Origin of the sequence: Lactobacillus sp. ESL0680 (assembly GCF_029392855.1) — a bacterium.
Lineage (GTDB): Bacteria > Bacillota > Bacilli > Lactobacillales > Lactobacillaceae > Lactobacillus.
Genome location: NZ_CP113945.1, coordinates 172,711 through 230,381 on the forward strand (window position 1 = coordinate 172,711; position 57,671 = coordinate 230,381).

The 57,671-nt window shown below is 38.5% G+C and carries 57 protein-coding genes and 1 riboswitch (2 of these 58 only partly in view); of the genes, 51 read left to right on the forward strand and 6 right to left on the reverse strand.

Features of this window, described 5'->3' with window-relative positions; translation table 11 throughout:
* The 6 genes from trpX to OZX58_RS00885 all read left to right on the forward strand — a co-directional run.
* A protein-coding gene (gene trpX / locus OZX58_RS00860) for a tryptophan ABC transporter substrate-binding protein (protein WP_277141103.1) crosses the window boundary here: on the forward strand, positions 1 to 795 show its 3' portion. 207 nt of this gene lie to the left of the window's left edge; the window shows 795 of its 1,002 coding nt (coding positions 208–1,002); its start codon lies off the left edge, out of view; its stop codon occupies positions 793 to 795.
* Positions 792 to 1,694, forward strand: a complete 903-nt coding sequence (locus OZX58_RS00865; protein ID WP_277141104.1) for an ABC transporter permease — start codon at positions 792 to 794, stop codon at positions 1,692 to 1,694. Before trpX ends, OZX58_RS00865 begins: the two co-directional genes overlap by 4 nt.
* The gene (locus OZX58_RS00870; protein WP_277141105.1) at positions 1,684 to 2,463 is read left to right on the forward strand and encodes an ATP-binding cassette domain-containing protein; all 780 of its coding nucleotides are present in this window, start codon (positions 1,684 to 1,686) and stop codon (positions 2,461 to 2,463) included. The genes OZX58_RS00865 and OZX58_RS00870 overlap by 11 nt, the downstream gene beginning before the upstream one ends.
* 59 nt (positions 2,464 to 2,522) lie before the next feature.
* Entirely contained in the window at positions 2,523 to 2,864 is a 342-nt protein-coding gene (locus tag OZX58_RS00875) for a hypothetical protein (protein WP_277141106.1), read from the forward strand.
* Positions 2,865 to 2,999: 135 nt separating this feature from the next.
* The gene (locus tag OZX58_RS00880) at positions 3,000 to 3,977 is read left to right on the forward strand and encodes an amidohydrolase family protein (RefSeq protein WP_277141107.1); all 978 of its coding nucleotides are present in this window, start codon (positions 3,000 to 3,002) and stop codon (positions 3,975 to 3,977) included.
* A 21-nt stretch (positions 3,978 to 3,998) separates the two neighbouring features.
* Positions 3,999 to 4,967 (forward strand): NAD(P)-dependent oxidoreductase, encoded by a 969-nt coding sequence (locus OZX58_RS00885; RefSeq protein ID WP_277141108.1) that lies wholly within the window; start codon positions 3,999 to 4,001, stop codon positions 4,965 to 4,967.
* A gap of 78 nt (positions 4,968 to 5,045) precedes the next feature.
* Here the strand turns inward: OZX58_RS00885 and OZX58_RS00890 are convergent, their stop codons facing one another.
* Complete coding sequence (locus OZX58_RS00890) at positions 5,046 to 5,486, reverse strand: MerR family transcriptional regulator (RefSeq protein WP_277141109.1); 441 nt, start codon at positions 5,484 to 5,486, stop codon at positions 5,046 to 5,048.
* 236 nt (positions 5,487 to 5,722) lie between these two features.
* Between OZX58_RS00890 and OZX58_RS00895 the strand changes: the two genes are divergently transcribed.
* Positions 5,723 to 7,156, forward strand: a complete 1,434-nt coding sequence (locus OZX58_RS00895) for an MDR family MFS transporter (protein WP_277141698.1) — start codon at positions 5,723 to 5,725, stop codon at positions 7,154 to 7,156.
* On the forward strand, positions 7,153 to 7,896 hold the full coding sequence (locus OZX58_RS00900; protein WP_277141110.1) for a DUF4811 domain-containing protein: 744 nt from the start codon (positions 7,153 to 7,155) through the stop codon (positions 7,894 to 7,896). Before OZX58_RS00895 ends, OZX58_RS00900 begins: the two co-directional genes overlap by 4 nt.
* A 65-nt stretch (positions 7,897 to 7,961) precedes the next feature.
* On the opposite strand, the gene OZX58_RS00905 is transcribed toward OZX58_RS00900, so the two are convergent.
* Positions 7,962 to 8,723: a DeoR/GlpR family DNA-binding transcription regulator gene (locus OZX58_RS00905; RefSeq protein ID WP_277141111.1), complete on the reverse strand. Its 762-nt coding sequence runs from the start codon at positions 8,721 to 8,723 to the stop codon at positions 7,962 to 7,964.
* 204 nt (positions 8,724 to 8,927) lie between these two features.
* On the opposite strand from OZX58_RS00905, the gene ulaG reads away from it, so the two are divergent.
* From ulaG to OZX58_RS00950, 9 genes are all read left to right on the forward strand, one after another.
* The gene (ulaG, locus tag OZX58_RS00910; protein WP_277141112.1) at positions 8,928 to 10,001 is read left to right on the forward strand and encodes an L-ascorbate 6-phosphate lactonase; all 1,074 of its coding nucleotides are present in this window, start codon (positions 8,928 to 8,930) and stop codon (positions 9,999 to 10,001) included.
* 37 nt (positions 10,002 to 10,038) lie between these two features.
* Positions 10,039 to 10,515, forward strand: coding sequence for a PTS sugar transporter subunit IIA (locus OZX58_RS00915; protein WP_277130811.1), 477 nt, complete (start codon positions 10,039 to 10,041; stop codon positions 10,513 to 10,515).
* A gap of 4 nt (positions 10,516 to 10,519) precedes the next feature.
* Complete coding sequence (locus tag OZX58_RS00920; RefSeq protein WP_277130810.1) at positions 10,520 to 12,016, forward strand: PTS ascorbate transporter subunit IIC; 1,497 nt, start codon at positions 10,520 to 10,522, stop codon at positions 12,014 to 12,016.
* 30 nt (positions 12,017 to 12,046) lie between these two features.
* Positions 12,047 to 12,352 (forward strand): PTS sugar transporter subunit IIB, encoded by a 306-nt coding sequence (locus tag OZX58_RS00925; protein ID WP_277141113.1) that lies wholly within the window; start codon positions 12,047 to 12,049, stop codon positions 12,350 to 12,352.
* Between the two features lie 11 nt (positions 12,353 to 12,363).
* Positions 12,364 to 13,002 carry a 3-dehydro-L-gulonate-6-phosphate decarboxylase gene (locus OZX58_RS00930; protein ID WP_277141114.1) on the forward strand — a complete coding sequence of 213 codons (639 nt, stop codon included), beginning with the start codon at positions 12,364 to 12,366 and terminating at the stop codon, positions 13,000 to 13,002.
* Between the two features lie 75 nt (positions 13,003 to 13,077).
* Positions 13,078 to 13,959, forward strand: a complete 882-nt coding sequence (locus tag OZX58_RS00935) for an L-ribulose-5-phosphate 3-epimerase (RefSeq protein WP_277141115.1) — start codon at positions 13,078 to 13,080, stop codon at positions 13,957 to 13,959.
* Positions 13,960 to 13,971: 12 nt separating this feature from the next.
* Positions 13,972 to 14,667 (forward strand): L-ribulose-5-phosphate 4-epimerase, encoded by a 696-nt coding sequence (locus OZX58_RS00940; protein WP_277141116.1) that lies wholly within the window; start codon positions 13,972 to 13,974, stop codon positions 14,665 to 14,667.
* Positions 14,668 to 14,748: 81 nt separating this feature from the next.
* On the forward strand, positions 14,749 to 16,659 hold the full coding sequence (locus OZX58_RS00945; protein ID WP_277141117.1) for a beta-glucoside-specific PTS transporter subunit IIABC: 1,911 nt from the start codon (positions 14,749 to 14,751) through the stop codon (positions 16,657 to 16,659).
* Positions 16,646 to 18,046, forward strand: a complete 1,401-nt coding sequence (locus OZX58_RS00950; RefSeq protein ID WP_277141118.1) for a glycoside hydrolase family 1 protein — start codon at positions 16,646 to 16,648, stop codon at positions 18,044 to 18,046. Before OZX58_RS00945 ends, OZX58_RS00950 begins: the two co-directional genes overlap by 14 nt.
* Before the next feature lie 48 nt (positions 18,047 to 18,094).
* Here the strand turns inward: OZX58_RS00950 and OZX58_RS00955 are convergent, their stop codons facing one another.
* Positions 18,095 to 18,751: a hypothetical protein gene (locus OZX58_RS00955; RefSeq protein WP_277141119.1), complete on the reverse strand. Its 657-nt coding sequence runs from the start codon at positions 18,749 to 18,751 to the stop codon at positions 18,095 to 18,097.
* A 61-nt stretch (positions 18,752 to 18,812) separates the two neighbouring features.
* Here OZX58_RS00955 and yaaA point away from each other — a divergent pair, with 61 nt between their 5' ends.
* The 11 genes from yaaA to OZX58_RS01010 all read left to right on the forward strand — a co-directional run bounded on the left by yaaA (position 18,813) and on the right by OZX58_RS01010 (position 27,078).
* Complete coding sequence (gene yaaA / locus OZX58_RS00960; protein ID WP_277141120.1) at positions 18,813 to 19,580, forward strand: peroxide stress protein YaaA; 768 nt, start codon at positions 18,813 to 18,815, stop codon at positions 19,578 to 19,580.
* 62 nt (positions 19,581 to 19,642) lie between these two features.
* Positions 19,643 to 20,245 (forward strand): histidine phosphatase family protein, encoded by a 603-nt coding sequence (locus OZX58_RS00965; RefSeq protein WP_277141121.1) that lies wholly within the window; start codon positions 19,643 to 19,645, stop codon positions 20,243 to 20,245.
* A 123-nt stretch (positions 20,246 to 20,368) separates the two neighbouring features.
* Positions 20,369 to 20,890 (forward strand): TetR/AcrR family transcriptional regulator, encoded by a 522-nt coding sequence (locus tag OZX58_RS00970; RefSeq protein ID WP_277130793.1) that lies wholly within the window; start codon positions 20,369 to 20,371, stop codon positions 20,888 to 20,890.
* On the forward strand, positions 20,890 to 21,951 hold the full coding sequence (locus OZX58_RS00975; RefSeq protein ID WP_277141122.1) for an ABC transporter permease: 1,062 nt from the start codon (positions 20,890 to 20,892) through the stop codon (positions 21,949 to 21,951). Before OZX58_RS00970 ends, OZX58_RS00975 begins: the two co-directional genes overlap by 1 nt.
* A 1-nt stretch (position 21,952) precedes the next feature.
* Positions 21,953 to 22,627 carry an ABC transporter ATP-binding protein gene (locus OZX58_RS00980; protein ID WP_277141123.1) on the forward strand — a complete coding sequence of 225 codons (675 nt, stop codon included), beginning with the start codon at positions 21,953 to 21,955 and terminating at the stop codon, positions 22,625 to 22,627.
* Positions 22,628 to 23,083: 456 nt separating this feature from the next.
* Positions 23,084 to 23,305 (forward strand): hypothetical protein, encoded by a 222-nt coding sequence (locus OZX58_RS00985; protein ID WP_277130787.1) that lies wholly within the window; start codon positions 23,084 to 23,086, stop codon positions 23,303 to 23,305.
* A 91-nt stretch (positions 23,306 to 23,396) separates the two neighbouring features.
* Positions 23,397 to 24,023, forward strand: a complete 627-nt coding sequence (locus OZX58_RS00990) for a TetR/AcrR family transcriptional regulator (RefSeq protein ID WP_277130784.1) — start codon at positions 23,397 to 23,399, stop codon at positions 24,021 to 24,023.
* 135 nt (positions 24,024 to 24,158) lie between these two features.
* Positions 24,159 to 24,698, forward strand: coding sequence for an NAD(P)H-dependent oxidoreductase (locus OZX58_RS00995; RefSeq protein ID WP_277130781.1), 540 nt, complete (start codon positions 24,159 to 24,161; stop codon positions 24,696 to 24,698).
* An 11-nt stretch (positions 24,699 to 24,709) separates the two neighbouring features.
* Entirely contained in the window at positions 24,710 to 25,258 is a 549-nt protein-coding gene (locus OZX58_RS01000; RefSeq protein WP_277141124.1) for an NADPH-dependent FMN reductase, read from the forward strand.
* A gap of 84 nt (positions 25,259 to 25,342) precedes the next feature.
* Positions 25,343 to 26,134: a tyrosine-protein phosphatase gene (locus tag OZX58_RS01005; protein ID WP_277141125.1), complete on the forward strand. Its 792-nt coding sequence runs from the start codon at positions 25,343 to 25,345 to the stop codon at positions 26,132 to 26,134.
* 8 nt (positions 26,135 to 26,142) lie between these two features.
* Positions 26,143 to 27,078: an FAD:protein FMN transferase gene (locus OZX58_RS01010; RefSeq protein ID WP_277141126.1), complete on the forward strand. Its 936-nt coding sequence runs from the start codon at positions 26,143 to 26,145 to the stop codon at positions 27,076 to 27,078.
* Between the two features lie 105 nt (positions 27,079 to 27,183).
* On the opposite strand, the gene OZX58_RS01015 is transcribed toward OZX58_RS01010, so the two are convergent.
* On the reverse strand, positions 27,184 to 27,720 hold the full coding sequence (locus OZX58_RS01015; protein ID WP_277130773.1) for a CvpA family protein: 537 nt from the start codon (positions 27,718 to 27,720) through the stop codon (positions 27,184 to 27,186).
* Positions 27,721 to 27,879: 159 nt separating this feature from the next.
* On the opposite strand from OZX58_RS01015, the gene rsmG reads away from it, so the two are divergent.
* The 18 genes from rsmG to ribH all read left to right on the forward strand — a co-directional run bounded on the left by rsmG (position 27,880) and on the right by ribH (position 45,521).
* The gene (gene rsmG / locus OZX58_RS01020) at positions 27,880 to 28,602 is read left to right on the forward strand and encodes a 16S rRNA (guanine(527)-N(7))-methyltransferase RsmG (RefSeq protein WP_277141127.1); all 723 of its coding nucleotides are present in this window, start codon (positions 27,880 to 27,882) and stop codon (positions 28,600 to 28,602) included.
* 16 nt (positions 28,603 to 28,618) lie between these two features.
* Entirely contained in the window at positions 28,619 to 29,467 is an 849-nt protein-coding gene (gene noc / locus OZX58_RS01025) for a nucleoid occlusion protein (RefSeq protein WP_277130770.1), read from the forward strand.
* Between the two features lie 14 nt (positions 29,468 to 29,481).
* Positions 29,482 to 30,261 (forward strand): AAA family ATPase, encoded by a 780-nt coding sequence (locus OZX58_RS01030; protein ID WP_277130769.1) that lies wholly within the window; start codon positions 29,482 to 29,484, stop codon positions 30,259 to 30,261.
* Entirely contained in the window at positions 30,239 to 31,126 is an 888-nt protein-coding gene (locus tag OZX58_RS01035) for a ParB/RepB/Spo0J family partition protein (protein WP_277141128.1), read from the forward strand. The genes OZX58_RS01030 and OZX58_RS01035 overlap by 23 nt, the downstream gene beginning before the upstream one ends.
* Entirely contained in the window at positions 31,119 to 31,388 is a 270-nt protein-coding gene (locus OZX58_RS01040; protein WP_277141129.1) for a DUF951 domain-containing protein, read from the forward strand. Before OZX58_RS01035 ends, OZX58_RS01040 begins: the two co-directional genes overlap by 8 nt.
* Positions 31,389 to 31,420: 32 nt before the next feature.
* Positions 31,421 to 32,521, forward strand: coding sequence for a redox-regulated ATPase YchF (ychF, locus tag OZX58_RS01045; protein ID WP_277141130.1), 1,101 nt, complete (start codon positions 31,421 to 31,423; stop codon positions 32,519 to 32,521).
* A 9-nt stretch (positions 32,522 to 32,530) separates the two neighbouring features.
* Positions 32,531 to 33,322 (forward strand): DUF1129 family protein, encoded by a 792-nt coding sequence (locus OZX58_RS01050; RefSeq protein ID WP_277141131.1) that lies wholly within the window; start codon positions 32,531 to 32,533, stop codon positions 33,320 to 33,322.
* Positions 33,323 to 33,466: 144 nt separating this feature from the next.
* Positions 33,467 to 35,191, forward strand: coding sequence for an ABC transporter ATP-binding protein (locus OZX58_RS01055; RefSeq protein ID WP_277141132.1), 1,725 nt, complete (start codon positions 33,467 to 33,469; stop codon positions 35,189 to 35,191).
* 9 nt (positions 35,192 to 35,200) lie between these two features.
* On the forward strand, positions 35,201 to 37,063 hold the full coding sequence (locus OZX58_RS01060; protein WP_277141133.1) for an ABC transporter ATP-binding protein: 1,863 nt from the start codon (positions 35,201 to 35,203) through the stop codon (positions 37,061 to 37,063).
* A 159-nt stretch (positions 37,064 to 37,222) separates the two neighbouring features.
* The gene (locus OZX58_RS01065; protein WP_277133269.1) at positions 37,223 to 37,909 is read left to right on the forward strand and encodes a response regulator transcription factor; all 687 of its coding nucleotides are present in this window, start codon (positions 37,223 to 37,225) and stop codon (positions 37,907 to 37,909) included.
* Between the two features lie 4 nt (positions 37,910 to 37,913).
* Entirely contained in the window at positions 37,914 to 39,068 is a 1,155-nt protein-coding gene (locus OZX58_RS01070; RefSeq protein ID WP_277141134.1) for a HAMP domain-containing sensor histidine kinase, read from the forward strand.
* Positions 39,069 to 39,113: 45 nt separating this feature from the next.
* Positions 39,114 to 40,685, forward strand: coding sequence for a UDP-N-acetylmuramoyl-L-alanyl-D-glutamate--2,6-diaminopimelate ligase (locus OZX58_RS01075; protein WP_277130760.1), 1,572 nt, complete (start codon positions 39,114 to 39,116; stop codon positions 40,683 to 40,685).
* 12 nt (positions 40,686 to 40,697) lie between these two features.
* Entirely contained in the window at positions 40,698 to 41,444 is a 747-nt protein-coding gene (locus tag OZX58_RS01080; protein WP_277141135.1) for an amino acid racemase, read from the forward strand.
* A gap of 144 nt (positions 41,445 to 41,588) precedes the next feature.
* Positions 41,589 to 41,789, forward strand: a complete 201-nt coding sequence (locus OZX58_RS01085) for a hypothetical protein (RefSeq protein ID WP_277141700.1) — start codon at positions 41,589 to 41,591, stop codon at positions 41,787 to 41,789.
* A gap of 111 nt (positions 41,790 to 41,900) precedes the next feature.
* Positions 41,901 to 42,037, forward strand: a riboswitch (FMN riboswitch).
* 119 nt (positions 42,038 to 42,156) lie between these two features.
* Positions 42,157 to 43,203, forward strand: coding sequence for a bifunctional diaminohydroxyphosphoribosylaminopyrimidine deaminase/5-amino-6-(5-phosphoribosylamino)uracil reductase RibD (gene ribD, locus OZX58_RS01090; RefSeq protein ID WP_277141136.1), 1,047 nt, complete (start codon positions 42,157 to 42,159; stop codon positions 43,201 to 43,203).
* Positions 43,204 to 43,809 (forward strand): riboflavin synthase, encoded by a 606-nt coding sequence (ribE, locus tag OZX58_RS01095; protein ID WP_277141137.1) that lies wholly within the window; start codon positions 43,204 to 43,206, stop codon positions 43,807 to 43,809.
* A gap of 10 nt (positions 43,810 to 43,819) precedes the next feature.
* Positions 43,820 to 45,046, forward strand: coding sequence for a GTP cyclohydrolase II (gene ribA, locus OZX58_RS01100; protein ID WP_277141138.1), 1,227 nt, complete (start codon positions 43,820 to 43,822; stop codon positions 45,044 to 45,046).
* A gap of 1 nt (position 45,047) precedes the next feature.
* On the forward strand, positions 45,048 to 45,521 hold the full coding sequence (ribH, locus tag OZX58_RS01105; protein WP_277141139.1) for a 6,7-dimethyl-8-ribityllumazine synthase: 474 nt from the start codon (positions 45,048 to 45,050) through the stop codon (positions 45,519 to 45,521).
* A gap of 142 nt (positions 45,522 to 45,663) precedes the next feature.
* Here ribH and OZX58_RS01110 read toward each other — a convergent pair whose 3' ends face one another.
* On the reverse strand, positions 45,664 to 48,702 hold the full coding sequence (locus OZX58_RS01110) for a glycoside hydrolase family 2 TIM barrel-domain containing protein (protein ID WP_277141140.1): 3,039 nt from the start codon (positions 48,700 to 48,702) through the stop codon (positions 45,664 to 45,666).
* 60 nt (positions 48,703 to 48,762) lie between these two features.
* Entirely contained in the window at positions 48,763 to 50,307 is a 1,545-nt protein-coding gene (locus OZX58_RS01115) for an MFS transporter (protein ID WP_277141141.1), read from the reverse strand.
* Between the two features lie 342 nt (positions 50,308 to 50,649).
* On the opposite strand from OZX58_RS01115, the gene OZX58_RS01120 reads away from it, so the two are divergent.
* The 5 genes from OZX58_RS01120 to OZX58_RS01140 form a co-directional block, all read left to right on the forward strand.
* Positions 50,650 to 53,142, forward strand: a complete 2,493-nt coding sequence (locus OZX58_RS01120; RefSeq protein WP_277141142.1) for a hypothetical protein — start codon at positions 50,650 to 50,652, stop codon at positions 53,140 to 53,142.
* A gap of 9 nt (positions 53,143 to 53,151) precedes the next feature.
* Positions 53,152 to 54,054, forward strand: coding sequence for an ROK family protein (locus OZX58_RS01125; RefSeq protein ID WP_277141143.1), 903 nt, complete (start codon positions 53,152 to 53,154; stop codon positions 54,052 to 54,054).
* Positions 54,055 to 54,137: 83 nt separating this feature from the next.
* A complete protein-coding gene (locus OZX58_RS01130; RefSeq protein WP_277141144.1) occupies positions 54,138 to 55,811 on the forward strand; it encodes a polysaccharide lyase family protein in 1,674 nt (557 codons plus the stop codon).
* Positions 55,812 to 55,816: 5 nt separating this feature from the next.
* The gene (locus tag OZX58_RS01135) at positions 55,817 to 57,349 is read left to right on the forward strand and encodes an MFS transporter (protein WP_277141145.1); all 1,533 of its coding nucleotides are present in this window, start codon (positions 55,817 to 55,819) and stop codon (positions 57,347 to 57,349) included.
* A 9-nt stretch (positions 57,350 to 57,358) separates the two neighbouring features.
* A protein-coding gene (locus OZX58_RS01140; protein WP_277141146.1) for an alpha-N-arabinofuranosidase crosses the window boundary here: on the forward strand, positions 57,359 to 57,671 show its start. It continues 1,181 nt past the right edge of the window; only the first 313 of its 1,494 coding nucleotides appear in the window; the start codon lies at positions 57,359 to 57,361; its stop codon lies off the right edge, out of view.

Here is a 57,671-nt window from a genome sequence, read left to right on the forward strand (position 1 = left end):
AATCTAAAAATTGATTTTCTAAATGCTCAAGGAGACCAAAGCAACTTAAAAACAATGTCCCAGCAGCTGGCTAATAAAGATTCACTCTTAGTGGGAATTGCGACACCGGCGGCACAGGCTCTAGCCAATAGTGCCCCGAAAACAACGCCGATTATTTTGGCAGGGATTTCGACGCCAGCAGCCAGCGGTTTAGTCAAAAGTGAGGCGCATCCCGGCGGCAATATCACAGGGACTTCTGGTCTTAATCCAGTTTCTAAACAATTTGCATTACTGCACGCAATTATGCCGCGGGCTAAGAAAATCGGCATCATTTATACTTCATCGGATCATGGCGGGCAGACCAACGCCCACGCCTTTGCACAAGTTGTTAAAAGAGCAGGTTTGATCCCCAAAATGTATACCATTGCTAACACCAATGATCTTCAGCAAGTAGCTAGTCAGATGGTAAGCCAAGTTGATGCAATTTATGCCCCGCAAGATAACGGCGTGGCTTCGGCAATGAAGACACTGGTAAATGTTGCTAACAATGCCAATATTCCGGTCTTTCCGTGTGCAGAGACGATGATGCCTGATGGCGGTCTTGCATCTTACGTTATTAGTCAGAAAGAGATGGGCAGAATTGCGGGTGTGATGGCTGCCAAAGTCTTGCGCGGCAAGAATCCGGCAACTTATCCGGTTGCCACAGTCAAAAGCGGCTACTACATGATAAATGAAAAGGAAATGCGTAAATTACATATTAAAATTCCAGCAGCGATTGTTCGTGCTGCTAGACAAAATGGGAAGGTGATCGAATGAATTTAATAACTTCAAGCATTGGGCAAGGATTGTTATGGGCTCTACTAGGGATCGCCTTGTTTTTAACATTCCGCATACTGAATTTTGCCGATATGACGGTTGAAGGGACGTTCCCACTAGGCGCGGCTATTACGGTAACGGCAATTACTAAGGGAGTATCGCCGCTCGTTGCCATACTTCTAGGATTTTTAGGCGGTGCGGCTGGCGGTTTAATTACCGGCTTACTCTATACCAAAGGCAATATTCCAATTCTGCTGGCAGGGATCTTGGTAATGACGGGCTGTTTGTCAGTTAACTTGCGGATTATGGGCGGTTCTAACGTTTCACTGCTAGGGCAAAAGACCTTTTTCTCAGCTAAAATCTTCCAAACTCTTCCGCGGTACTTCGACAGTGTATTAATTGGCGGCGGGACAATTATTTTAATTACCATTTTGATTGCCCTATTTTTAGAAACTGATTTAGGGCAAGCCTTCATAGTAACGGGTGATAACCAGATGATGGCGCGGTCACTAGGGATTAACACCGAGAATATGACAATTTTAGGATTGACCTTGTCTAACGGCTTGGTTGGTCTGGCTGGTGCGTTAATTGCGCAAAATAATGGCTACGCAGATGCCAATATGGGCATTGGAATTATCGTAATTGCCTTAGCTTCAATTATTATTGGTGAGGTCGTCTTTGGCTATTTAACGCTTAATCAGCGGTTAATTGCCGTTATCCTAGGCAGTATTATTTATCGGTTTGTCTTGTTGATTGTTTTGCAATTAGGCTTTTCAACTAATGACCTTAATCTGATTTCGGCTATTATTTTGGCAGTTTGTCTAATGCTGCCGAAATTGCGGCACGCGTTAAAGTTGGACGGAATTTTACGTAAAGGAGTGAGCCAAAATGGAAAGTAAACAGGCAGTTTTGACTTTGGATAAAGTGACAACCGTTGTTAACCAGCACACGCCGGCAGAAACAAAAATTTTACGTGATTTGACATTGACGATTAATCAAGGCGACTTTATTACCATTGTGGGTGCTAATGGTGCCGGTAAATCAACGCTTTTTAACACGATTAGTGGGTTAATTACCCCGGCAGCAGGAAGAATACTGCATCAGGGACAGGAGATTACCCACCAGTCAGTTGAAAAAAGGACCAGCTTCATCAGTCGCGTTTTTCAAGATCCTAAGATGGGAACGGCACCGCGAATGACGGTTGCGGAAAATATTCTGCTCGCTAAAAAGCGGGGCGAGCGGCGCGGATTACACTTGCGCAGGTTGGCGGCTCATCGGGAAGAACTGCGTAAAATCGCAGCTCAGATGGGTAATTCGTTGGCTGATAAGTTGGACACGCCAACTGAACACCTGTCAGGTGGTCAAAGGCAGACGTTAAGCTTCTTGATGGCAACAATTAAGCGACCAGATATTCTCTTATTAGATGAACATACGGCTGCGCTAGACCCCAAAACTAGCCGTGAGTTAATGGCTCAGACCAGTCAGATTGTGACCGATCAAAAGTTAACCTGCTTAATGATTACCCACAGCATGGAAGATGCGCTTAAATATGGCAATCGGCTGCTGGTTTTACGTTCGGGTCAAGTGGTAGCTAATCTTGACAATAAGCAAAAGGCAAAGCTGAATTTGGACGAACTGATGACCGCTTTTAATGATAATGACGATTAATTATGAAAAAACTGTGATTTTTCCGCAATATATTTGTATAATAATGTAGAGGTGAAATCATGGAATTAGGTTCAATATCAGAATGGGTGACAGCATTTGCTGAGATTGCAGCTGTTTGTGTAGCATTATTTTTACCGTATTATGAAAAACGTCAGGAACGCAACAAGCGGTCACGTAATTTACGGTTGATTTTTAAGGGCTTTATTAAAGATGCGCTAGAAGAAAATAGTACGAAAAAGCTCGAGTCATATTACAAGATCAGTTATTTAGTTAACGATAATGAAAATGATGAGCAGGTATTTTCTTTAGTGCAACAAGCGATTAAGATCATTAATGATGATGAGATTAAGCCAGAGCAAAAGAATAAAGATATTCAAGAAATTATCAATTGTTTTGATTAAATAAAACCACGTCTAACTACTGGGCGTGGTTTTTAGTTTATAATTCGGTTTAAATGCTATAGCAGTGCTGAAAGTTAATTTAAAAAACATTAGTTTATTAGTAGTAAACTAGGAATTAACAATGGAGGTTTAATAATGAAGAAGATTGATGGACACTTTCATCTAGTGCGCTCACTTGCCGGCTTTAATGGCAAAGGCAGTCTGACACCTTTAGGTAATGGCCGTGCGATTTGGGATAATAATCAAGCAGTGCTAAAGCTATTTCCTGATGGCTGGGGTAATGATACCTTTACTGCTGAATCAGCGTTAAAGGTCATGGCAGCTAATGGAATTGATAAGGCAGTCTTGTTGCAGGGCAGTTTGTATGGGTTTCAGAATTATTATTCTTATCAAGCAATCAAAAAGTATCCTGATCGCTTCATTGGGGCCTTTTCTGTCGACCTTTTTAGCGAATTTTACATGCAAATTGTTCAGCGGCATGTTGAACAACTGGGCTTTAGAGCAATGAAGTTTGAGATTAGTCAGGGCGGCGGCATGACTGGGTATCACTTAACAACGCCGTTTCGCTTGGATACGGATTCGCGTGCTGGTCAGATTTTTCATTATCTTAGTGATTATCCCGGCTTTGTAGTGACTGTGGACTATGGTGATTATACTCAAGCTAGTTATCAGCCGGAGGCAATTGCCAACTTGGCTAGAATGTACCCAGAGCTTGACTTTGTGGTTTGCCACTTGTCATTTCCAAGTGCGGACCACCTAAACCGCCTGCAGGCTGCACTTAATCAGTGGCAGCCTTACCCTAATATTTACACTGATATTGCCGCAATTCAGGACATTGAGGGTGAAACTGCAGAGCCATTCTTATGTTGTCAACAAGATGTGATTCTTGCTAAAGAAATCTTGGGTGCCAAGCGAATTATTTGGGGCAGTGATGCACCTTGGTCAGCGACCTTTAATTCCTACCATAGTTTATCAACTTGGTTAGAAAAGACGACCATTTTTACGCCAGAAGAACTAGCGGACGTAATGTATAACAACGCTGAGCAGATTTATTTTAAGAAGACCGCAATTGCGGCTGCTAAGGCAGCTAATGATCCAGCTTTGAATCATTAGCTGTTAGAAAGGGAAGAATTAATGACAAAAGTATTGGTAACTGGCAAAGCTCCAGAACAAGGAATAAAAAAATTACGGGAAGTATTTGATGTCACATACCCACAGGATAAACAGTTTTCGCGGGCGGAAGTATTACAAATGCTGCCCGAGTATGATGGTGTACTCTTGGTGGGGCTCAAAGGCGACCGTGAATTAATTGATGCCGGCTCTAATTTGAAAATTATCGCGACTAGTGGTGTGGGCTTTGACCATGTTGATATTGCTTATGCCCAGGCAAAAGGGATCGTGGTTGCGAATACGCCGCAGGCAGTCCGGCTGCCGACGGCTGAAATGACAATTGTGTTATTGCTTGCGGCAGTGCGCCGACTTCATGTGTATGACCAAGACTTGCGTGCTGGCAACTGGCCTGATCTTGGCGAGGTCCAGAATATGGGCATGAGTCTGGATGGCAAAACGCTGGGTATCTATGGCATGGGGAGAATTGGCAGTACAGTCGGTCAATTTGCTCAATTGCTGGGGATGAAAGTTATTTACAATAAGCGGCACCCTTTAAGTACTGCTGAGGAACAGAAACTTAATGTTAGCTATGCGGACTTTTCAACTTTAATTAAAGATTCCGATGTTATTACCCTGCACGCGCCGCTAACGCCGCAAACTAAAGAAGTTTTTAATAGTAGTGTTTTTAACGAAATGAAGCCAACTGCTTATATTATTAATACGGCGCGGGGCCAGCTAATTAATCAGGATGACTTAATCACAGCCTTGAAGAACAAGACGATCGCTGGTGCCGGGCTCGATGTCTTTGCACAAGAACCTGAGGTGCCGGAAGCCTTGTGTGCGCTAGATAATGTTGTGTTGACGCCGCATGCAGGTACTGCGACTTTGGAAGCCCGTACGGCAATTGCTAATGAGGCTTCGGAAAATCTTATTGCCTTATTGCGTGATGGCCGCGCCAAAAACATGGTCAATCAAGTTGCGCAATATTTATAGATGCAGCTAAATATTTTGAATACAAAAAAGGCCGCTGAAGTTAGCGGCTTAATTAACCTGACAGTTAAGATTGTCAGGTTAATTTTTTTCTTTTAAAACAAATTTGATATCTTCCTGGCTTTCGATGCCATAAATGTGCTGCTTAGGATTAGTAGATAGTGGCCCTAAGTCAAAAATTGTCCGGTCATTTTCTTGCTTAATGCCATGAATACTTCCTAAGAATAGGTGCAGGAGTGAGTGGACATTTTTTTGGTATTCGGTCATTTTTTTCGCGGCGGCAGGTAAGGTGTAGCCCTCATTTAAAAAGAATTTAATCATTCTAATCTTGGCAATTTGGTTGAAGGGAAGTTTAATTGCACCATTCTCTGCCTTGGTAGTTTTAAGGTAGCCCATTTTGATCCAGTAGCGTACCTGAGTATCAGAGACATCGCTTGCTCTGGCGGCATCACGAATACTAAGGTAAATTTTATCAGGTTTAACGATTTGGTTCAGCCATTCGGCATAAGTCTCTTGTTTCATATGTTGCTCCTAATTTACTTAGTATTATTATAGAACTTTTTAAGATAATTTATTAGCTAGTTAGTAAGTATTTTAACATAAAAAATGTCAGTGTTAATTTTTTTGTCTTAATATCAAATATTTGACATTGAGTACAAACTATTTTATATTAGACAACATCTTGTTTAAATATACGAAAGAGGGAAACTGTTTTGGCAAAAATTGCTGATAATAAAACAAGTTCATTTGGTAGAGCAATGTTGATTATTGTGCTTTTAGTTGGAACCTTCTGTACGGTTTTGAATCAAACACTACTTTCAACAGCATTACCTAAATTGATGTCGACGTTTAATATTTCAACTGCTACAGCGCAATGGCTGACAACTGGGTTCTTGATGGTTAACGGAATCATGATTCCTTTATCAGCTTACTTAGCAACTACAATTAACACTAAGTGGTTGTACACAGGTGCCATGGTAATTTTCCTTGGCGGTACAGTTTTAGCTTATAGTGCACAGAACTTTGGTACATTGCTGACAGCACGGTTAATTCAGGCTGTTGGGGTTGGTATTTCAATGCCGCTCTTGCAGACAATTATGTTATCAATCTTCCCAGCTAATTCACGTGGGGCTGCTTTAGGTCTTGTGGGAATTGTTGTCGGGGTGGCACCAGCTATTGGACCAACCTTATCTGGCTGGATTATTGATAATTACAACTGGCGTGTTCTGTTTGGCATGTTAATTCCATTAATGATTGTTGTTATCGTATTGGCACTCTTCTTTATGAAGCCAGTACTTAAAACAACCAAGCAAAAGCTTGATTGGTTGTCATTAACATTATCAACAGTAGGTTTTGGTAGTTTACTTTACGGCTTTTCCGCTGCAGGTAATGATGGCTGGGACGCAAAGAATGTTGATATTGCCCTAGTTGTTGGTGTTATTGTGACCGCGTTATTTGTTTGGCGGCAATTAGTAATTCCTAAACCATTCTTACAATTACGGGTATTTAAGACTAAGGAATTTACTTTAGCATCAGTAATGGCTTCAATTTCAACCATTGCGATGTTAGGGGTTGAATCAGTCTTACCATTATACTTGCAAATTGTTCACGGCATGAGCGCACTTAACTCAGGATTGACCTTGCTTGGCGGTGCTGTAGTTATGACGTTAATGAGTCCAATTACCGGTCGTTTATTTGATGAAATTGGTGGTAAACGCTTAGTTACCTTGGGGATGTCCTTACTTATTATAGGTACACTGCCATTTCTATGGTTGACTTTGGATACACCAGATATCTATATTGTCTTCTTATACGCAATCAGAATGTTTGGTATTTCAATGATTACCATGCCAGTAACGACTTCAGGGATGAATGCCTTGCCTGATGACTTAATCGCTGACGGAACGGCTTCAAACAACACAGTTCGTCAGATCGCTTCATCAATTGGTTCAGCAATTATGATTACCCTGTTAACTAATGTTACTAATGCTAAGGCACCAGCTAAGTCATTATTGAAGGCAGCACCTTTTAGCTATAAGCAAAAGTACTTAACTGCAACTTTGGATGGTTACCATGCAGCATTCATGTTCTCATTAGTCTTTGCAGTTATCGGTTTATGCCTTTCATTCTTCTTAAAGGATAAACGTACTCCTAGTCATGATATTAATTTAGAAGGCGGCGATAATAAATGATTTTAGCAACATTAGTTATTGGAGCACTTGCGGCTTTTATCAGTTATATCTTCATTAAAACGCCTAAGTGGCGAATTACAGCGACAATTATTTCAGCAGTAATTTTAATTAGTTCACTTGTCTTCTTAACTTTGAACAGCCATGAGCATTATGGTATGCATCAAGTAACTACAACCAAGACTGTACAAGTTTATCCAGCAAGTGCCAAAAATGGCCTGAATATGGTGCTTTACAAGCCAGTTGGGACTAATGGCAAAGAAACAGTTGTCGTTTACAAAAAGACTTTAGACCAAAAGAAGCCTAGTCATACACAAGCTAATGAATTAACGGCGGCTAATAACCGTGTTAAGCGTGTAGCAGGTAACACAGCAACATTAAAGGTTAAAGAAACCCGCTGGCGTTTTGATTCAAGTGCAGCTAAATTATGGTTTGGTGTTTCTGGTTTAGAAAACAAACTAGTTAAACGTTCAAATACATTCTATTTACCTAAAACTTGGTTCTATCTATCAACTGACCAAGTTAAGGCAATGCAAAAGAAAATGGCTGCTATGAAGTCTAAAGCAGCTCAGCAAAAGCTGAAGCAGCAGGCACAGCAATATGTCATGGCACAAATCAAACAAGCTATGATGAAGAATCCAGCTTTGGCAACTGATAAGGCTAAGCAAGCTAGTCTAGCTAAGCAGTACGCTCAAGAATTTCAACAGCAAATGTTTAAAAAGGTTATTAAATCTTTAAAATAAATTGCGTAAATTAAAACAGCAAAAAGTATGATTTATACTTTTTGCTGTTTTTGTTTGCCTAAATTTTATAGCTGCACCTGAATGACCTGGATACCAGCTTTAATAAAGCCGTCAATAATCTTCTTAGGTGTAAAAGAGTCAGTAATTAGCAAGTCAATGTCGGTTGCCTGACAAATGGTAAAGTTAGAAAACTGGCTGAATTTGCTATAGTCGGCAACCACAATTAGTTTGCGTGCGTGCTTGATAATTGCTTCGTTAACCTTGGCTTCTTCAATAAATGGTGTGGCAACTCCGCGGCTTAGGCTAATTCCGGCACAGCCAATGATTGCCCAATCGGCATAAATTTTTAAGAAGGGCTCAACTGCCAAGTCGCCGCTCATAATCATTTTGCGGCTGACATTACCGCCGCTCAAGATGATTTGACTGTTGCTGGCATGCATGTCCAAGTTTCCGGCGTAACCATTATTAGTTAGAATATTAACGTCTTTTTTCAATAAATATGGTATTGCTTCAAATGCGGTTGTACTTGAATTAATAAAAACCCAATTGTGCTTTTCAATATGAGATGAGGCTTCCTTGCCAATTCGCTGCTTGATGTAACTGACGGAATCTGTAAAGGGAATTTCTTCTGGCTTAACTAGAGAAATAATACCTTTTTCCTGTTCGATTTGCCCTTGATTGGCCAAATTACTGCAGTCTCGGCGAACGGTCATGATTGAGACGCCGAGCTTTTTACTGAGATTATCTAATGAAATGGTTTTTTCATGATTAAGTAAATCAATGATTTTCTTTCTTCTATTTTTAATTTCTTGATATGAATTCTTCATTTTATTTTCCTATATTAATATTATTCTCCTAAAATTTATTATCAAAAAATATCATAAAAAGGTATCAAACACAACATTTTGCTTTTGATAATGATAAAACACCATAAAAGTAACAAATTATCATAAAATGTGATTGAAAGCGATAACATTATACAATATAATCTGTGTTGAAAACAAACAAGATAAACTTTTAGGAGGAAAAAGATGACAAAACCGACAAATATAAATGAAGTTACACCTGCTGTTTTTGCAGAAAACAATTTCCCTGAATGGGGAACATACTTAAATGAGCAAATTGCCGACAAGAAAGTGCCAGAAAACTCATTTTCAATTTGGTGGCTTGGCTGTATGGGGATGTGGCTGAAGACCCATGAAGGAACGAATATTGCCATTGATATGTGGAATGGTACTGGTAAGCATTCACACGGCGACGGCAAGATGCGTAAAGGACACCAGATGATGCGGATGACTGGTGGCGAAGCTCTGCAGCCTAACATGCGCAACAAGCCATACGTGATTGATCCCTTTGCAATTAGAGATTTGGATGCCTTGTGTGTTACCCATACACACCACGATCACTTGGATATTTATACTGCAGCTTGTGTAAACAAGTTCTGTCCTAATGCTAAATTTATCGGGCCTCAAGGAGTTGCTGATGAATGGAAGTCATGGGGTGTTCCTGAAGAAAAAATTATCGTTGTCAAGCCAGGTGACGAAGTTAAAGTTGGTGCTGTTACGATTAAGGCTTTAGAAGCTTTTGACAGAACTGAACTGGTAACTGAAGATGACCCTAATGTTACATTGGCTGGTACCAAGCCAAAAGAAATGGCTAAGTTAGCCGTAAATTATCTGCTTGAGACTTCAGGAGGCAACTTGTATCACTCAGGTGACTCACACTATTCTAATACTTATGTTAAACATGGTAACGAAAATAAGATTGACGTTACTCTATGTGCTTACGGTGAAAACCCTCGTGGTATCACTGATAAACTGGATGATTCTCAAGTATTGCGGATGGGTGAAGCCCTGAATACTAAGGTAATTATCCCAATGCACTATGACATTTGGTCAAATATTTACAGTGATCCAAAAGATATTTTAGTTCTATGGAACAGAAAGAAGTACCGTCTGCAATACAAGTTTAAACCATATATTTGGCAAGTCGGCGGCGAATTTAACTATCCACAGGATAAGGATAATTTTGAATACATGTACGATCGCGGCTTCCATGATGCATTCAAGAATGATCCAGATCTGCCGTTCCCAGAATTGTTATAAGCCTACTTGTTAGTTGCTTATAAGATAGGAGGGAGTTATGCTACGTTATTTTTTAGAAAATCATTTGATTAATATCAGTGCTAAACAGCCCAAAGACTGGGAAGATGCCTTGAGAATTTCAGGTGAAATTATGAAATCAAATGGTCTTGTTACTGATAAATATATTGACCAAGTTATTGCTGACGTCAAAGAATATGGTCCGTATATTGTAATTGTACCTGGAGTGGCAATGCCTCATTCACAAGCAGACAGTTCAGGTGTTTTGGGCACGGGGATTGGTCTGACGATTTTCCCGAAAGCAATTTCTTTTGACCAAGATGATCCAGAAAAAGATGCGCAATTGTTCTTTATGTTAGCTGCTAAAGATAATAAGCAGCATATGGAAAATATCGCTAATTTGTCCAATATGCTGATGGAAGATGGTCTAATTGATGATTTGCGGCAGGTAAAGACCTTAGCGGATTATCAAAAGGTCATTGATAAGTATGAACTAGCTGAAGAAGAGAGTAGGTAAGCAAATGCAAAATGTTTTGAATGTTTTACTAGCCATTTGGAGCTATTTTGCCACTAATGTTTTAGGACAACCTGCATTTATGATCGGTTTTATTGTTTTAATCGGTTATATTTTGGAACATAAAAAGTGGTACGAAGTCTTATCTGGCTTTTTAAAGGCGACAGTGGGCTACTTTATCTTGTCAGCTGGGTCTAGTGGACTAGTTAATACTTTTAGACCAATTTTAGTCGGCTTGAAGGATCGCTTTCATTTAAGTGCGATGATTATTGACCCCTATTTTGGTCAGAATGCCGTTAATTCGGGAATTATGCAACGCTTTGGCCGCTCCTTTGCGGACACGATGTTGCTGCTATTATTTGCCTATATTATCAACATCTTGCTGGTCCGCTTTTCGAAGTACACCAAGTTAAGAGCGGTCTTTACAACTGGTAATGTTCAGGTTCAACAGGCTGCCACTGCTTTCTGGCTGATTCTGTTTTGTTTTCCTAATTTAAACAGAATCTCAATTTTAGCAATTATGAGTTTGATCTTAGGTCTCTACTGGGCTGTAGGTTCTAACTTAACGGTTGGCATTACGCAGGAGTTAACTGATGGTGCCGGCTTTGCGGTTGCCCACCAACAAATGTTTGGTCTGTATTTCTTTGCCAAGATTTCGGAAATGCTTGAAAAGCATTCCATGAAAAAGGGTAAGGAAAATAAAAATAAACGCCTTGAAGATATTGAATTACCAAGCTTTATGTCAATTTTTAATGACAACATGGTTTCAACTTCCTTGTTAATGCTGGTGTTCATCGGTGCAATTTTAATCGTCTTAGGACCAGATTACTTAACTAAGGCACACTTCATGCAAAAGGGTCAGAGTTTTGTCTTTTACATTTTGCAAACAGCACTGCAGTTCTCAGTTTATCTAGCTATCTTACAGTTGGGTGTTAGAACGTTCGTTAACGAATTAACGGAATCCTTTACGGGTATTTCTGATAGATGGCTGCCTGGTGCAGTTCCCGGGATTGATGTTGCCGCAATTTTAGGCTTTGGTTCGCAAAATGCACAAACAATTGGTTTTATGTTTGGTGCTTTAGGTCAATTTACGATGATCTTCTTATTGCTCATTTTCCATTCACCAACTTTGGTAATTGCTGGCTTTATTCCGTTATTCTTTGATAATGCAGCGATTGGTTTGTACGCTAACGATCGCGGAGGTTACAAGTATGCCATGATTATGCCGTATATTTCTGGCTTGATTCAAGTTGCTGGGTCAGCACTGATTGCTACTTGGGTTGGCATGGCTCGTTATGGCGGTTACCTTGGCATGTTCGACTGGGCTACTGTTTGGCCATTCTTCACGGTAATCATGAAGTACTTAGGCTACTTCGGCGTTGCCATTATCATTATTGCTTTATTGGCAATTCCGCAATTACAGTATCGCGCAGATCCAGACGGTTACTTCTTAATTACTGAGGATTACTCAGCTTGGAAAAAGTTAAATCATAAAGAAGAATAATATTTGTTTTAAGTTAAAGGAACGAGAATTATGAAAATTTTAACTGCATGTGCTAACGGTTCAGGAACTAGTTTGATGTTGATGAGAACTGTTAAAAAGACAATGGAAAAAATGGGCTATCAGATTACACAGGCTGACCATACTTCAATTTCAGAAGCTAAGGGAATTGCCCGCAACTATGACGTCGTCTTTACATCTGTGCCATTTATTAAAATGTTTGATGAAGTTAAGAAGCGCGGCGGCGAAGTAATCGGAATTAAAAATGTGATTTCGGCTAAAGAAGTTGAAGATAAAATTAACGATTCTGATATTCCAACTAAATTTAAGAAGAATTAAAGGAGATAACAATGGCAATACCAAAATTACAAATTGCGTTAGATAGTGACAATACTGCTCAGGCAATTAGCGTTTTGCGCAAGGTTGAAGATTTAATTGATGTTGTTGAAGCGGGAACGATTTTAGTCTATCGCGATGGCTTGAGTGCTGTCAGAAATTTGCGGGCGGTGGCTCCTGATAAGATCGTTTTGGCAGATGTTAAATGTGCTGACGCTGGAACTAAGTGTGGTAAGTCATGCAAGGATGCTGGTGCCGATTGGATGACCTGCATTAATGCGGCAACTGTTCCTACAATGAGTAATGCTCAAAAAGAAATCGAAGTTCAGGTTGAACTTTATGAAGGTTGGGACGATCCAAATAGGATGCAGGAATGGCTTGATAATGGCATTCACCAGGTTGTTTATCATCAAAGTCGTGACGCCAAGTTTGCTGGACAAAAATGGTCTGAACAAGATGTTGAGAACGTTAAGAACCTAATCAAGATGGGCTTTAAAGTCTCCGTTACTGGTGGTGTTCATCCGGAAATCCTTAAGTTGTTTAAGGGTGTTCCTGTTTATACCTTTATTGCTGGCCGGGCAATTAGAGAAGCTGATGATCCACGTGCTGTTGCCCAACAGTTCAAGGACGAAATTAATAATATTTGGGGTTAGTTAATAATTAGGGAAACTGGTGAATTTTAATTCATGGTTTCCCTTTTATTTTAAATTTAGTAAGGAGCAAACAGTATGACAGTAAATTCGTTAGGCATTTATGAAAAAGCTTTGCCGCAGGATTTGTCTTGGGAAGAGACTTTTAACTTAGTACATCAATTGGGCTTTAACTTTTTAGAATTTTCAATTGATGAGAGTGATAAGCGGCTGGCACGGCTTGATTGGACGCGAGATGAGCGCCAACAATTTCGCGATTTAATGTGGTCAACTAATACCAGAATTAACAATTTGATGTTGTCGGGACACCGGCGCTTTCCGCTAGGTTCTGCTGATCCTGAGGTACGGCAGAAGTCACTGGAGATGATGGCTAAGGCGGTCGACTTGTGTGTGGATCTAGGCATTCATAATATTCAGATGGCTGGTTACGATGTTTATTACGAAGAAAAGACGGACTTGTCGCGTGAATATTACGTCGAGAATTTAATTAAATGTGTTCACATGGCAGCTAAGAAAAATATTATGTTGTCAATTGAGACGATGGATGATCCGTTTATTAATAATTTATCCAAAATTAGTCATTACCATGAATTGGCAAAAAGTCCGTGGCTGCAGGCCTATCCAGATTTGGGTAATTTGAGTGCCTGGCCGGAAAATGATGTCCCAGCTGAAATTGAAAATTATATTGACACAATCTGTGCAATTCACCTAAAAGACAGTAAAAAAGTCACGTCGAATTTCAAAGGGCAATTTAAAAATGTGCCGTTTGGCACAGGCTGTGTCGATTTTGTGGGCCTGCTGCGAGAATTAGTCCGTCTTGATTACAATGGCAGCTTTACCATCGAAATGTGGTCAGGCGATAACGGCGATGAAAATGCACTTGAGGAAGTTAAGGATGCAAAAGCCTTCTTTGATAAGATTTTCACCCAAGTTGGCATTACACAAGAAGCAGTTGAATAAGGAGAGAATAAGATGCTTGAACAGTTAAAAGAAGAAGTCTACCAGGCAAATATGTCATTGCCAAAATTAAATTTGGTAACTTTTACGTGGGGCAATGTATCTGGAATTAATCGTGAAGCCGGATTATACGTGATTAAACCGTCGGGAGTACCTTATGAGGAACTTAAACCGGATGATCTGGTAGTGGTTAACTTAAAGGGTGAGATTGTCGAAGGCGATAAAAATCCGTCATCAGATACGCCAACCCATACATATTTATATAATCATTTTCCTAAAATTGGCGGCATTGTTCATACGCATTCACCTTGGGCAGTGTCATTTGCGGCAGCCAAAATGGACATTCCTGCACTGAATACCACACATGCCGATACGTTCTATACTAATATTCCCGCAGCTGACGCCTTAACTAAGGAAGAAATTGAGGAAGATTACGAAGGCAACACCGGCAAAACAATTGTTAAAACTTTTAAGGAGCGGCATTTGGATTATGAGGCAACGCCAGCGGCTCTAGTCAGCCAGCATGGGCCGTTTGCTTGGGGCGAAAATCCCGCAAAGGCAGTGTATAACGCGAAAGTTCTAGAGGTTGTTGCCGAAGAAGATTTTCATACTTTAGAATTAACGCATCAAAACTCAGAATTGCCCCAATACTTGCTTGATAAGCACTATTATCGTAAGCATGGACCGAATGCTTATTATGGACAAAAATAATAAAAAAAGCTAAAGTTAAATTATTTTAAAGTGTGTTGTTAAAATTTAATATAATTATTTTTTGGAAAGGTAATATATAAGATGGATTTCCAAGCTTTAGCTCAAAACATTTTGACTAATGTCGGGGGTAAAGAAAATATTGTTAGTCTGGAGCGCTGTTTTACGAGATTGCGTTTCGTTTTAAAGGATAACAGTAAGGCAAACAGTGACCAAATTAGTCACTTAGAGGGCGTTATTCAAGTGCTAAACGCCAATGGTCAGTTTCAGGTTGTACTTGGCAACAATGTTGCTAAAACCTATGAGGCAATTGAACCGATGATTGGTGAAGTGACTGCGATTTCTGAAACAAGCGAAGGCGACACTGAACCAAAAGAAAAGGTTGGTTTAGGAACCAAAATTATTAATACGATTGCCGCAATCTTCACGCCAACTGTTCCAGCAATTGCTGCTTCAGGGATGATTAAAGGAATTTTGGCAATTGCAGTTATTGTGGCAACCAATGTTTATCATACGGATATTACTAAGTTCGATACCTACATTATTTTAAGTGCGGCATCAGATGCACTGTTTTACTTTATGCCGATTATTTTAGCCAAATCTTCTGCTAAAGTTTTTAAAACCAATGAATATATTGCAATGGTAATTGCGGCGACGCTCTGTTACCCATCAATTGTTGGGTTGATGACGGGCAAGGCGACAGTTACCCTGTTCGGCTTGCAGATTACTAAGGCAAGTTATACCTCATCGGTTATTCCAATTATTATTGCCGTCTTTATTTTGGCTTATGTGGAACGCTTCATTGACCGCATCATGCCAGATGTCCTGAAGATTATCATGGTACCGACACTTTGTCTGTTAATTATGGTACCGGCAACTTTAATGCTGTTTGGACCAATTGGCATTTATCTTGGTAACTTTATCAACTGGCTTTACTACTACATTATGCACTTTAGCCCGATTTTATTGGGCGCCTTTATTGGGGGCATTTGGTGTGTATTGGTTGTCTTTGGTGCTCACCGAGCAATTATTCCGATTGGGATTAATGATGTTGCTAAAACCGGTCACCAGAATTTACTGGCCTTTGCAGGTGCGGCTAACTTTTCTCAAGCTGGTGCTGCATTAGGTGTTTTCTTAAAAACTAAAAATAAAAATCTGAAAACTGTTTCTGCTTCGGCAACAGTAACCGCACTATTTGGGATTACTGAGCCGGCAATCTATGGTACTAACTTACGGTTAAAACGCCCGATGGTCTATGCAGTTATCAGTGGTGCGTTAGGTGGTGCCTTAATGGGCTGGGGCGGCTCATTTGGTAATGCCTTTGCCAATCAAGGAATTCTGACGATTCCGGTTTATGCCAGCAGCGGCGTGAAGGGCTTTGTTTGTTACCTGTTAGGATGTGCGATTGCCTTCTTTGGTGCCTGTATCTTGACGGTTGTCTTGGGCTTTGAAGATTTACCAGAAAAATTACCAAGTCAAAATAGTGAAGAATTAGCGACGATTCCAGTAACGGCAACCGAAGACGAAAAAATCACGGCGCCACTAGCAGGAGAAGTAATTGCCTTATCCCAAGTTAAAGATGAAGTCTTTTCATCAGGTGCAATGGGCAAGGGCGTGGCGATTATCCCGACAGACGGCGAGGTCGTGGCTCCTGAAGATTGTGAAGTGCAAGTTTTATATCCAACAATGCACGCTATCGGCTTATTGCTGGATAATGGAATTCAATTATTAATTCATATTGGCCGTGATACGGTTGAACTAAAAGGCAAATATTTTACCAGTCACACTGAAGTTGGTGCACACTTAAGAAAAGGCGACCCAATCGTTAGTTTCGATTGTGCTAAGATTAAGCAGGCTGGCTATGATCTAACAACGCCGGTAATTATTACTAATGCTAGTTCTGATGCAGAAATCACAATGACGGATGAAAATGAAGTGACGCAAGATAGTGTCCTAATGGAATTTAAGGGTAAGGTAACAAATGAAGAAGTTTAATGATAATTTTTGGTGGGGGGCTTCGTCGTCGGCCTTTCAAATTGAAGGTGCTTGGAATGAAGATGGCAAGGGCGAATCAATTGCGGATTATAATTCGTTCAAGCATTCAGACCAGCAGGCTGACACCAAGGTCGCCAGTGACTTTTATCATCATTACCAAGAAGATATTAAGTTAATGAAGCAGATGGGGATGAAGGCTTACCGCTTCTCGCTTGCGTGGACTAGAATTATTCCCGATGGGGATGGGGACGTCAACCAGGCGGGAATTGACTTCTATAATCATGTGATTGATGAGTGTCTTGCTAATGATATTATTCCCTTTGTGACCCTGTACCACTTTGATTTGCCGCTGGCTTTAGTTAAAAAATATAATGGCTGGGCTAGTCGTGATTGTGTTAGAGCCTTTCGCCGGTATGCGCAGATTTGTTTTAAGGCTTTTGGTGATCGGGTCAAGAACTGGCAGGTAATTAATGAGCAAAACCTGATGGTGCGGGTCAATGAGCGGATGAATATGGATAATGTGCCGCAAGATGAGGTCGAGAAGGTTCGCGCTCAGATGGATTATCACATGTTCTTAGCCTGTGCCTATGCCATGAATGATTGCCACCAGATGATTGCTGGCGGCAAGATTGGCCCAGCAATCTCATCGACAATGACTTATCCAGTCAGTGACCAGCCGCTTGATGTCTGGGCTGCCAAAATGAACGATAATTTTAAGACTAATTATGCTTTGGAAATGTACTGCTTTGGTAAATATCCGGGTTACTACCGGCATTTTTTGCAGGAGCAGGGCATTTATCCGCAAACTGCCAGTGGTGATGATGCGGTCTTAGCAAGTGCTCATCCTGATTTTATTGCGGTTAATTATTATCGGACATTAGCGGCAGAATATTTACCGGCTGACCAAGAACATCCAGTTGGTGAGCGGGTAAGTGATATTGATTTTGACCTTTATGGTTATTTCAAAATCAAAAAGAACGAGCATTTAAAGGCAACCGAATACGGTGCGCAAATTGATCCACTTGGCTTGCGGCTGGTTTTGAATGAATATTATGAAAAATATCGCCTGCCAATGATTATTACTGAGAATGGCTTGGGTACGGCAGATGAACTCACTGAGGATGGCAAAGTTCACGACCAATACCGAATTGATTATCTAAAAGCCCATATTGAAGCGTGCTATGATGCAATTCAGGATGGTGTTGAGCTGTTTGGCTATTGTCCGTGGTCAGTAATGGATATCTTGAGTTCCCACCAAGGTTTTAAAAAGCGGTATGGGTTTATTTATGTTAACCGGACCGACTTTGACTTAAAGGACATGAGGAGAATACCTAAGGACAGTTACTATTGGTATCAAAAAGTAATTAAGAATAATGGCTTAGAATAATAAAAAAATACTACGTTTGAAATTAATAAACGTAGTATTTTTCGTTATTTAGAATTTAGTTTCAAGAATATCATCTTCAGGACGGTGTTCTTGAATCCGCAGAACCTGCCAAGGGAATTCTTCAACTGGTTCGGCCAAGTCAATTACCAATGTGTTATCTTCATAAGTAAACTTGAGGTCAATGCGCTTTTCGATCCATTCAACGCGGTTAGGTTCGTGTGTTAAACCAGTAATAGTAATCTTCGTTGGCAATGGCTGCTTGACGAAAACATATTTTTGGTAGTGCATGTGACGATTTTGCAATACAAAACTATCGCCGTCGGCACTAATTGCGCAAGGTTCGCTTTCATTGAAGGCATGACCAAACATGTGCATCCAGTCGTTAATTGGCGTTAAAAGTTTTTTGCTTTCATCGGTTAATTCACCGTTTTCTGCAACGGTCAAATTAATTACCGTGGTTTTGCCGGCTTCACGCTGCTTAATCATTGCATCAATTACGTTATCGGATGTGTAACTTTGTCCAAGACCCTCATTAACTAGGGCAATCGTGTACTTAGTGCAGGCAGCTTGAAAGGCTTCTTGGGCACCATCAGTTGCGACAGCACGCGCACCGATATCCCGTGCGGTTTTGACCAGTAAGTCAGCGTTGGCCTTTTCGGCGTTAGTTAGTTTAAAATTTAAGACAATTGCAAAATCAGGATTCATCGAATCTCTCCTTAGATATAATAATATTAAGTTTAACTCTAAAAGAAGGAAAATACGAAAAATGAAAATTATTATTTCACCAGCAATGAAAATGAAAGTTGACCGTGAAGCTTTTCCAGTCCGGTCAACACCGCAGTTCTTACCGCAAGCTGAGCAATTAGCGCAATACTTAAAAAGCTGCAGTTTAGAACAGTTAAAGGCTATCTGGCAGTCAAGTGAACGGACAGCTAAGGAAGGGCAAAAGCAAATTGCACTGCTTGATCTAAAGCAGAGTGATAATTTAACGCCAGCAGTTATTTCTTATTCCGGCATCCAATATCAATACATGGCAGCCGATTTGTTTACCGCGCCTGCACTTGATTATTTGCAGGACAAGGTGCGGATTTTGTCGGGCTTATATGGCGTTTTGCGGCCGTTTGATGGTGTGTGGCCGTATCGCTTGGAAATGAAGAATAAAGTAATTGGCTTTGAGCAGCCGAATTTATATAAATTTTGGGGCTCGACGATTGCGGATAATTTATTTAATGATGAAACAGTGTTAATAAATCTGGCATCCAAAGAATATTCTAAAAATATCAGCCCATACTTAGCAGCTAACCGGCAGATGATTAACATTGATTTTCAAGAGTTAAAGAATGGCCAATGGAAGACTGTTGGCGTGCATGCCAAAATGGCGCGCGGAGAAATGACACGTTTTATTGCGGAAAATCAGCTGACTAAGCCTGAGCAATTACAGGACTTTAGTGATTTTGGCTTCAAATTTACTCCAGAAGAAAGTAATATCGATACTTATGTTTTTCGGACGGAATTTGATTTTAAGAGACGATAATTAGGTATTAATTGTTCCAGACTAATAGTAAAATATACCTAGTTAATAAGTGAGGTTTAAGTATGGAAATTGTTTTTGTTCGTCATGGTCAAACCGATTTGAATAAAACGGGTTGTATTCAGGGCTCGCGCTTTGATAAGGAATTAAATGAGGCCGGTCGCGCTTATGCTGAAAAAGCCGCAGCTAATTTTGACCCATCTGTGTTTGATGTCGTCTTTTCAAGTCCAATGAAGCGGGCACTTGAAACCGCGCAGATTTTTACTAAAGGACAAAAGAAGATCAAGATTGATGAACGCTTGGTTGAATTTAACTTTGGCGAATGGGATGGGCAATTATTAACAGAATTAGGTCAAAAATATCCTGATGCGGTCGATCCTTGGGGGAAGGCAAATGCGAATTACATCAAATATGCCCCACATGGCGAAAGCAATGAGGAATTAAATGAACGCTGCGGGCAATTTTTAGATGATCTCACGCAAAATTATGCTGGTAAAAAAGTTTTGGTGGTTTGTCACGGCACGTTAATTCGGATGATGTTCGCGCATTATTTTACCAATGGCGATTTTACTTACTTTGATACGATGAAAAATTGCGCTTTGGCGAAAATTTCTTATCGTGACCATACACCGCGAATCAACTATTATAATCAAGTATTAGCGCTTTAATAAATCAAAAAGATCCTTCGGGATCTTTTTTATTTGCATAATATTTGACTATGCAAGTTCAATATTGATATTATCTAATAAAAGTGACACGGTGTCACTTTATTAGAAAAGGGTGGTAGCAGAATGGTCAAGGCAACTTTTATTAACTTGCCGCAGGTAAAAAAGGACCTCATTACGCAGGCGCTGCTTAACGAATTTAGTCATTATCCGCTTCAAGAAGCACAGGTGGCGCGAATTGTTAAGGAAGCTCAGATTGCTCGCGGGGCCTTTTATAAATATTTTACGGATTTGCTTGATGCTTACAGTTATTTGTATGGGCAGGCGCTTCGCGAAATTCATGCCGATATCAAGGTTACGTCAGAGTTTGAGCCGCAGATTTTTTATTTAAATGTGGTCAACTTTGTCGAAAAAACGCATGCCAGTAAGTATGCACTCTTAATTAAAATGCATGTTTTATATAACGAAAGCATGTTGGCAAAGCCGGCGCAAACTGCTAAGCAGGCAGATTTAAGTCCGCAGAATTGGAGCGCGATGGTCTTGAGCCACGCTGCTATTCGAGCTGTGCTCACAAATCCTAGTCAAAAAGACGACATTTTGCTTCGTTTTAAGGCGAGTTTAGAACTATTACAAAAGGGGTCAAATTAATGTTTTTAGCAATTAAAGAAATAAAACGAGAAAAATTGCGTTATGGCCTGATTGTTTTGATGATTTTCTTAATCAGTTACCTGATTTTCATTCTATCATCACTATCAATTGGCTTAGCAAGTGAAAATACGCAGGCATTGGAATCATGGGACGCGCAGGCAGTGGTCTTGAATAAGAATGCTAATGTCAGTATGAACCAGTCAGTATTAACTAAGTCTGACTTAAAAAATGCCACAATTGGTAAAGATGAGGCGCTGGTTGGTCAAACAGCGGTAGTTGTTAAAAATAAGAAACGGCCGCAGATTTCCGCCCAGTTTATTGGTCTTAAAAAGACCCAGTTTATCTATCGTGCCCAAGAAATAATTGCTGGTCGCAAGGCTAAAACCAAGCAAGAAGTGGTTGCTGACCAAACCTTTAAGATTAAGGGTTACAAGCTTGGCGACAAATTGGAGTTGAATGGCTCGAAGAAGAAGTATACGATAGTTGGCTTTGCTAAGAATGCCAAGATTAATATTGCGCCAATTGTTTATGGTTCGCTTAATTCGTGGAAGACGCTGCGGCAGGGAATGCCGGATATGCAGGCTTCGGCAATCATTTCACGTAATTCTAATTACAAGTATCATCATGCTGACAGCAAGACTTATCCAATTAAAACCTTTATTAATAAGCTTCCAGGTTATACTGCTCAAAATATGACCTTTGAACTTATGATTGGCTTCCTCTTTGTAATTTCACTGATTATCATTGCGGTCTTCATGTATATCTTAACGATGCAAAAGATGCACAACTTTGCGGTAATGCGTGCGCAAGGAATTCCTAGCGGTACGCTGGTTAGAGCAACAGTTAGTCAAGCAGTTATCTTAGTGGTTGTTGGGGTAGTCATTGGCCTAGTCGCAATGTTATTGACTGCTAAAGCATTACCAGCCGTTGTACCAATGAGCTTCACGCCGGCAATTATGCTGAGTGGTGCTGGCGGAATGCTTTTGACGGGAATTATCGGCAGCTTAATTCCAATTAGATCAATTTTGAAGGTAGATCCAGCAAAGGCAATAGGTGAATAAGATGGCAGTCATTGAATTAAAAAACGTCCAAAAAATTTATGGCAAGGGTGCTGCAGAAGTTAAGGCACTTAAGAATATTAATTTTACGGCTAATAAGGGTGAAGTTGTCCTAATTATGGGTCCATCTGGGGCTGGTAAAAGTACTTTTTTAACCATTGCGGGTTCACTGCAAAAGCCAACATCTGGTGAAGTCTTAATTAACGGGCAAAATATTGCCAATCTGACGACTAAGCAAAGTAACCATTTACGGCTTAACCAGATCGGCTTTGTCCTGCAGGCTTATAATTTGGTCCCATTTTTAACGGTTAAGGAACAATTTGAATTAGTTGACCGAGTTAAAAAACAGGGCAATATCGATCAGACTACTTTGACAAAATTGTTAGAGCAGTTAGGTATTACAGCCTTAGTTAATAAGTACCCTGGTGAATTATCTGGCGGTCAGCAGCAACGAGCTGCAATTGCCCGCGCCTTATATGCTAATCCAGAAATTTTGCTGGCGGATGAACCAACGGCATCTTTGGATAGTAAGAATGTTGATGAGGTTGGTCAATTATTTAAAAACTTGGCTAAAAATTATGACAAGGCAGTCTTACTAGTAACGCATGATCCTCGTTTAGAGCAATATGCCGACCATATTTACGAGATGATGGATGGCGAAATGACACAAACAAAATAATTGTTATTTAATCTTTGATAAAAATGCACAATGCTTTAATTAATAAAGGAATTGTGTGTTTTTTTGTTTATTATCGAAAAATAAAGATATTTAATACGTCTTTTTTGAGAATGGCTAAATTTTAGCTTGTTACTTTTGGTGTTATTATTTATCAAAGCCGGTTGTTTATTTATATTCTGTAAAAGTTGTTCTTGACAAAGAGCTTTAAAGTTTATTATGCTAGTTAATATATGACTTCTTTGTTATTTTTAGCATGATAAAAGAACAAGGCGATTTTAAGCAAGATTTTGAAGCTTTAGCTGTAAGCGCTGATGTTACTGATATAATAAGAATGGTAACTCATCATAAAATAACGAAAAATCATTAATTAAAGTGTACTTAATGTTATATAACTGTATAAAAATCACGCCATTATAATTATGTGACAGACAGTTAATTTAGAAGCTGAGGTAAAAAATGAACGAAGTACCAGAAGATAAATCAATTGAGTTAACAACAGATTATCAAAATCAAAGTATCAATATTCAGTTTTCGGATGAACTAACAGATGATCGCGAACGTGGTTATATTTTATCTGCAGCTTTCTTTTCTTTTTGTGCTTCTCAAGGTTTGAGCAAATCGGAAGTAAGTGAGATGGTTTCGTCTTATTACGATCAATTTTTAGAAAGTAATAACTAGGTATTTAACTTAATTAGCAATACTAAAAAAGTTAACGAACCAGTCTCAATCATTCGAATGTACAATTGTGAAAGTTTTAAGGGAAAAACGAATGGCGAGAAAAAAAGAAATAGGAAGAGACAAGATCTTAAATATTGCCTATAAAATGATAATTAGAGATGGCGTTGAAAGTTTGACAGCACGTAATATTGCAAAAGAAGGCCATTTTTCAACGCAGCCGATATATCTTGAGTTTAGTAGTATGGACGAACTTAAGGAAGAAGTCTTAGACAGAATTGCGGAAAACCTGCAGGATAATGTTTTGCAGAAAGAATATACAGGGAAACCCTTGATTGACATGGATCTGTCCTATATTGATTATGCTCAAAAACATCAAAATCTGTTTCGCGCGACGTTTGTAGAAGGTAAATTAGGCAGCAAGCGAATTTCTAACATGCTAATTGATTTGGGCGTTAAAAAATTTAATGAACAATATCAAGATACTGATTATGATGAAGAAAAAATCGTGAATATTGTTGTTGCTAATTGGATTACGACAATTGGCATTGCTTCACTATTGGTTAATGAAATTGCTACTTTTTCGCAAACCCAAGTTATTAATGTTTTAACAGCCCAAATTAATGATGCAATTTTAAATGATTGGCTAAGTAAGAGTAAGAAAATTCCGCTGTTTGATGTGAAAGATTATAAGAAGCAAAGAAAAAGTATCAATGCTTGATTTGACTAAGCACAGCGCGAAGAATCTATTTATATTTGTTTGATTTAATAAATAAATAAGCAGGTTAATGTTCAAAAAAACTCATATAGGCTATAATACATTATAGAAATTAGTTTTTTTGAAAGGTGGGTTTTTATGAAAATCCTAGCATTATCTGGCTCAAATGCCAATAATTCGTTTAATGAAGCATTGCTTAAGTTTATTTCTAAGCATTTTGCTGATAGATATGATTTTAAACTGGCAACTGTAAAGGGCTTGCCAATGTTTAAAGAAGGTCAAGAAGAACCTGAATCAGTTACTGCTCTTGGTAAAGAAATTGAGGCAGCTGACTTGGTATTAATCGGTTCTCCTGAACAACAACACTCAGTTACTAGTGCTTTGAGTAGTGCACTTGAATGGTTATCAAGCACTTCTCATCCATTTAACAAGAAGCCAGTTGTTATTGTGTCAACTTCACCAATGCCACAAGGTGCTTCACGTTCACAAGGTCGTTTGAAGAGTTTATTGACTGCTCCTGGTTTTGACGCAGTTGTCTTCAATGGTGATGAATTTATGATGGGTAACGGACCAAAACAATTTGATGATAATGGTGACCTTGTTGATGAAGGCACTGTTAAATTCTTAGGTCAATTCTTTGACGAAGTTGACGAATGGTACGCACAAGTTACTAAGTAGGAGGACCAAGAATGAAATTATTAGCAATTGTTGGTACAAATGCAGACTTTTCATATAACCGCTTTTTGGCAAACTTCATTGCTAAGCGTTACAGTGATAAGGCTGAAATTGAAGTAAAAGAAATTGATAAATTAACACCATTCTGCAGAACGCAAATGGCTGATGAGACAATCAAGGCTTGGATTGAAGACATCAAGTCAGCTGATGGTATTATCATTACCACTCCAGAATACGACCACACTATTCCAGCTCCATTGAAGAGTGCTTTGGAATGGCTTGGTTCACATGCTGGTCCTAATGTAATGAAGATGAAGCCAGTTGCTATTGCTGGTGCTTCATACGGCATGCAAGGTACTGGTCGTGCTCAAGAAGATATGCGTGAAATCTTACTTTCACCAGATATGAGTGCTAATGTTTTGCCAGGTAACGAAGTTTTAATCGGCGGTGCCGCAGATAAATTTGATAAAGAAACTGGCGAATTAACTGATGAAGCTACCATTAAATCATTAGATGGTATGATGGATAACTTTTTCAATTTTGTTGAGCAAGCAACCAAATAAAGTTTTGCTAGAATGCTTTGCATAGAGTAAAATAACCGGATAGGAGTACTATCCGGTTATTTTTTTGCTAGAAAGTGTATTTTCATGTCTGATCCTGTAGTTTTACCAGTCGCATCTGTCCGTAATCCCCGTGATTTAGGCGGTTACCGTGGTTTTGAAAATCGGAAGATAAAGAAGCATCGTTTGCTGAGAACGGGCAATATTAGTAAAGTTACGGCACAGGACCAACAGTTTTTGCTGGATTATGGCCTGCAAAAGATTATTGATTTACGCTCGCCGGCAGAATGTAAACTCAATCCTGATAAAGAAGTTGCAGGAGTTAAATATTATCAGCTGCCGCTGGGGATAGAAGACAATACTTCTGGCGGCGGCAGTCAAATAGAAGAAAACAAGGCAAAATATCGTCAGGATCAGTACGCCGGGTTGAAGATGATGTGTAGGCGTTATCGCAAACACATTTTAACTAAGGCTAGTCAAGATAGTTTTCACCAGATTTTGGAATTGATTGCTAATCAAGATCAAGGGGCAATTCTGTATCATTGCTCGGAAGGTAAGGACAGGACAGGCCTAGTAACGCTGTTAATTTTGCATATTTTAGGAGTTAATTCTGAAACGATTCGCCAAGATTATTTATATTCAAATTATATGTTAAATGATTATCGTGCTGTCCGTGATCGGCGCTTCAAGCAGAATGGTGAAAATGAGAAGTTTCGGGCTAACATGCGAGTTTTGGGTTCAGTCAGTGATGCATTTTTGGACACCAGCCTGATTACAATTAACGAAGAATATGGCAATTTAGACAATTATCTTGAGCAGGCGGTGGGGATTACACCGCAAGTTCAAGATGATATTAGAAACAAGTATTTGGAAAAGTAGGAATAACAATGATTGATGATTTAGCATTAGAACAAGCAGTTGGTCGGCATCGTGCCTTGGGAACGGCAATTACGCTGCAGATTTTTGGCACGCACGACCAAGACGTCATTAATAAATCCTTTGATTTAATCGATCATTATGAAGACTTATTAACGGTTAATCGCGATCACTCTGAAGTAATGAGTGTTAATCAAGCTGCGGGGAAATCTCCGGTTCAGGTGTCAAGCGCAACTTACGGTTTAATTAAATTGGCAGTTAAAGAAAGTCAGGCTAATTTTGGCTTTAATGCATTAATTGGGCCGCTGGTTAAGTTGTGGGCAATTGGCTTTAAGGGTGCCCATGTGCCGACTGATGCGGAAATTAAAGAAAAAATGAAATTAATTGATCCGTTTAGTGTGGTTCTTGATGATGCCAACCAATCTGTCTTTTTAACTAAGGAAGGCATGGAACTTGATCTTGGCGGGATTGCCAAGGGCTGGATTGCGGATCGGATTCGTGATTTTTGGCATGCTTATGGTGTTAATGCTGGTATTATCAATCTTGGCGGCAATATTCTACTGGTTGGCGACTCACCTAAACGTGCTAGCGGTCAATGGTCAGTCGGTGTTCAAGATCCTAAGGAAAAGCGCGGCAACAATATTACATCAGTCATGGTGCCTAAATGTTCAGCGGTTACTAGTGGTACGTATGAACGCTATTTAGTTGTCGATGGGCACAAGTACCACCACCTAATTGACCCGCGGACTGGCTACCCAGTAGAAACTGATCTGGCTGGAGTAACCACCTTTACCAAAGATTCGGTTGAAGCCGAAATTGAGTGCAAGCGGCTGTTTTTTGCTGGCCATCCAATTGCTGGCTGGCATGATGATCCAGACCGTGTGGGTGCAATTTTTGTTTATAATGACGAACACGTTGAGTATGATAATTTTGATAATCATAAATAACTTGGTCAGTCAGCGTTAATTTTGAAGTAAAATAGATTAAATAAAAGGACAAAGCGTAAAAACGTCTTGTCCTTTTATATTAATTTAAAATTCTGATACAAAAAATTATGCTGTTGTTCTACTAATACTGAAAATACTATTGAACACACCGTTTGATAATCCCGGAGTGCTGTAGATAATAAACCGTAAGAATGATGAATCAAGTGTCTGCTGGATGAACCATGGGTTCTGCAATGTATTAAGCATTGATAAAATAATATAAACAAAAAAGTAACTAGCAACAAAGGAAACGATGGCACCTAATACACCATCTAAAATACTGCCGAAGTTAGTCGCGTGTGGATTTTTGCTTGGCACCCAGCCCTTGAAAATTTTAATTACCATTTTGCCGACAAATAATAGAATAAAGAAGGCAATGAACCGAAATAAAATCAAATTGGTGCCTGGGGTTAGAGTGGTTTGAATATTTTGCCCGGTAATTTGGCCATAGAGCCAGTTGCCCAGTGGGTTTTGAAATAAAATTGCAACGATAAAAACAATCGCGGCAAAAATTAAATTAATAACTAATTTGGTAAAGCCTGTTTGGTAGCCCTTGTAGGTTTTGAGAGCTAAATAGGCTAAAACAATTAAAGTAACAATCATAGTTATCTCCTTTGTCGAATATTATAGCTTATTTTTGCGCATTTAGACTTTGACGATTGCCTAAAAATACTTCATAATTAAAGAGATGTAATGGCTTTACAATAAGCTGTTTTTGGCGTTAAATTTATAGAGTGTGAAACAAGGTTTCACGGGTGAAAAATGAATCCTGAACAATTTGTCCAAGAATTATCAAAACATAATTTTAAGTTAAGTGAAAAGCAAATCAAACAATTTAAACTTTATTTTACCAACTTAGTTGCTGCGAATGAGCACGTTAACCTGACGCGGATTACTGCGCAAGAAGATGTTTATTTAAAACATTTTTTTGATAGTATCACGCCGCTGTTTGTCTTTAGCTCAGTGTTTAAACCGAATGCAACTTTGTGTGATGTTGGTGCTGGTGCCGGTTTTCCGTCAATTCCGCTGAAGATTTTAATGCCGGAATTGCAGGTAACAATCGTTGATTCGCTAGGTAAAAGACTAACTTTTTTGCAAGATTTGGTTACCAAGTTGAACTTAGAGGGCGTAACCTTAGTCCATGGCCGAGCTGAAGATGTCGGGCAAAATAAGTTGTACCGTGAGCAGTTTGACCTGGTAACAGCTCGAGCAGTTGCGAACATGGCAGTTTTAAGCGAATATTGCTTGCCGCTGGTTAAAACAAACGGCTACTTTGTTGCTTTGAAGGGTCCAAAGGCCGAAAGCGAACTAAAAGATAGCCAAAAGGCAGTCAAAGTATTGGGTGGTAAGGTAATTGAAAGTCAAGAACTGACCTTGCCCGAAAGCGACGAAGAGCGGACACTGATTCTTGTTCAAAAGGTGCAGGCAACACCTAAGAAATATCCGCGGCAGGCGGGAACGCCGCATCGAAAACCAATCCATTAATAGAGGAGGACGCTATATGTCAATCTTTTCTTCTTTACGACATCATGATGAAATTCCTAAAGATAAGCAAATCAAAGATATTGAATTAACTAAAATTAAAGCCAATGCCTACCAACCGCGGCGTGAATTTTCGGATGAATCAATTCGTGAATTAGCATCAACTCTTGATAAGGATGGACTTTTACAGCCGATTATTGTTCGTGAGCAGGGTGATAATTATGAGATTATCGCCGGAGAACGGCGGTATCGTGCTGCTAAGCACTTGACTTGGGAGACGATCCCGGCAATTGTGAACAACATGGATGATAGTCAGGCTGCTTCTTTTGCTTTGATTGAAAATTTGCAGCGCGAGGATTTGAACCCAATCGATGAGGCTCAGGCTTACGATAACTTGATGAAGTTAAACAACTTGACCCAGACAACTTTGGCTAAAAATATTGGTAAGTCACAGTCATACGTGGCTAACAAATTGCGCTTATTAAAATTAACGCCTAAGGTGCAGAGCTATTTGGCTAATGGGCAAATCTCCCCGCGTCATGGGCGCTGTCTTGTGGGGCTTAGTGAAAAGGATCAGGGACGCGTTTTAGATGAAATCTTAGCCAATAATTTAAACGTTAGTGATACCGAAAAGATTGTTAAAGACGTTGACGGCTACTTTATTAATAAGAAAAAGCAGGCGAAGGACCAAGAACGTGCCGAACAAACCAAACGAGCTGCCAGCCGCATTCCTAAGGACATGCAGGTGCAGATTAATACGATTAAGCAGGCTGTTAAATTGGCTAAGGAATCAGGTATTAAGGTCAAAGTTAAGGAAAATAATGACCCTAACGATTATATGATTACGATTGAGTTGAAGAGAAATTAGGAAGGCGGAGCAAAATGGTAAAAGTGATTTCGGTTGCTAACCAAAAGGGTGGCGTTGGTAAAACAACGACGACAATTAACTTGTCGGCTGCTCTGGCTGAGCGTGGCTATCATGTTTTGATTATCGATATTGACCCGCAGGGAAACTTAACTTCCGGACTAGGAATTGAAAAGTCAGAAATTAATGATGATATTTACAGCGTATTGATTAATGATGTGCCGTTAAAGGACACCATCTTCCATACTTCAAATAGAAATTTGGATATGGTGCCGGCAACAATTAATTTGTCCGGTGCCGAAACTGAATTAATCAGTATGATGGCCAGAGAAACACGCTTGAAGTCAGCAATTGATGTTGTCAGCAGCGATTATGATTTTATCTTTATTGACTGTCCGCCGTCCTTGGGTCAGTTATCAATTAACGCCTTCACGGCATCGGATTCGATTTTGATTCCGGTTCAAAGTGAGTATTATGCAATGGAAGGACTAAGCCAATTATTGAATACAATTCGCTTAGTCCAAAAGCACTTTAATAAGGATCTGGGTGTTGAAGGAGTTCTACTTACAATGCTGGATGCGCGGACCAATTTAGGAGCCGAGGTAGTCAAGGAAGTGCAGTCATACTTTGCTAAAAAGGTATATAAGACAATTATTCCGCGAATTACCAAGTTAGCCGAGGCGCCAAGTTATGGTCAATCAATTGCAGAATATGCGCCTAATTCACGTGGGGCAAAGGTTTATGATGATTTGGCAAAAGAGGTGCTGAAGAATAATGGCAAGAGACTCAAGAAATAACGAACCAAAGAAAAAGGGCGGCCTTGGCCGCGGGATTGAAGCCTTATTTGAGGATGAACCACAGGTTGAAGAAACTGAAGAAGAAATTCTCGACCTTGACCTAAGTGAAATTCGCCCGAATCCATACCAACCGCGCAAGAACTTTGATGATAAGGCCTTAAAGGAACTGTCTGATTCAATTAAAGAAAATGGTGTCTTTCAACCGATTATTGTGCGCAAGTCAGTTAATGGCTATGAGATTATTGCGGGTGAGCGTCGTTTTCGGGCATCAAAATTAGCCAAGAAAACGACTGTGCCAGCAATTGTCCGTGACTTTGACGAAGGACAAATGATGGAAGTTGCCGTTCTGGAAAATCTGCAGCGTGAGGACTTGTCCCCACTTGAGGAAGCTCAAGCGTACGAAATGCTGCAGAAGAACTTGGGCTTAACCCAAGAAGAAGTTTCTAAACGGATGGGTAAGTCCCGGCCGTACATTGCTAATTACTTGCGGTTATTGACTTTGCCAACTAAGACGAAGCACTTACTGCAACACGGGCAATTATCAATGGGTCAGGCAAGAACACTGCTTGGGCTAAAGAACAAAGATAAGATTGATGAAGTTGCCAAGCAGGTTGTTAAGGAAGGCATGCCAGTGCGCAAAGTTGAAGCATTGGTAGCACAATTGAATGCGAAAAAGCCGGCCAAGAAGACAACCCATAAATCCGCCTTTATTCGGGCCAGCGAACACCAATTGGCTGATAAATTAGGCTCAAGTGTCAATATTTCAGAGAGCAAGAAGGGCAAGGGTCACTTGTCAATTGGTTTTAGCTCGGTTGACGAACTGAACCGGATTCTTGATATTTTGGGAGTTGATCTTGATGAATAAGGAGATCACTTATAATTTAGCTGATACTGTCCAGATGAAAAAGCCCCATGCCTGCAAGGTGAATGATTGGGAAGTTTTGCGGCTCGGTGCAGATATCAGGCTCAAGTGCATGGGCTGCGGACATGTGGTGTTGATGCCTCGCGGCAAGTTTACGCATAATTTGAAAAAAGTTTTAACTAAAGCAAATGATCCGGTCAATAGTAAAAAAGAATTTTATGTTCCTAAAGATGAAATTATCAGACCAGGTTTTAAACAAGAATAAGTAATAATTTTAAATAGAAAAAGAGGAAAAAGATGTCATTAACTGCTGGGATTGTCGGCTTGCCGAATGTTGGAAAGTCCACGTTATTTAATGCAATTACTAAAGCTGGAGCTGAGATGGCTAACTACCCGTTTGCCACGATTGAACCTAATGTTGGGATGGTTGAAGTACCAGACAAGCGGCTTAGCCGGATTCAGGAACTTGTTCCAGCTAAAAAGATTGTCCACACTACTTTTGAATTTACCGATATTGCGGGATTAGTTAAGGGTGCTTCTAAGGGTGAAGGTCTTGGAAACAAGTTCCTTGAGAACATCCGCCAAACTGATGCCATTATCCATGTTGTTCGTGCTTTTGAAGACGACAACATCACTTCTGTTACTGGTAAAGTTGATCCAGAAGAAGACATTAATACCATTAATTTGGAACTCGCAATTGCCGACCTTGATGCCGTTAACCGCCGAATTAATAAGGTAAAGAAGATTGCCCAACAAAATGACAAGGAAGCCAAGGCTGAATATGCAGTTTTGCAAAAAATTAAGCCAGTCTTAGAAGAAGGCAAGGCAGTTCGGTCAATTGATTTTACTGAAGATGAACAAAAGTTAGTTAAAGGCTTCTTCCTCTTGACTGATAAGCCCGTGATTTACGTGGCTAACATTGCGGAAGATTCAATGGCTGATCCCGAAAGTGATGAATTTTACCAAATCGTTAAAAAGCATGCCGAAAGTGAAAATGCGGAATGCCTAGGAATTTCAGCTGCGACTGAAGAAGAAATTGCTGGTCTTGAAGATGACGAAAAGGCTGAGTTCTTGGAAGCAGAAGGGGTAACTGAATCAGGACTTGATCGTTTGATTAGAGCTGCTTATCATCTGTTAGGACTGCGGACATTCTTTACGGCTGGTGGTCCAGAAACTCGTGCTTGGACTTTCCATGAAGGGATGAAGGCACCGCAAGTTGCCGGTGTTATTCACTCAGACTTTGAGCGTGGTTTTATCCGGGCTGAAGTTGTTTCTTACACCGATTTGGATCAATTTGAAACCATGCAAAAGGTTAAGGAAGCCGGCAAGTTACGCCTTGAAGGTAAAGATTATGAAGTTCAAGACGGCGACATTATTGAATTTAGATTTAACGTTTAGGACAAGATAATGGCAGAAGAGAAAAAAGAAGAACAAGCAAAAATCGATACTAATAAGCAAGAAAAGTTGAAGGACAAGGTCGAAAGCAAGAACAAGGATGACCAAGTTAAGCAATTGGAGCCGGCAGAATTGCGCAAACAATTGAGCAATAAGAACGCTGATTACATTTTCCGTCTGCAAAAAGAATTGGAAAGCCAGGGTAAGCTTAGTGAAGCTGACGCCGCAGGCAAGATCGATGAATTATTGCCGCAATTAGTTGTCGCACAACATCATGGTCAGCCTGCTAGCACTTACTACAATATGGCTCCTAAATTAAAGGCAGCAGATATGTTAAAGCCGAAAAAGCGGACAGCGGCAGATATTCCGTTTTGGCAATATGCCGTTGATAGTGCCTTATTGTACATTGCAATCTTCGTTGGGTTGTTTGGCGTAATTGCCCTGTTTCAAACTAACCAAAAGACCAGCGCACAAAATTCACAGATGGGTATTTTAACGCTCCTGGTTGTTGGTGCGATGATGGGTGTCTTCATGACTAAGTATAATGAGTGGGTGATCCCAGCTCAGACCAAGAACAAGAAGATTCCGTGGACTAAGCTAATTGTGGGGATGGTTGCGATGCTGGCAATTCTCTTTGTTCTCATTTGGGTTCTATCAATGCCAGTTTTACGTGTAATTAACCCAGTTTTGTCTGGCGCCGGCAATATTATTGTGGCGGTAGTTGCTTACGGCTTACGTTGGCTCTTTAGACGTCATTACCAGATTATTGGTTCAGTCTTTACCCCAACCGCAAAAAGCAAATAGTGTGCTTTTTGTTTACAAAAGTAGTATACTAAATAATCAAATGCTAAAAAGGATAAACAGGTAATTTGCGTCTGTTTATCCTTTTTTGAAGCTTTTTGCAGGTATGAAAATATAATTATTTAACATAGAAGAAAGAGGTATTTAATGATTAACACACTGCGTAAATCAATTCGACAGTATAAGAAACAGTCTTTACTGTCGCCTTTATTTGTCACGGGTGAAGTTATCATTGAAATGTTAATCCCGTATCTAGTCGGTATCTTAATCGACAACGGAATTATGAAGGGGAACATGGCCTACATTACCAAATGGGGCATAATTCTTCTAATTTTGACGATTGTTTCACTGGTTTTGGGAGCTAGTGCTAGTTACGTGTCAGCTCACGCCTCTGCCGGCTTCGCTTCTAATCTGCGTAAGGACATGTTTTACCATGTTCAAGATTATTCATTTGAAAACATTGATAAGTTTTCAAGTGCCAGTTTAGTGACGCGGATGACGACGGATGTTAACAACATTCAGATGGCTTACCAAATGATTATCAGAATTGCGGTTAGAGCACCGATGATGCTGATTGTGTCAGTCATTATGTCAGTCATTATTAGTCCAAAATTGTCGTTAATCTTTGTCGTAATTGCACCGATTTTTATTCTGTTATTGGCAGTTGTAATTAAGAGTGCATACCCATACTTCCCACGAATTTTTAAGGGTTATGACCGGATGAACCAAGTAGTTCGGGAAAATATCCGTGGTATTCGGGAAGTAAAGACCTACGTTCAAGAAAAGCCACAAACGACTGAATTTAAAAAGTCATCAGGCTTTATTTACAAGTTGTTCTCAACAGCACAAAAGATTATGTCGCTAAACTCATTAATCGTGATGGCCGTTTTGAATATTTCCAACCTAGCAATTTGCTGGTTTGGTGCTAAAGAAATTGTTGGCGGCGGTTTACAAACCGGTCAATTAATTTCTATGTTTTCATACTCCAATTCTGTTTTAAACAGTTTAAATATTTTGGCAATGATTTTTACACAATTAGTTATTTCTGGTGCTAGTGGCCGCAGAATTGCTGATGTTATTAATGAAAAGCCATCAATTGAAAATCCACACAAGCCATTAACTCACTTCAATAATGGTGAAGTAGTTTTCGATCATGTTAACTTCAAATACAACAATGACGATCAGGAATTGGCTTTAAGCGACATTAATTTGCACATTAAGCCGGGCGAAACTATCGGTATGATTGGTAAGACGGGGTCGTCGAAGTCGACACTGGTATCAATGATTCCGCGGCTTTACGATACTGATTCTGGTGCCGTGCGCGTCTCAGGTCACAATGTTAAGTCGTATGATTTGAAGACTTTGCGTGATAATGTTGCCATGGTTTTGCAGAATAATGTTTTGTTCTCCGGTACAATCAAGGAAAACTTGAAGTGGGGCAACGAGAATGCAACTGATGAAGAAGTGATTGCAGCATCTAAGGTAGCTCATGCAGATGACTTCATTCAAGAAATGCCTGACAAGTACGACACAATGGTTGAACAAGGCGGAACCAACGTATCTGGTGGTCAAAAGCAAAGAATTACAATTGCCCGTGCATTGCTAAAGAAGCCGAAAATTTTAATCTTAGATGATTCTACTTCAGCTGTTGATACTCAGACTGAACGTGAAATTCGACAAGCTTTAGCTAAGAATATGCCGGACACAACTAAAATTATCATTTCACAACGGATTGTTTCAATTAAGGATGCAGACCGAATTGTTGTGATGGATGAAGGTAAAATTCAAGATATTGGAACTCACGATGAATTGATGAAGAACAACGAGCTTTACAGTTCAATCGCTAAGTTCCAAGAAGAGCAAAAGAAGTAGGTGAGCAATTTGGATAACGCAATAGAAAATAAGAATGCCAGTAAAGGCGGTAAGCGTTCCACTACTCTGTGGCGGTTACTTAAATTAGTCGCAACTACCAGTCCATGGATGCTCATCACATCAATGATTGCGATTGTCTTGGCGGCTGGTGCGAACGTTTTAGGATCGCTGTTTATTGAACGGTTGATTAACGACTACATCACACCATTATTAAAACAGTCACAGCCTAACTTTATGCCGCTGCTTCATGCGATTGAAGTTATGTTTGGCGTTTATGCAATTGGCTTTATCTCTAACTACCTGTTTGCTGTTTTGATGGCTGTTTTGGCACAAAAGACTCAATACAGAGTTAGAAATGAAATGTTTGCTCACATGGAGCAATTACCAATTTCATACTTCGATCAAAATGACTACGGCGACATCATGAGTCGGTACACGAATGATATCGATACTTTGATGCAGATGATTTCACAATCAATTCCGCAGTTCATGAACTCAACCTTGAACTTGGTCTTTGTTTTGGCCGCAATGTTTAGTTTGAGTTGGCAATTAACCATCTTTACGTTGATTATCTTTGCCTTGTCAATCGGAATTGTTAAGTTCCTAACTACGCGCTCATCACACTATTTCCAACTTCAGCAAAAGGAATTGGGACAAGTTAACGGTTATAACGAAGAAATGTTAAACGGTCTGAAGGTTATCAAGGTCTTCAGTCATGAACCAGAAGTTGAAGCTGATTTTGACAAATACAATGAAAATTTGCGGGATGCCTCTGGTAAAGCTAACACTTATTCCACAATTTTGTTCCCAATTATGGGGAATGTCGGTAACTTATTGTATGTTATTATTGCGGTTCTAGGTGGTGCAGTTGCTATTAACAAGATTGCACCATTATCACTTGGTGTGATTGGTGCCTTCTTGCAATTATCTAAGCAGTTTGCAATGCCGATTGCCCAGATTTCACAGCAATTGAACTCAATCGTGATGGCCTTGGCTGGTGCTGAACGAATCTTCCAATTAGAAGACCAACCAGTCGAAGTTGACAACGGTGACGTTACAATTTCTAAGGATGAAGACGTTAAGGGTACTTGGTACTGGAATGTACCGCAAAAGGATGGCTCAGTTAAGAAAGTTAGAGTTAAGGGTCATATTGTCTTTGACAACGTTAACTTCAGTTATTCACCGGATAAGCAGATTTTGTATAATATTTCAATTGATGCAAAACCGGGAATGAAAGTTGCCTTGGTTGGTGAAACTGGTGCTGGTAAGACGACGATTTCTAACATGATTAATCGTTTCTACGAAATTGCATCCGGAACGATTACTTACGACGGAATTCCGATTACCAAGATTAAGAAAGACGACCTGCGTCAGTCATTGTCAATCGTTTTGCAGGATACGCATATGTTTACGGGTACCATCATGGATAACATCCGCTTTGGTAATCCAGAAGCTAGTGATGATGATGTTTACCAAGCAGCACGCTTATCACATGCCAACGAATTTATTCATCACCTGGATAATGGCTATAAGACAGTAATTGACGGTAACGGCGGCGACTTGTCTCAGGGACAGATGCAGCTGCTCAGTATTGCTCGGGCAATGATTGCGGATGAACCTGTGATGATTTTGGATGAAGCAACATCAAGTATCGATACGCAAACCGAAAAATTGGTTCAAGCCGGGATGGATAACCTCCTTGCCGGTCGGACAAGTTTCGTTATTGCCCACAGATTATCCACAATTGTTAACTCAGACTTAATTCTCGTGCTTGACCACGGCCATATTATTGAAGCCGGCAACCACGACAAGCTCATTAAGGAAAAGGGCTACTACTACGAGTTATACACTGGTAAGAAAGAAATTGAATAATTTTTTGAAAGAGTTGAGAGTTTCTCAGCTCTTTTTTTAATAAAAAGATAAAATTCTGTCTGATTAGTAGGTTTTAGTCTTAAAAATGATTAAAATATTAGGCATAGGCTTTATTGCACGATTATTTATAGAAATTAAATAAAGGGGAGGATTCGCCCTATGAAAATTTTGGTTGTTGATGATGATAAAGAAATCGTTGAGTTGTTGAGCATTTATCTTAAAAATGAGGGTTACACACCGGTTGCGGCATATAGCGGCAAGGAAGCAATTACGCGCCTGACGACTACACCAGATATTGCGCTAATGATTTTGGACGTGATGATGCCGAATATGAGTGGAATTGATGTCATTAAAGAAGTGCGCAAGGATTCAGATATTCCAATTATTATTGTTTCAGCTAAGACTGGTGATATGGACAAGATTCAAGGGCTAATCACTGGGGCTGACGATTATGTGTCTAAGCCATTTAACCCACTGGAAGTTATGGCGCGGGTACGCTCGCTCTTACGCCGCAGTCAAAAGCAGGTTAAGGATGAAAAGCCGGATGTTCTGGAAGTCGGACCGCTGGTGATTAACCGTGATTCACATGAAGTTAAGACAATTGATGGCAAGGACATTCAGTTGACTGCGTTAGAGTTTGGAATTTTGTATCTGTTAGCCAGTCATCCTAACCGGGTGTTCTCAGCTGATGAAATTTTTGAGCGTGTTTGGCAGCAGGAATCGATTGTTTCAGCTAAGACTGTTATGGTCCACGTGTCACACTTACGTGATAAAATTCAAAAAGCTACAGGCGGCGAGGATGTTATTCAGACAGTTTGGGGAGTTGGCTACAAGGTTGAGGCTTAATTAAATGAAAAAAGAACGCGTCAAGTTAACAGCTGCAGAAAAGAGCGAACTGTTTGCTGAAGGCGTCATTACGGTTGTGTTGCTACTGTTACTTAACTTATCAATCATTATTTTGGTTAATCTGACCATTTTGCGTGATAAGAACCTGATTAATGGCATTTACTTCTTAAAGGAAACAATTACCATTTATGGCGGGCGGCATTTGTGGTCATGGCAGCATACCTTTTTGCTACTGATGGGTGCTGGAGATTTGCTAGTACTGTATTGGCGCCTAATTCGCCGCTACCACCAGATGCAATTGCGGCACGTAATTTCGGAATTACATTATATTGCCCAAGGGCACTTTGACCACTGCATTTCTTTTAAGGTTAAGACAGACCTGCAAAAGGTGATTGACTCAATCAATTCCTTGGTTGACAGTACGGTGACCGCAATTAATGAAGAAAAGGCAATCGAGCAGTCCAAAGATGAACTAATTAGTAATGTTTCGCATGATATTAGGACACCCTTGACGTCGATTATCGGTTATTTAGGCCTGCTAAAAACGGGAGTATCAGACCCAGCGGACCAGCAAAAATATTTGGATATTGCCTACACTAAGGCAGAACAGATGAAATCGCTGGCTCATGACTTACTTGAATACACAACGCTGAAGTCGACAACAACGAAACTGAATTTGTCGCCATTGCACATCTTTTCAATGTTGGAACAAGTGGCAGCGGGGTTTGAATTTGAAGCTCAGAACAAGAATATCGAGTTTCAAATTGAAGTTCGCCCCAAAGACCTGACAATTCAAGCTGATCCGGAAAAGTTGGTCCGGGTTTATAACAACTTGATTGCTAATGCGCTCAAGTACGGCACTGGTGCAAGTCAGATTAAGTTGATTGCTAATTTGGTAAATGATAATGAAGTCGAGCTCCGGGTAGAAAACAACGGGGCGAAGATTCCGCAGGCATCGCTGAAGAAAATTTTTGAGCGCTTCTACCGTGTGGAAACTTCACGCAATACGCAGACTGGTGGGACAGGCTTGGGCCTATCAATTACTAAGAGCATTGTTGATTTGCATCATGGTAAAATCCGCTGTGAATCCAACGACAATTGGACTAGCTTTATTATTCAATTACCACTGGACTTAAAGAATGGTAAAACAATCGGCTAGCTGTGATATAATTTTGACTGAGATAAAAAAACAGAGGGGCACAGAATGAGTATTTCTTTAAATACCTGTATTTTAATTTTAAAAGAACACCACTTGTTGAAATCAAGTGCTGTTCAAGATACGGTCGCGACCAAAATGGAGTATGTTTCCTATGATTCACGCGACATTAAGACCAACACCTTGTTTTTCTGCAAGGGTGCTGGCTTTCGACCGACTTACCTATCAATGGCTAAGGACAATGGGGCTAATTGTTACGTTGCCGAGCAGCCTTATCCGGAAGGCAAGGGGATGCACGCGTTAATCGTGCGCGATGTTTCTAAGGCAATGGCATTATTGTCAGCTGCCTTTTTCCGCTTTCCGCAAGATGACCTATTTGTTGTGGCCATCACGGGAACAAAGGGTAAGACGACGACAGCTTACTTTATTAAAGGGATGCTGGACCAGGTTAATGGCGGCAAGACCGCGCTGATTTCATCAGTTAATGATGTTGTCGGCACTAATCCAGAGGATACCTTCAAGTCAAGTTTGACAACGCCGGAGTCACTGGACTTATTCCGTGATATGCGCCGGGCTGTCGACAATGGCATGACACATTTGGTAATGGAAGTTTCCAGCCAAGCTTATAAAAAGAACCGGGTCTTTGGTTTAACTTATGATTTAGGCTTTTTCCTAAATATTTCACCGGATCATATTGGACCAAACGAGCACCCGAACTTTGCGGATTACCTGCACTGCAAGTTGCAGTTAATGGTTAATGCTCGTAAGTGTATTATTAATGCGCAAAGTGACCATTTTGACGAAATTTACGCTGCGGCAACTACGACAACAGATCCTGATAGTATTTATCTATTCGCGGATGAAAAATTTACTAATCCTAATCTAAAAGCACCAATCGACTTCCGTTTTGCTTCAAAAGAAAGCGATATGGCGGAAACACGCTTCCAAGTTTTGTGTGCTACCGATAAGGCCAAAGAGTTAAAGATTGCCGGAGATTATCAATTGAAGATGCTGGGTGACTTTAACGAGTCAAACGGCACAGCTGCAATTATTGGTGCTGGCCTAGCGGGCTTAGACCATGATACTGCTGCTAAAGGAATTAGCGACGTTACGGTTCCGGGTAGAATGCAAACAGAAGTGACCAAGGATCACGGGATTGTGGTTGTTGATTATGCCCATAATAAGGCATCAATGATGGCACTAATGGGCTTTATGCAGCGCGAGTTTAATAATCCAAAAATTATTGTCGTTGTCGGAGCTCCCGGTGATAAGGGCGTTTCACGCAGACCGGGCTTTAGTCAAAGTTTGAATGCATATGCTGACAAGGCCTTTTTGACATCAGATGATCCGGGCTTTGAAGATCCGAAGGAGATTGCGGAAGAGATTAATGCCGGAATCGATCATGATAAGGTTGATGTGACAATTGAACTTGACCGCAATAAGGCGATTCATGATGCGATAAGTATGGCTCATTCTGGTGATGTGGTGCTAATTTGCGGTAAGGGTGCTGATGGCTTCCAAAAGGTCCGCGGCATTGATACCCCATATCCATCAGATATTGTTGTTGCCCAACAGGTCATTGATAACTTGGAAGGTCAAAAAGAGCACTTTAATAAGTAAAAGAGCAGAAAAATGAAGCATTTTTTTAGTATTATTGGCGGTATGGGGACGATGGCTACTGAAAGTTTCGTTCGCTTGTTAAATCATCGGGTAAAAATTACCAAGGACCAGGATTATTTAAATTATATTTTGGTTAATGATGCGCAAATTCCGGACCGAACAGCGTATATTAAGGATCATACCAAACCCAATTGCTTGGTTGATTTGCGTGCTGATGTTTTGGGACAAGCAAAATTAGGACCGGATTTTTTCGTTATGCCATGTAATACCGCGCATTATTTTTATGATGACCTTGCGAAGCTGACGGACATACCCTTTTTGCACATGATGCGCATTGCTGTGCATCAGTTTATCGAGCAATATCCGGATGAACCTAAAATAGGGGTGATTGCCACCGAAGGTTCGATTTACGACCACTTGTACGCTGATGAGATTCAGGCAGTTGGGCGTGAAGTTGAGCTTGGTGGTTCAGAAATTCAGCCGCTGGTCACTGAACTGATATATTCTAATATCAAGGAAAAGGGTGTAGTCAATCGTGAGCTATACCATCATATTTTGCAATTAATGCATGATAAATATGGCTGCAATGTGATTTTACTTGGCTGTACTGAATTATCGCTAGCCCAGGAAAAAGCGCCAGATCACCCGTACAATGTGATTGATCCGCAGTCAATTATTGCCGATGTGGCGATTGAATTGTCGCTGAAGATCCGTGCAGGCATGGATCCCAAAGAAGCTACTAAAAAATATTTATATTAAAGTTTAAAAGAAGAATCTGAGATGTCAGATTCTTCTTTTTTTAGGTAAGCGATTCTATAAAAAGGATTGACAATTTCACGATTATCGTTTAGTGTATTATTAAAGTGATACAATATTTAAAAATAATTACTGGAGGGTCGTATGATGCTTTATCTTTTATATATATTAATTGGCTTGTTAATCATTTTAGTCGTTAACTTAGCAGTAACTGCTTGCTTGACGCTCAAAGATATTTATCAACATCGCGATCAACGCTTAGTGTTTACTAAGGCATTTAAAAAGTATTTTAGTAAAAATAATAATCTGCCAGTAAGCTTAACTGATTGGAAAATGTTATTAAGTTAGAATGCTAGAGCCAAGGGACTTAGTTAGTCTTTAATTAATAAAGTGTATTTTTCTATAACTTTTACTATTGACATTTGGTAAGCTATCGCTTATTCTTAAAGTAATTGAATACGGTTTCTTCGGGGCAGGGTGTAATTCCTGACCGACGGTGACAGCCTTATGGCTGAAGTCCGTGACCCGCGTACATCGCGGTGGAGCTAGTGTGAGTCTAGCACCGACAGTTAAAGTCTGGATGGGAGAAGAACAAATTAAGCTAATATTTGACTCGCGTCGTTTTTGACTGCAGAAATCATATTTGGTTAATAATAAATGGACCTCGTTGAAATAATCAAAGGGGTCTTTTTTTGATATTTAGGAAGTGAAAGTAGTGCAGGATACAGATTATATGCAAATGGCGGTCGATGAAGCATTAAAAGCGCAAGGAATGACGTGGACTAATCCGCTTGTTGGCGCGGTTCTGGTTAAAGATGGCCAAGTCTTAGCAACGGGCTATCACCACCAATATGGTAAAGAGCACGCAGAGATTAACACCTTGTCACATTTAGCTGATCCGAAATTGGCAAAGGGTGCGACCTTGTATGTAACGCTAGAGCCATGCAGTCATTACGGCAAGCAGCCGCCGTGCTGTCAAAAGGTCGTCAATGCAGGTATTAAGCGCGTGGTTGTTGGTCAAGTGGATCCGCATCAAGTTGTTGGCGGCAAGGGAATGAGATATTTAGAAGAGCGTGGCCTTGAAACTGAAGTAATCGGTGGCGTGGAGCAGCTTTATGACCGTTATAACTTTTTCTATCAAAAAAAGCGACCGTTTGTGACCCTCAAGTATGCAATGTCACTTGATGGCAAGATTAATGAAGCTGGGCAAAAGCGCACATTTTTGACAGGTGATAAGGCACAGATTGATGTGCAGAAGTTGCGCTGCAATCGACAGGCAATTTTAATTGGCGCCAACACCTTACGTATTGATGATCCACAGTTAACAGTTAGGATTAAAAATTTGCCAATTCCGCCAATCAGGATTGTCGTCACGCGGGATGCCAATCAACTTGATTTTAATAAGCAATTATTTCAATTGCCAGGACAGATTTGGCTTTTGAGTGAGCAGACGCTAACTAAAAAATTAGGCGAAAACATTGAATGTCTGACAGCTGAAAAGTGGACACCAGAAAAAATTGTGGACTTACTAGGACAACGTGAAATTCAGTCACTGCTAGTTGAGGGCGGCAGTCAAATTCAAGCCGAATTTATTGCCGCTGATTTAGCAGATGAAATTATTGCTTATATTGCGCCGCAAGTTTTGGGTGGTGCCGGCTTACCAGCAGCAGTGGGACCGGCTTTAACTAAAAAACTGCAGTATCAACTTCTTGATGTCCACCAATTAGGTCAAGATGTGCGCATTTGCGCAAGGAGAAAATAAATGTTTACAGGAATAATTCAGGGTACAGGCAAAATTACGCGCTTAGATATTACAGAAAAGCATGCGAAGTTAGGGATTACTTCAGCGAAAATGGCACAAAAAAATCTGCCGCTCGGTGCAAGTATTGCGGTCAACGGTATTTGCTTAACGGTAACTGAATGGAAGAATGATGAGTTTACTGTTGATGTCATGCCAGAAACGATGAAGCGGACAAATATAGGTAAGTTAACCAAGGGCAGCTTAGTAAATTTGGAACCATCTGTTAGTACAAATGGCACGCTTGATGGTCATATTGTTGCTGGGCATGTTGATACAACTGCGGAATTAATTAAGCGCACTGAAACAGAAAATTCGATCGAATTGCGTTTTCAAGTGCCGCACAAGTATGATCCATATATTGTCGAGAAAGGTTCAATTGCAATTGATGGTATTAGTTTGACAGTCACAATGGCAGAAAATGATGTCTTTGGTGTTAGTCTAATCCCATTTACTATTGCGAATACTACTTTAGCCAATTGCCAAGTTGGCGATCACGTTAACATCGAAGTTGACATGATTGGCCGTTATGCAGTTAAGCAAATCCAGGCTTGGAAGAAAGAATTTTAGGAGGATAAAAATGAAGGACGAATTAAACGAAAAAATGGCCAAAATTCTTGACCATCTGAGAAATGGCGGCTTGGTTATTGTGGCAGATTCACCGCAGCGTGAATCTGAAGGTGATATGATCGGTTTAGCAGAAAAGGTAACGCCGCAAATGGTTAACACGATGATTACCAAGGCACGCGGATTGTTATGTGTACCAATGAGTAAAGAATACGCTGACCGTTTGCAGTTAAGTCCACTTGAAACAGGTTCAAATGATACTTTTGGGACCGCCTTTACGATGAGTGTTGATTCAACTGAGACAACAACCGGTATTTCTGCTTTTGACCGGGCTAAGACGATTAAAAAATTGGCAGATCCCGATAGTCAATGGGACGACTTTTATCATCCCGGCCATGTTTTTCCATTAGTTGCTAAAGAAGGCGGCGTTTTGGAGCGGACAGGTCATACTGAAGCCGCACTGGACTTGGCACGTCTAGCTGGAGTTGCCCCAGTTGGCTTTATCTGTGAATGCATTAAAAAAGACGGTACAATGGCACGGCGTAAGGACTTGAAGGCACTAGCAGAAGGCTTAGGCATTCCTTACTTAACAATTGAAGAATTAATTGAATACCGTAAGCGGCAAGAGAATAAGGATTTGGCCATTGAATCTGTTACTAAAGTTGATTTTCCAACTAAATATGGTCATTTCCAACTTGAAGGTTTCAGAGATAATAAGCATCCGGAAAAGCAGCCAACACTATTGATTAGTAAGGGTGAAGTTAAAGCCGGCGAACCGCTTTTACTTCGGCTGCACAGTGAATGCTTAACTGGGGATGTTTTTGGTTCTAAGCGTTGCGATTGTGGTGCGCAATTAGCAGAAGCTTTGACTAGAATTGAAGAAAATGGTTCAGGTGCAGTCTTATACTTGCGTCAAGAAGGCCGCGGAATTGGTCTTGAAAACAAGCTACGTGCATATAAATTGCAGGATGAAGGCATGAACACGGTAGAAGCCAACCAGCAATTAGGCTTGCCAGTTGATGCAAGGCGCTATAATGTTGCCGGCGAAATTTTACGCCAAAAAGGCATCACAGAAGTTAAATTAATGACTAACAATCCAGATAAGGTTGAGCAGCTGGAAAACTTTGGTGTTAAGGTCGTTGAGCGCATTCCCATGGAAGTAGGCCTTACTGAAGAAAACAGACAATACTTGAGTACGAAAAAGCACGAAATGAATCATATTTTAAACGAGGTAGATTAAAATGAAAGAAATTACAGGAAAATTAGTGGCTGGACAAGATAAAAAGATCGGAATTGTCGTTGCCAAATTCAATGGTGTTGTAACTGATCGGCTGCTTAATGGTGCCATAGAGCAGTTAGAGATGTCGGGTGTAGCTAGTGACAATATTGTAGTTGTCCATGTCCCAGGCGCATATGAAATTGCGCGGACAGTTAACTGTTTAGCTAAAAGCGGTAAGGTTGATGGTATTATTGCTTTGGGAGCTGTTATTCGCGGTGAAACTGACCATTATACTTACGTTTGTGAAGGTACCGCATCACAATTAGCGGCATCAACTGCTAATGGCTCAGTGCCGGTAATGTTTGGCGTTTTGATGACCGATACTGTTGCTCAAGCAACTGATCGTGCTGGTGGTAAATCTGGTAATAAGGGTGCTGAATGTGCAACAGATATCTTAGAAGTGTTGAGTTTAGAAGAGCAGATTAATAATTTATAGTACATTACTTACATAAATACATGTTTAAAAGCCATGACTGAGAAGAAGTCATGGCTTTTTTGAGTGATATTAAAATAATTTCATATAATAACTAAAAAGTCAGGTGAAAATTTAATCAATAAGTGAAATACAATAAAAAGGTTTATTTACTATCAATTCCTTTTAAATAAAATTGTAATGTCATTTTATTTTCTGATGGTATTTGATATTGTGAATGAACAGGTGCACCCCAAGAATCATCACCACCAACACCCATTTGTTTTTTAAGAATTCTAATTCGTGTACAGTATGGATTGGGTAATTCAAACTGATGCTTAGCATTTTCAATTTCGTATTCACTATATGGTAATACACTTTGTTCAAACGGTGTGTCAATGCAAGAAAATTGCAGTCCTAATCCTGTATCGTCAGTCACTTTTAGCCAACGTGTTTCGCAATGATTTCCAGCTTCTTGTGGTACAAGATAAGGAGTGAAATTTTTGGATGCTGTTCCGCTATAAATACCTAACTTAGTTCCTTCTTTTCGGTCATTATAATTTTCATCTGGCCCTAAACCATAAAACGTATAGTTGTGATATTGCTTAGGCACTTTAATATCAATACCAAAAGCTGGAATTATGGATAAATTAGTTTGACCTGGATATATAGCAGTAACAAGTAATAATCCCGTACTATCGATTTGATAAGAAATACGAGTTTCAATTACCGGATGTAATGCTAGTTGATAAGTAAATACGATCGATACGGCTGATTTAGTAGTAGAGATTTTAGTATTAACTAATTTTTGGAATTCTCCTGCGATGAGCCATTGGCCTAAATCATGCTGTGCATGACAGCCTTGATCATTATTTGTTGTAGCTCTCCAGAAAGATATTTGTGGAATATCAGAGATAAATTCGTGGCCTTCAAAATTATAAGATGTTAGGCCACCCTGTTCTTTAGAAAATTGCACACTAAAGTTGTTTCCTAGTACGCCAATATTAGTACTGCCTGTGATAATTTTGATATTAGAAGTTAGGGGCGTGGGAACTGGATAATAAGTTTGGATATTATCCTGTTTAAAGGAAATTTCAAAATTTTTGTTAGCCCAAAGACATTTTTCTTTAAGTTGTACAGAAACTTCGGCTGTATATTCGCTTTCTTGATCAAGTTTAATTTGCTTTGTCCAAGCTAGTTCTTGTTCACTTTCAGCTTGTGGTGCAACTATTATGTTGAAATTTTTGGTCCAAATAGTAGATCCATTTTTAAGTATTTTAGCAACAAAATTTAAATTAGAAGTATCAACAAATAAATTACGATTTTGAACACTAAATCCTTTTGAATCAATGGTTATTTGAATATTTGCATAATCTTGTTTAACTTCAGCGGCTTTGGGTGATGCAACTCTATTAGCAAATACAATTCCGTCACCACAGAATTTATAGTCGCTTGGTCGATCATCCCAGTCCCCACCATATGAGATTATCTTTTTCCCATTTTGCGAGCTTAATAGTCCTTGATCCAAATAATCCCAAATGAAACCTCCTTGGTATTCAGGATATTTGTCTTCTAAAGCAGTATATAATTTTAGACCACCGGTTGAATTACCCATAGAATGCATATATTCGCATTGGATAAAAGGCTTTTTAGGGTGCTGTTCAATATATTCAGCTACTTCTTGGGGCTTTAGGTACATTCTTGTATTTATATCTGAATATTCTTGATCAAATCCAGCTCTGAAAAATCCTTCATAATGAACAAGGCGTGAAGAATCGTGTTGGTGGAACCATTCCACACTTTTGACTAGATCTTTACCAGCATAAGATTCATTTCCACAAGACCAAATTAGAATTGCTGGATGATTTTTGTCCCTCTGAAACATTGAATTATCACGATCTAAGACTGCAGGAAGCCATTCAGGATAGTCACCTGGAATGTTCCATTTATCCCCGCTATCGTCAATTTGTAGCCATGAACCATGTGTTTCCAAATTAACTTCATCAATTAAATAGATTCCGTATTCATCGCATAGTTTGTACCACAATGGTTGGTTAGGATAATGAGAAGTTCGAACAGCATTAATATTGTGTTGTTTCATAAACTGGATGTCATATATCATATCTTCTTTAGTTACACTATGACCAAACCGATAGTCAAATTCATGACGATTAATACCTTTAAAAATAATTCGTTGATTATTGAGGTACATAATCCCATCTTTTGTTTCAAATCTTCTAAAACCAATTTCTGTAGTAATAATTTCTGAAGTTGTATTACTAGTTTTTAATTTAAGAATTAAGTGATAAAGATATGGATTTTCTGCACTCCAAAGTTTTGGAGAAGCAATTTTTAGAGTAATATCGTTGATTCTTGATTTTTTGTATATATCATGGCTAATGATATTTCCAACCTGATCTTTTAAAATAATCTGTAAACTAGTAGAAGAATCAAAATTAACCATTGTTGGTATGATTTTTAAGAGACCTTTTTGTAAGTCTGGAGATAATGATGGCAAAGCTGAAAAGTCAGTAATATGAGTTTTAGGAAAAGCTATTAATTCAACACTTCTAAATATTCCTGATAAGCGGATCATGTCTTGATCTTCAAGCCAACTTGCACTGGAATATTTAAAAACGGCAACTGCCAGTTTATTATTGACTGGTTTTAAGTATTTGGTGATATCAAATTCACTAGGAGTAAATGAGTCTTCACTATAGCCAATAAAGTGACCATTTACCCAAACATAAAAAGCAGTTTGTACACCAGCAAAAGAAATATGAACTTCTTTATTAATAAGAGCAGAATTTAAATCAAAATATTTAATATATGCGGCAACTGGATTAAAATGAGTAGGAATTTGTGGTGGAAAAAGTTGTTCGTGTCCGTCCCAAGGATATTGCGTATTAACATATTTTGGTTTATTAAAACCTTGTAATTCTAATTGACCGGGAACCTTAACAAGAGCAAAAGTCGAATCATCAAAATCATTTTGATAAAAATATTTTGGATGTGTATGTAAGTTATTGGCAACATTTACTTTCCAGTTACCATCTAAACTTTGAATTAACTGAGTTTTACCATCTTGCATTTCTTGCTCGTTTTGATAAAAATCAAAGGTTGCATGTGCTGGGCAACAATTAACCCCAAAAATGGTTGGATCTTGTAGCCAATCTAAACTTGGCTTAATGTTTTCTGTATCCATTTTATACCTTTCAAAAAATAAAAAAGGCAAGGCAATTAGAGTTAGCCTTGTCTTTTTTCATTAATTATTAGAATCTTCTACAGGCCATACTTTGGAGTAGTCAACGCCAATAACATCTTTAGTAACTTTTTTAACTTCGTTAGTAGCATCTGCTTTTTTACCGCCAGCACGAAGACGAGCAATCTCATCAACAATGACCTTGTGATTTTTCTTGTTCAATTTATAGAACAGTGAAATGATGAGAGCAATTAAAATTAAAGTACCACTACCGAAAAGGATAACATTTAAAATTGCATTTTGTGTATGCAGTGGTTGAGTAGCTGCATTCTTCATGAAGCCATTATTATCAAGATACATACCAATTACAATTCCAGATAAACCGGAGGTTACACCACGAACAAAACTTACAACTGACTGGAAAGTACCAGCTTTGTTTTCACCAGTAACTAGTTCTCCTAGATCAGGCATAAAAGGATACATGTTCCAAGGTAAGAACCAATCGATTGCTCTAGCAATAATGAAGAATAACATAATAATTGTTAGCATTATGATTGCATTTGCAGGTCTTACTTTTCCTAATGTGTATAAAACAATAAAGGTTATCAAGTCAACTGTGAATGTAATGCTGTAAAGAAATCTTGGACCAAATTTAACTACAGCCCAACCACCAATAATTGTACCGATAAACCCAAGTCCAGCAAAAGACATAATGTAACCAGCAGTAGAAGCATTACTATGTAGGCAATATACCACATAATAAGTAAATACCATGTTCATTACATCAAAACCAGTAAATGATAATAAGTAAATAAAAATTTGTTGAGTATATGCTTTAACTCTGAAAACTTCAAGATAACCTAATAATTGTTTACCAAGTAGCTTCCAGAATGATTGTTTTTCTTCACCATTTGAATCTTTAGTTTCAGTAGCTTTTTTACTACCAGTACTTTCAATTTTGTCTACAGGCATTTCCCAAGTATTAAACGCGGTTAGCCAAAGTCCAAAAAGATAGAAAACAGCAAAGAAAATACCATTAACGGTTAACGCCATTGAACTGTGTTGACCATAAATCTTAAACAATTGAGCTGGAATGAATGATGCAAAAAAGTTAGAAAATGCTGCAAATACAAGTCTAGTTGTTGAAAGCAGAGTCCGTTCTTTAAAATTAGTAGTCATTTCATTTGGTAATGTACTATAAGGAACTGTAATCATCTGCTGAATTAGCAAGAAAGCGAGATAAACGCAGAAGTAGTACCAATATGATAGACCACCGAACCACAGTAAAATGTATGACAAAATAAATGGTGAACCAAAAATTAAGAAGAAGTGGCGTCTACCAAACATTTTGCCTAATTTAGTGTGATAAAAGTTATCGGTAATTCCTCCAGCAACCAGTCCAAATAAGGCAGTTACCCAACTACCAATGGCAATAATTGAGGCTCCTTGAGTAGCTGACAAATTGCAGAATGATGTGTAGAAAAATAACATCCATGCTGATTGAACAGCTTGAGCACCACCACTACTAAAATCTGTTAAACCATAACAAATAGCTGTCCATAACGTGATTTTACGTTTTGTAAATATTCGTTTTGAAAGTTTGTTCATTTTTCTCCTCACTTTAAAAACTAATAGATTATTGTTAAGTGGACTAGATACCTAGCTCACTGTTGGAAGCGAATTCAAATAAAACCCTAGCATTGAAAACCTATTAAATCAAGCAAAATTTTATTGCAAAAATTTAATTATAAAATTGGTCTAGACTAAGTTAACTAGCTTAAATTACTTTAAAACATTAATTTTATTTAGGTTAATTATATTTATTAATCTGTCTAATCTGAATTTGGTACAGTTTAAAAAATATTGAAATAACTAAGTCCATATGATAGATTTATTATAGGAAGCGGTTCCATTGGAAGCTAATTATATTACCAACATATGGGAGAAAAAATGAATATAAAAAATTATGAAGTAGAGGGTCATGAATCCCTTACTGATTTTTTGTTAACGCCTATTAAATATGAACGACAGAGTACAGTTCCTCCGCGTAAATTTAAGGAAGGGTTGCGACCAAGTCCATATGAATATGAGATGGAAGGTATTGATAATGAATATCCCGGTAGAGCCTATTTTTTACAGCATCAAGTAATTGATAAGCAAGATTACGATGATACTGTTGAATATTCGCGGGTATATTCGGGATTTGAAGACGACTTTGTTACCTTATCAAGCGAATTACCAGTACCTACAATATTGAAATGCTGGGCAAAAACATATATTGATTGTACTCAAGAAGTTGAAATTCCTTTTAGAATTTCAACCCCCGGTGGTATAAAGATTTGGGTAAATAAAAAGTTACAAGTTACTTATAAAAACTATACTCGTAATACAACTAAATCTAAAGATACTGTACTTAAATTTGCTAAAGGCTCAAATGAAGTTGTAGTTTATTTTGATGATTTGGGTGAACGTGATGTCGATTTCATCTTCTCTATGATTAATTTGAGTGATCAAAAGTTAATTGGTCATTTGCCACTTACTTATGATGGTGAAAAATTGGTGGAAGCTCAAAATACTTTATCTTCAATCTATTTCTTAAAAGATTACTATGATGATGGTGATATTAAGTTTTTTGTTGATGCCAACATGGACAACAAATTAAGAATTCGATTTAATCCTCCAACAGATGATCCGTATTCTGATATGCAAAGTGGCAATATTACTGAATTTAAGCATAGCGATCATAAAATTGATATTCAGACAGGTAAACATGAATATATTTTAGGAAATACTTTTAAATTCCAATTTGCTTCTTTGACTAGAGTCGAGTTTGGATTATTAATGCCGGATAATTCGTGGGTAACTAGAATTATTACTTTAACAGTCTATAACACAAAGAATTATCAAGATGTTATTTCTGCTAAAACTTTAAATGAGCGTAAACATCAAGCACTAGAATATTATGCTAAACAAAACTTGGATGATATTAATGTCGCAATGGTTAAGATGTATTTGGGACAAGATCTGACTTATGAAGCTGGCCATAAATTACCATTTGAATTAGAGAGTGCTTTAAAGCTAGTTAATACCCATGGTGATTGTTCAGACTTTATTTTAGCTCCATTATTGATGTTCTTATTACAGTATCCTAATAAGGTTCCACAAGCAATTAAGGACGAATTGAAACATATTTGTCTTAATTTCAGATTTTGGATTGATGAGCCGGGTAATGATGTTATGTGGTACTTTAGTGAAAATCATGCATTGTTATTCCATATTGCTCGCTACTTTGCAGGATATCTGTTTCCTGATGAAATATTTAAAGTAAGTGGCAATACAGGTAGCCAACAATATGATCTAGGTAAAAAGCAAATTGAAGATTGGTTTGATGAATTTTTTGAATATGGCTTAGCTGAATGGAACTCACTTACATATATGCCAATTGATTTAATTGGATTCTTTAGTTTATACAATGCAGCACCTGATCAAAATATTAAGAACTTGGCCAAAAAGGCGCTAGATTTTTGTTTCCAAATTATAGCAATGAATTCATATGGCAAAAATTATGCTTCGACATACGGTAGAGTATATGAGCATAATTTGAAAAATATTGCTTTGAGTGAAATTGCTAGTCTTTCTAAAGTTGCATTTAACATCGGTTGTTTTAATGATGCATTAAGAGATGTTGTTCCGTTTGCTTTATCCGATTATGTGCCAAATGAAAAATTAGCACAGTTGTTCGAACCTAAATCTCCACTAAAGTTTGAATACATTCAGGGAATTAATAAGGCACATTCATATATTTACAAAACTCCAGAATACGCAATGGCTAGTGTAATTAATTATCAAGTTGGTAAGCATGGTGTTCAACAACACAATATTAATATTGCCCTAAAGGGAATGGTTAATAATATTTGGATTACTAACCCAGGTGAAAGAAAATTCAGTGGGGATCATAAGCCAAGTTATTGGGCTGGTAATAATAGAATGCCTCAAATTAATCAATATCATAATTATCAATTTATGACTTATAATTTGACCGATGATGATTTACAGTTTATTCATATGTATTATCCGTTTTGGGACTTTGATGAAGAAAAGATAGGTATTAATTGGGTGGCATTTAGAAAAGGAAATGCTGCAGGTTTTGTTCACTTTTCTAATCCTATTAAGCAAACTGAATTTGGTCCGGAAACTAAGCGTGAATTTATTAGTTCAGGACGTAATCATTTTATTTTCTTGACTTGTTTTGAAGTTAATGAAAAATTGCCATCAGAAAAAGAATTAATGGATAGATTTCAAATTGATGATTCTAATAAAACTGTTGAAGCTGATGGCTATCATTTTGAAATTGGAAATCAAAAATTGGTAGTTAATGGTACAGAAGTGCCAACAAAAGAAGCAAAATATTTAAAGATTGGCGATTTTTTGGATGAAGAATAGGCGAATTGCATGAGAGTTCTCTTAGGGACAGATATTGGTGGTACAACAACTAAGTTAGGATTTATTTCTGAGACTGGAACGATTTTAAAAAAATGGTCATTACCAACAATAAAAACTAATAATGAGTTTCAAATGTTAGATGCAATTACTGCTAGTTATAAAAATGAAACAGAACATGATTTTATACTTAGTGGTGTTGGTATTGGTGTACCCGGTTCAGTTAATCCTCAAACTATGGCAGTTTATGATTGTAATAATTTAGGCTGGCATGACAATATTGATATCGCATCTTATGTATCATCAAATTTAAATACACTTGTTAGAGTAGAAAATGATGCTAATGTGGCTGCCTTAGGTGAAATTTGGCGTGGTTCATGTTCATCAAATAATATTCTTTATGTGACACTGGGTACAGGTGTAGGTGCTGGAATTGTTTTAAATGGTAAGTTGGTTTCAGGGTCTCTAGGAGCTGCTGGCGAATTGGGCCATGTGATTGTTGATCCAAATGGTTTTATGTGTAGTTGTGGTAATCGAGGTTGTTTAGAAACTGTTGCATCAGCTACAGGAATAGTCAGATTGTATAAGCATTATTCAAAAAACAGTATTAGTAAAACGACAGCTGAAGAAGTCTTTAATCGGGCTAAAAGCGGTGAACAAATTGCTTTAGAAGTAGTAGATACTGCTTGTGATTTTTTAGGATTAGGGATTGCAAATACAGTGAACTTACTTAATCTTGAAGAAGTGATTATTGGTGGTGGAGTTTCAGCTGCTGGTGAATTTCTAAGAAACAAGATACAAAATTCCATGAAGAAGTACTTATATTTAAATAACAAGGAACATGTTCAACTAAAATTAGCAAGTTTAGGAAATGACGCCGGTATTTTAGGTGCTGCCTATTTAGTAAAAAAATAATTATTTTGGTAAGGAGTTAGATTAATTTGTTAAATAATTGTCTAACTCTTTTATTTAAAATAATTACTAGGAGGTGATCAATTATGGAATCAAACTGTAAAGTTGAGGTTTCTATGCAAACACATGAAGTTAAGTTAATGAATGGTAACATCACTCTTTTGTTTGATAAAAATGGTTTTGCATATTCATTAAAATTTCATGGTCAAGAGTGTTTGGACAATTTGACAGGTGAACCTACCGATCCGGATAGAAATCATAGTTTTTATTGTGATTATCATACCAATGGTAAGACAGTTAATCTAAAACCAAAAAAGATAAAAATAATTGAAAATACAGCAAACATTATTCATATATCTTTTATAGATAATACTCAGGCATTAGGGCTAGCCTATCATTTTATTCTCAAAAAAAGTGAAGACAAGATATATAGTTATGTAAAGGCGTGGAATAATATTGCCCAACCTTTTGCAATTAATGAATTACGAACGGTTTATCGACTGGATCCTAATTTATTTAAGATAGGTTTTAATGGCGAAAGAAGTGGTTTCCAGCCATCATCTAAAGAAATGATGGCTGGAAAAAAGTTACAGGATGAAACCTTTTTAATGAAAAATGGATCACTATATGACAATAGTTTGGTTTATTCTAAGTATGATTATGCTGGTTATTTTAAAGATACTAATGTTTGGGGACAATTTGGTGATAATATCGGCTTATGGATACTGACACCTGATAAAAGCTTTTATAGTTGCGGCCCACTTAATCAAGATTTAATGCTTCATTATGATGGCTTAGTTTTAAATTATTTAGTTAGTGAGCATTTTGGTAAAGGATTATTTACTATTCCTAGCAATTGGTCTAAGGTTTATGGACCTTGGGTTATTTATTTAAATAATGGTTCTGTTAAAGATGCGCAAAATCAGGCTATTCAAGAGAAAAAAGACTTTCCATACCCTTGGCTTAATGAAAAAGATATGATTACAGATTTGGCCAATATTAATGGAAAAATAGATAGTAATATTTCTTCAACTTATAGAATAATTCTTACGACTTCTGATCCATCCAAAGAACCAATAAATCAGCAAAAGTTAGGATTTACTTATGATACTTGCACGCAAATAGATGGTAGCTATTATTTTACTGATATTAAATATGGACATTATTGGCTTTGTGCATACGCAATTGATGGTGCAGATTTTGACACTCATGTTCTTGATGAAATCGAGGTAAATTGTTCACAAATCACCGAAAAGAAGTTTGATCTAAATAGTCACGAAAAAATATTATGGCAAATTGGACAAAGTAGTCATACTACGGCTGGTTTTAAATTTAGCGATCAATTACGTAATTATTGTTGGCAAAATTTGGTTCCAGATAATCTTGATTATGTTATTGGAGAAAGTACAGACTGGTATTATTTGCAAAATGATCGCGGACGATGGCGAATACATTTTGACTTGGAACATAATGAACAAAATGAAAATATAATATTAAGTTTTGCTTTTGCTGGTGTAACAACAAAAAATATGAAAAATGGGTTTAATCCGTTAGTTGAAGTTACGATTAATAAAAAATATAAATTTAGTCATGAATTTAACAATGACCGTTCAGCTTATCGATCCGCGTTAAAAAGTGGAAACTATCATTTATGGCAAATATCATTGAAAGATGAAATCCTACAGTCTCATAATATAATAACGATAAAGACTACTGGCTATATAATGTATGATTCGATTAAGCTTTCTGAAAGAGAGTAAAATTAATGAATTTAGACAAAGAATATGAAAATAAGAAAATTCCGTTTATCAAAAAGTTAGGCTTTTCAAGCTATCAACTAGCAAGTGTAACGGAAACAATGGTAAATACGTGGCAGATGTACTACTATACAACCTTTTTAGGTATTAGTATTGTACTTGTTACTCTAATGTTTACGATCTCTAAGATTATCGGTGCAGTTCTAACACCTATTTATGGTTATATTTCTGATCGGCTTTATCAAACTAAGTTTGGTCGTAAATTTGGTCGACGTAAGTCTATGCTGATATTAGGCATACCGCTTAAATGTATACTTTATATTTTAATGTGGATACCTAATATGCCAACATATATGTATTTTATTTTCTTTATTTTGTACTATATTGCTCAACCACTGCTTACAATGCCACAGTTGACTTTTATGTCAGAAATGACACAAGATTCAGAACAAAGGGCTCAGCTTGTTGGTTTTAATCAAGCAGCTGCAGCAGTTGCTGGAATTTTTGCTTCTTTATTCATCACTTGGATTTTTAAACTGTTAGGACAGAATAATTCGATGAGTTATTTTGTGACGGCTGCAATTTATGATGTTATAGCCTTAATTATGTTAATTTGTTTTTATAAGTCTGTCTATGAAAGGCCATATGACCAATCAACAATAATGGAAACTGAAAAGCAACAGACAGAAGAAAAAGGTTGGCAGAAAATTTCTTTAGTGTTTTGGAATTTCCTATCTTGTTTACGACTTAAGTCATATCTTCTTTATTTAGGTTTATATCTGTCAGAACAAATGTTTAGATCTTTATGGGGCAATATTAATACTTACTTTATTATCTTTGTATTGTTATTGACACCTAACGCTGTTGCGGTTTCTACTAGTGCCGGTTTCATCTTCGGAATTTTATTCTTAATTTTCTTTATGTGGCTTACTGCGAAAACTAATGGTCCATTTACTTATCGAGTAGGTGACTTTGCAACAATTGCGGTGTGTTTAGCAATTATGGCACTTGCAATTTTTAGACCTGCTCACATGACTTTGTTATTTATAATTTTGACAGTACTTCTTAATTTTGCCAAAACGGGAGTAGTTAATTCAACGCAATTCATTTTTACCTTTATTCCAGATATTGATGAAATGGTCACAGGAAAAAGGCGTGAAGGTCAATATTCCGGCGTTAATAATACTTTAGATGTGATTTTTAGTACATTAGAAACTTTAATTCTTGGTTTCTTGCTACAAGCAACAGGATTTGTTGAAAAGTCACATGTTCAAAGTCAAGGAACGGTTAATGCACTTTTGATTTTATATACAGTAGTGCCAATAATATTAGCGATTATCGGTATTATAATTTCGTATTTCTTTAAATTGACAACTACAAACCATCAAATTGTTATTGATGAAATTGCTCGTTTACGTAGTGGTGGCTCAATGGCAGATGTTACCCCTAAAACTAAGAAGGTTGTTGAACAATTGACCGGCTTTAAATATGAAAATTGTTGGGGCAATAATAATGTGATGACATACCATAAAAAATCATAGGAGAAAGCAATGAAAGCTGATTTCAAAGTAAATATAAATGATGTAATTGGTAAAATTGATCCACGTATGTGGGGGTCATTAGTTGAACAATTGGGTCGAGGTGTTTACACAGGAATTTATCAACCAAATCATCCAACAGCTGATGAAAATGGATGTCGCCAAGATGTAATTGCCGCGATTAAGGAACTAAATGTGCCAGTAATTAGATATCCTGGTGGTAACTTTGTTTCTGGTTATAATTGGGAAGATGGTGTTGGCCCCCAAGATAAACGTCCGGTTAGATTAGATTTAGCTTGGAAGACAATAGAAAACAATCAGTTTG

What these genes read in the sequence shown, in the direction of transcription:
- OZX58_RS00865 (WP_277141104.1), top strand. Translation starts at nt 792, where the DNA reads ATGAATTTAATAACTTCAAGCATTGGGCAAGGATTGTTATGGGCTCTA.
- OZX58_RS00870 (WP_277141105.1), top strand. Translation starts at nt 1,684, where the DNA reads ATGGAAAGTAAACAGGCAGTTTTGACTTTGGATAAAGTGACAACCGTT.
- OZX58_RS00875 (WP_277141106.1), top strand. Translation starts at nt 2,523, where the DNA reads ATGGAATTAGGTTCAATATCAGAATGGGTGACAGCATTTGCTGAGATT.
- OZX58_RS00880 (WP_277141107.1), top strand. Translation starts at nt 3,000, where the DNA reads ATGAAGAAGATTGATGGACACTTTCATCTAGTGCGCTCACTTGCCGGC.
- OZX58_RS00885 (WP_277141108.1), top strand. Translation starts at nt 3,999, where the DNA reads ATGACAAAAGTATTGGTAACTGGCAAAGCTCCAGAACAAGGAATAAAA.
- OZX58_RS00890 (WP_277141109.1), bottom strand. Translation starts at nt 5,486, where the DNA reads ATGAAACAAGAGACTTATGCCGAATGGCTGAACCAAATCGTTAAACCT.
- OZX58_RS00895 (WP_277141698.1), top strand. Translation starts at nt 5,723, where the DNA reads ATGTTGATTATTGTGCTTTTAGTTGGAACCTTCTGTACGGTTTTGAAT.
- OZX58_RS00900 (WP_277141110.1), top strand. Translation starts at nt 7,153, where the DNA reads ATGATTTTAGCAACATTAGTTATTGGAGCACTTGCGGCTTTTATCAGT.
- OZX58_RS00905 (WP_277141111.1), bottom strand. Translation starts at nt 8,723, where the DNA reads ATGAAGAATTCATATCAAGAAATTAAAAATAGAAGAAAGAAAATCATT.
- ulaG (WP_277141112.1), top strand. Translation starts at nt 8,928, where the DNA reads ATGACAAAACCGACAAATATAAATGAAGTTACACCTGCTGTTTTTGCA.
- OZX58_RS00915 (WP_277130811.1), top strand. Translation starts at nt 10,039, where the DNA reads ATGCTACGTTATTTTTTAGAAAATCATTTGATTAATATCAGTGCTAAA.
- OZX58_RS00920 (WP_277130810.1), top strand. Translation starts at nt 10,520, where the DNA reads ATGCAAAATGTTTTGAATGTTTTACTAGCCATTTGGAGCTATTTTGCC.
- OZX58_RS00925 (WP_277141113.1), top strand. Translation starts at nt 12,047, where the DNA reads ATGAAAATTTTAACTGCATGTGCTAACGGTTCAGGAACTAGTTTGATG.
- OZX58_RS00930 (WP_277141114.1), top strand. Translation starts at nt 12,364, where the DNA reads ATGGCAATACCAAAATTACAAATTGCGTTAGATAGTGACAATACTGCT.
- OZX58_RS00935 (WP_277141115.1), top strand. Translation starts at nt 13,078, where the DNA reads ATGACAGTAAATTCGTTAGGCATTTATGAAAAAGCTTTGCCGCAGGAT.
- OZX58_RS00940 (WP_277141116.1), top strand. Translation starts at nt 13,972, where the DNA reads ATGCTTGAACAGTTAAAAGAAGAAGTCTACCAGGCAAATATGTCATTG.
- OZX58_RS00945 (WP_277141117.1), top strand. Translation starts at nt 14,749, where the DNA reads ATGGATTTCCAAGCTTTAGCTCAAAACATTTTGACTAATGTCGGGGGT.
- OZX58_RS00950 (WP_277141118.1), top strand. Translation starts at nt 16,646, where the DNA reads ATGAAGAAGTTTAATGATAATTTTTGGTGGGGGGCTTCGTCGTCGGCC.
- OZX58_RS00955 (WP_277141119.1), bottom strand. Translation starts at nt 18,751, where the DNA reads ATGAATCCTGATTTTGCAATTGTCTTAAATTTTAAACTAACTAACGCC.
- yaaA (WP_277141120.1), top strand. Translation starts at nt 18,813, where the DNA reads ATGAAAATTATTATTTCACCAGCAATGAAAATGAAAGTTGACCGTGAA.
- OZX58_RS00965 (WP_277141121.1), top strand. Translation starts at nt 19,643, where the DNA reads ATGGAAATTGTTTTTGTTCGTCATGGTCAAACCGATTTGAATAAAACG.
- OZX58_RS00970 (WP_277130793.1), top strand. Translation starts at nt 20,369, where the DNA reads ATGGTCAAGGCAACTTTTATTAACTTGCCGCAGGTAAAAAAGGACCTC.
- OZX58_RS00975 (WP_277141122.1), top strand. Translation starts at nt 20,890, where the DNA reads ATGTTTTTAGCAATTAAAGAAATAAAACGAGAAAAATTGCGTTATGGC.
- OZX58_RS00980 (WP_277141123.1), top strand. Translation starts at nt 21,953, where the DNA reads ATGGCAGTCATTGAATTAAAAAACGTCCAAAAAATTTATGGCAAGGGT.
- OZX58_RS00985 (WP_277130787.1), top strand. Translation starts at nt 23,084, where the DNA reads ATGAACGAAGTACCAGAAGATAAATCAATTGAGTTAACAACAGATTAT.
- OZX58_RS00990 (WP_277130784.1), top strand. Translation starts at nt 23,397, where the DNA reads ATGGCGAGAAAAAAAGAAATAGGAAGAGACAAGATCTTAAATATTGCC.
- OZX58_RS00995 (WP_277130781.1), top strand. Translation starts at nt 24,159, where the DNA reads ATGAAAATCCTAGCATTATCTGGCTCAAATGCCAATAATTCGTTTAAT.
- OZX58_RS01000 (WP_277141124.1), top strand. Translation starts at nt 24,710, where the DNA reads ATGAAATTATTAGCAATTGTTGGTACAAATGCAGACTTTTCATATAAC.
- OZX58_RS01005 (WP_277141125.1), top strand. Translation starts at nt 25,343, where the DNA reads ATGTCTGATCCTGTAGTTTTACCAGTCGCATCTGTCCGTAATCCCCGT.
- OZX58_RS01010 (WP_277141126.1), top strand. Translation starts at nt 26,143, where the DNA reads ATGATTGATGATTTAGCATTAGAACAAGCAGTTGGTCGGCATCGTGCC.
- OZX58_RS01015 (WP_277130773.1), bottom strand. Translation starts at nt 27,720, where the DNA reads ATGATTGTTACTTTAATTGTTTTAGCCTATTTAGCTCTCAAAACCTAC.
- rsmG (WP_277141127.1), top strand. Translation starts at nt 27,880, where the DNA reads ATGAATCCTGAACAATTTGTCCAAGAATTATCAAAACATAATTTTAAG.
- noc (WP_277130770.1), top strand. Translation starts at nt 28,619, where the DNA reads ATGTCAATCTTTTCTTCTTTACGACATCATGATGAAATTCCTAAAGAT.
- OZX58_RS01030 (WP_277130769.1), top strand. Translation starts at nt 29,482, where the DNA reads ATGGTAAAAGTGATTTCGGTTGCTAACCAAAAGGGTGGCGTTGGTAAA.
- OZX58_RS01035 (WP_277141128.1), top strand. Translation starts at nt 30,239, where the DNA reads ATGGCAAGAGACTCAAGAAATAACGAACCAAAGAAAAAGGGCGGCCTT.
- OZX58_RS01040 (WP_277141129.1), top strand. Translation starts at nt 31,119, where the DNA reads ATGAATAAGGAGATCACTTATAATTTAGCTGATACTGTCCAGATGAAA.
- ychF (WP_277141130.1), top strand. Translation starts at nt 31,421, where the DNA reads ATGTCATTAACTGCTGGGATTGTCGGCTTGCCGAATGTTGGAAAGTCC.
- OZX58_RS01050 (WP_277141131.1), top strand. Translation starts at nt 32,531, where the DNA reads ATGGCAGAAGAGAAAAAAGAAGAACAAGCAAAAATCGATACTAATAAG.
- OZX58_RS01055 (WP_277141132.1), top strand. Translation starts at nt 33,467, where the DNA reads ATGATTAACACACTGCGTAAATCAATTCGACAGTATAAGAAACAGTCT.
- OZX58_RS01065 (WP_277133269.1), top strand. Translation starts at nt 37,223, where the DNA reads ATGAAAATTTTGGTTGTTGATGATGATAAAGAAATCGTTGAGTTGTTG.
- OZX58_RS01070 (WP_277141134.1), top strand. Translation starts at nt 37,914, where the DNA reads ATGAAAAAAGAACGCGTCAAGTTAACAGCTGCAGAAAAGAGCGAACTG.
- OZX58_RS01075 (WP_277130760.1), top strand. Translation starts at nt 39,114, where the DNA reads ATGAGTATTTCTTTAAATACCTGTATTTTAATTTTAAAAGAACACCAC.
- OZX58_RS01080 (WP_277141135.1), top strand. Translation starts at nt 40,698, where the DNA reads ATGAAGCATTTTTTTAGTATTATTGGCGGTATGGGGACGATGGCTACT.
- OZX58_RS01085 (WP_277141700.1), top strand. Translation starts at nt 41,589, where the DNA reads ATGCTTTATCTTTTATATATATTAATTGGCTTGTTAATCATTTTAGTC.
- ribE (WP_277141137.1), top strand. Translation starts at nt 43,204, where the DNA reads ATGTTTACAGGAATAATTCAGGGTACAGGCAAAATTACGCGCTTAGAT.
- ribA (WP_277141138.1), top strand. Translation starts at nt 43,820, where the DNA reads ATGAAGGACGAATTAAACGAAAAAATGGCCAAAATTCTTGACCATCTG.
- ribH (WP_277141139.1), top strand. Translation starts at nt 45,048, where the DNA reads ATGAAAGAAATTACAGGAAAATTAGTGGCTGGACAAGATAAAAAGATC.
- OZX58_RS01110 (WP_277141140.1), bottom strand. Translation starts at nt 48,702, where the DNA reads ATGGATACAGAAAACATTAAGCCAAGTTTAGATTGGCTACAAGATCCA.
- OZX58_RS01115 (WP_277141141.1), bottom strand. Translation starts at nt 50,307, where the DNA reads ATGAACAAACTTTCAAAACGAATATTTACAAAACGTAAAATCACGTTA.
- OZX58_RS01120 (WP_277141142.1), top strand. Translation starts at nt 50,650, where the DNA reads ATGAATATAAAAAATTATGAAGTAGAGGGTCATGAATCCCTTACTGAT.
- OZX58_RS01125 (WP_277141143.1), top strand. Translation starts at nt 53,152, where the DNA reads ATGAGAGTTCTCTTAGGGACAGATATTGGTGGTACAACAACTAAGTTA.
- OZX58_RS01130 (WP_277141144.1), top strand. Translation starts at nt 54,138, where the DNA reads ATGGAATCAAACTGTAAAGTTGAGGTTTCTATGCAAACACATGAAGTT.
- OZX58_RS01135 (WP_277141145.1), top strand. Translation starts at nt 55,817, where the DNA reads ATGAATTTAGACAAAGAATATGAAAATAAGAAAATTCCGTTTATCAAA.